Genomic DNA, 57084 nt, shown 5'->3' with positions numbered 1-57084 from the left:
GTTCGAAACCGTCGATGGCGTCCGTTTCGTCAGCGACGTCCCGAACAGCCGTCATTGCGCCGCCGCGCTGCTGGGCTTTCAGCCCTTCAAGGGAGTCACTGGGGCGGTCTTCTTCCTTGACGCGCGGAGCATCGTAATCAGTAGCCATGTGAAGTGCTTATCTCCTGAAATTTTGGGGGGTTGAGCGTAGATCATATAGCCACGGGGGTCGATTTCACCAACTGGGAACGTGACGGCATATCTTAGGGCCTGAGTTGCTCTGGCGGAAGTGATCAGCATCCTATTTTTTTGGGACTTTTCCGTGTTTTCTGGCACCAGCCCCGTGGGCAGGTGCTGGCATCATGCTGCCGGACCCGGCCTCCCATCGGCGCCCTGCACGGGTTCCCACCCTTTGGTGTCCGGTGGGGCAGATGAGACCTCAGGAGGTAACAGCAGTCACACAGAAAGGGAACGTGTGTCGGGTGTGAGGTGCCGGCGTGGTGCCGGAGGAGTGTTCGGGGGGACGGAGATCCCACAGGGTTCCGGCAGGCCGGGGTTACATGCGTAACAGTTATGTCATGCGGGAACATCGTCCACAGTTGCCCGGCTCAAGCGTTATGACAAGTTGCACAGGATCAGACAAACCCGCGATCCTCGCCAGCTCTGAGCGTTATGTCAACAGGGAGGTCTTCGCCTCAGCGCTCCCGGCTGACCCCGGGGGACGTTATGTCAACTCATCCGGCCGGCAGAGTCAGAAGGGGCGCTTTCCAAAACCGGGTTACCTACCCGTGCTCCCGGCAGTCGCGTGGCTCGTCCAGATGCAAGGAGTAAGTTTGGAAACCGTCGGGCGAGGCCTGCCCGGAGCGAAGAGAAAAGCCCACAAAAAGCAGGGGATTGACGGTAATTGACGTCACCAGTGGATTTGGCACCCAACCCCTCTTGAAGCCACTATCAACAACGCCGATAATCTACATTATGTCAAGTAACCGTGAGGAGGGGTCCCCCAGGCCGACCCGAGGCCGTCGTCAGTGCCGTCAGTGCCGTCAATCACGAATCAGTGCGTGCGTTGCGCGCAGAGCGCCGGATCAGTAGCCCGTGTGCGCATGGCGTGCCGCGGAATCCGGCCGCCTGGCTCACGGCGATTGCCAAACGCAAGGCCATTCTGGCAGTACGCCGATCGGTTGGAGGTGCGCTACCGCCAGCCAGCGCAGAACGCCCGGGAATGAGAGCTGTTGTTGCGACGGGCCGCCGCCGAATGAACAGCCGGCCCTGCCCTGCAGGCCTATCCTGTATGTCTCGGCATATCTCTGCGAGCTAGGCGGTGTTTCCCCGTTCCCGGAGCACTGCCGCCCGCACCTGTGCCGGGTCCGCTCCCAGTGAGGCAAGCGTCCGAGCCGCCAGCCCGGAGTTTTCGGCAATCAGTCCCAGCAGGATGTGCTCAACGGTAATCGCTTTGTCGTTCAGCGCGATCGCCTGCCTCAGCGAGTGCTCCAGGGCTCCCGTGGCTGAAGCGGTGAAGGGAATGTGGCCGCCGGCGCTTCGGCGACCCGGGAACCGGGAACGTCGGCGCGGCGGCCGGTCCAAAGCTCCGGCACCGAAGCTGGCCTCCGCGCGCTCACGGACCGCATCTAGGTCGACGCCGATCGCCTCCAGTGCCTGGGCGTCAGCGGCACCGAGTCCCTGGGCGCGCTGTGCCACCGCGTCACGTTCAATACCGAGCTGGTGCAGGACCCGGCTGGCAGGATTTTTGCCGCTGGCCAGGATACCGAGCAGTAGATGGTCAGCTGTGATTTCGCGGGCCTGAAGTTTCCTGGCCTGCTCCTGCGCTTCGATGACGCTCATGCGTGCGTCCGGTGTAAACCGTTCAAACATCGCTGCCTCCCTTGTCCCGGGAACGGCCCAGCCGCCCCGCATGCTTTTTGTGCACAGCCTGCTTTGACACGCCGACGACGGCGGCAATCTCCGCCCACGACCAACCCAGTTGCCGGGCATTCCCCACCTGGAGATCCTCAAGCTGTTCCACGAGGCGCCGCAGGGCTGCCACAGCGTGCAATCCCACGGCAGGGTCGCGGCTGGTGCCGTCACTGATCAATTCATCGTGCGTAGCCATAGCGTCAACCTAAGCTGACGCGGCGCCGCCGTCAACCATTGTTGCCAAAAGAATGCCGGAACGCGGTGGGTCCGTCGGAGCGGGGCGGACTTGGGAAGGCGCTCCACTGTTTGCCCGGGAAGGGCGGTTGATGGACTGGTTGACGGATGCGAACGCCGTATCCGTTAACAGTGAAAGGCATGATCATGACCACATCTGTCTCTGCGCCCACCATCAGCGGCGCAACCCTCCGGAAAAAGCGGGCGCGCTGATCGCGGCACTGCCGGGATCAGCGTGGGGGCCGTACGAAAATGCAGCGTTCGGCGGCATTGCCGTTGGAACATTGCTCCGCGTTCGCGCTGGCGATGTTTCCTAGTGGTAGCAATCGTGCTCACCGGAACCATTGGAATCGCTCGATTCGGCAGTGCAGGCTGGGCGGTGATCCCGCCGGGAATTCAGATAAGCTCGCATGATGCCCCGAAACTCACAAACCTCACACGAACTCACAGATGCTCCGATGGAGAACCCCTTCCGGCCCTCGGCCGGCGCCACGCCGCCGCAGATCCTGGGCAGGGCGGGCGTGCTCGATGAGTTCGAGTACGGGCTGCGCCTGGGATCCGGAGCTCCCGGGCTACTGACCATCTTCACCGGCGCCCGCGGAATCGGCAAGACGGTCATGCTCGGTGCCGCCCATGACCTGGCCCGCGAAAAGGGCTGGGCCGTCATTTCCGAGACCGCCACTTCCGGCTTCATGGGCCGCATCGGAGAGTCCATGCGGCAACTGGCTGAAGAGCTCGGCAACGGCCCGGTAAACCGCCGAATCACAGCAATCGCTGCCGCGGGGTTCAGTATCACCACCGCGCTCCCGCCGGAACGCCAAGTTGCGTGGCGGACGCTGGGCGAGGAACTCCTCCGGCTCCTGGCTGACCGAGGCAACGGGCTCATCATCACAGTGGACGAGATCCACGCCGCTGACCGCAGAGAACTCGCCCAGCTTGCCGCCAGTGTCCAGCACTTTATCCAGGACCGGCTACCCATTGGCCTGGTCTTCGCCGGACTGCCCGCCGCCGTGTCCGACCTGCTCAACGAAGGAGTAGCCACCTTCCTTCGGAGGGCGGACAAAATCGACCTCCATGCCGCAGCCGTCCGGGAAGTTGAAGAGTCCTTCGCGGCCACCTTCGCGGCGGCAGGCTTCAGGGTCTCCCACGACCTTGTGCGCCAGGCAGCCGAGGCCACCGGCGGATACCCCTTTCTCATCCAGCTGGTCGGCTACTTCCTCTGGCGGGAAGCTGAAGGAAACCAGGGTGATCTCAACCCCGAAAGGGTTGCACGGGCCATCCAGGCGGCGAACCGCCGCAATGCACGCACCGTCATTGAAGCCGCCCTTGCCGCCGCCTCCCCCAAGGATCTGGACTTCCTTTTCGCCATGGCCGAGGACGACGGGCCGTCCACAGCCGGAGAAATCGGCCGCCGCCTCGGAGCCAAATCAAATCTGGTGGCCAACTACCGTTCCAGGCTGCTGGCAGCAGGTCTCATAGAATCCGCAGGCCACGGAAAAGTCGACTTTGCTATTCCCGGGCTGCGCCAGTATCTGCGGGCGAAGTCCGGGGTGTCTTGATTCCCACCCCCATGTCAGCGCACCTCTCCCCCGGCACCCGGATTCACCATCAGGCATCGTATTCATCGCGGAGCGATAGGGATACGAGTGATCGGATCTTGGACGGTGACGGTGTTTATGTCAGGATTCAGGGAATCTTGAACCAGACACCCGCAAGGAAGGGTCTTGCATGCAGCAACTGACATACGTTGGCTACACCAGCGACCACCAGATGCTCTTGTCGCCGGCATATTCCCCGCCGGAACCCTTCGACTACGTCGGAGGCCTGATCGGAGCACTGTCCGTCAGTTTTCCGATCATCGAGACCGGCGTTGCGGGTGGCCCCGTCAACATCAGTGTTGTTCATCATCACTCCCGCCCCGAGGCCAACACCTCGGGCTGGGAGGATGTCGCAGAACTTAGCATCCTGGCAGAGACGTATCCCATTATCCTGGGTCTTGAAGAGCGGGTCGGCCTGGATAAACCACCACAGGAAGCTCGCCTGGATTTCCTCGGGCCGGGTTGGTACCGGACGCGTATCCATGCCCGCAACCGTGATGTCGCGCATGATCTCATCGTCGAGTCCCCAGTAGAGGATTACCTGATCGAGGTGTGGCCGGCACCGCCGGCACAAGCCATAACACTGAAGGTGGCCTCCGCGTACGGCAGGATCCTGCAGGAACCCAGACAAGATGTCATGCGGTATGACACGCAGCCTTTCCCGAAGCCCGCCACGGATCCGGGCCCGGCTTCCACTGACAGTCAAGGGCGCTGACCAATCCATCAGCCTTTCAGATTCACCGATCTGCCGCCTTCCTGCGGGCCGAGTCTGATCGGGACTCTGACAGCGATCCTGCGGCCTGCAAGTACTTCATATCGGCGAGCGCCGGACAAATTCGCGGTACCCGCGAGCGCCGTCCGGAGGACAGAGTAACGCCCCCGCGCTCATCCCAGCGGAATGGGTAAGGTGTGCTGCGATCGATGGCGGCGGTATCCCCGGAGAGGTGCCCTCCCTCCCGTGGCAGCAGGCCGTCCGGATCCGGGTCTTGATGTCACCATTCATTCCCATCCGGATACCCCTGTGAACGGAACTACCCTGCAGGACTTCCTGGCTGCGGACGGTCTCTATCGGTCGCAGTTTGAAACCGGTTCGGGTAATGGTGGACTTACAGCGTGGCCGGGCGGCGGCCACTGGCGCTGGGAGCAGCGTCTGTTCGGTGGAGTGAGCGACGGCGGTCCTGCATCCCAGCGGGTCAAGCACTCGGAATACTCCCGCGTGCCCTTCTGTTATCCGGACAACGGCTTCAGCCTCAGGGTCAACGTCTTGGATCGGCCTCTTGGATCGGCATCCGGACTACGGCGGGCAGAGCACCGAGTGGCCAGGTTCGGGCACGACTGGGGTCCGGCCGCATGAAGCGATGACAGACCCCTACCCGGACTCCCGCCCCCATGTTCGAATACATGTTCGAACATGGGGGCGGGAGTCCGAGGTACGGTCAGCTGGACGCGGAGAAGCTGCCTGCTTCCAGTCCCCCCGGCAGGGAGAGGGCTACGGCGACAGGGCGCTCACAGGTGCTGCGGATAGGCACCGTGGTCCCGGATTCGGCGGACGCGAGTACCGCTTCCATGACCTCAAGCACGTGGAAGCCCATTTCCCCGCTTGCCCGCGGCAGTTCCCCCGCCGGAGTTCGGGCCAGATCCTGCAGTCCGATCCCCCGTGACGCGTCCTGATACCCGGCGGATACCGGCAGTTCCTCCCATTCCTCGGCGTCGAGCCGGCGCAGGTGGACCTCGCCGTCGAACCGGTTGGGATCAGGCACCACCAGCGAACCGGTTTCGCCGTGGATTTCGATGTTGGCGGAACGGGTAGCCACGGCGTCGAAACTCATCACCAGCGTGGACAACACGCCAGAGGCATGGATCAGCACCCCGGTCACATGGGTGGGCGTGCTGACCGGAATCTCTTCCCCCGTGCGCAGGCCCGAACCGATGACCCGGGTGCTGCGGGTGCTGCTTGAAGCTCCGATCACAGCGGTAACCGGCCCCAGCAGCGTCACCAGGGCGGAAACATAGTACGGTCCCATGTCCAGCAGGGGCCCGCCTCCCGGGACATAGTAGAAATCGGGGTTCGGATGCCACCGCTCATGGCCCGGCGTCACCATGGTGGCAGTGGCGGAGATCGGCTTGCCGATGAGCCCGTCATCGATGGCTTTGCGGGCCGTCTGGGTTCCGGTGCCCAGCACGGTATCGGGTGCCGAGCCCAGGATCACGCCGGCGGTTTCCGCAGCAGCCAGCATCGACTCCCCCTCAGCGGTACTGGCGGCCAGCGGCTTTTCTCCATACACATGCTTGCCCGCGGCGATGGCCTTGAGCGCAACTTCCGCGTGGGCGGCCGGAATGGTGAGGTTCAGGACCAGATCAACCGCGTCGTCGGACAGCAGTTCATCCACGGTCAGGGCACGAACACCCGGATACTTTGAAGCCACGGCCCGTGCGCGATCCATATCAAGGTCCGCCACGGCGGTCAGGGCCACCGCATCCAGGCGGGGAAAGGTCTCCAGATAGGCGGTGCTGATGTTTCCGCAGCCCACGATGCCGACTTTCAGCGGTCCTGCACTTGTCCAATGAGTGTTCAGCGGCTGGCCCACAGCATGCCCCTTTCAATGATGGTGGCGACATTCGGATCCTGCAGGATCTCCACCGAGTGCCCGGGGGTGGCCACGAAGATCTTGCCCGCACCCCACTGCCGCGTCCAGACAGCCGGGCAGGTGACAGGGCGGTGCCAGGAATCCCATTCCCGCGCCGGAAGCGTGGTGGCGGCCAGCACGTCGATGTAGTCGTCAGTAAGGACCCAGTACTGTTCGGTGCGCAAATCAAAGTCCGCCAGCCCGGCAGTAATGGGATGGTCTGCCGCTGCCGGCAGCATATTCACGGTGTAATCGATGAAGTTATCCGAGGCGTCACCCCTGCGTTCATCCGGATGTTTTCCCGGGTGGCAGGCGAACTGGCCGCCGATCAGGTGCAGGTAGTCCGAGTTGTTGCGGTAGGAGTCGGCGATGCCGCCGTGCCAGCCGGCCATCCCCGTGCCGGCTTCAATGGCGTCCCGCAACCCCTCGAATTCCTCCCGCTCAATGGTGTTCATGGTGTTGCACTGGACAATCAGGTCAACCCCGGCCATATAACCGGCGTCGGCGTAGATCTTCGGCGATTCCTCGATCCGGACGTCGAACCCGTGTGCCCGCAGATGAGGGAGGAAGAGATCGGTGGCTTCGACGGGCTGGTGCCCGTCCCAGCCGCCCCGGATAATCAGGGCCTGACGTGTGGTGCTCATGGAAATAGTCCTTTACTTGGTTGCAAAAGCCGAATCGAAAGCGGCGTCCGGCGGGGTGATCTGTGCCAGGGACTTCACCAGGGCCAGGGCTGAAGGTCCGCCCACCATACGGTCCATACCCGCGTCCTCCCATTCCACGCTCGTGGGTCCGTCGTAGCCGATGGAATTCAGCATCCGGAAAATCCGTTCCCAGGGGACATCGCCGTGCCCCGCGGTGACGAAGTCCCAGCCGCGGCGCGGATCGCCCCACTGCAGGTGCGATCCCAGCCGGCCGTTGCGGCCGTCCAGCTGTTTCACCGATTCCTTGACATGGACGTGGTAGATCCGGTCCCGGAAGTCATAGAGGAAGGCCGCCGGATCGAGGTCCTGCCAGATGAAGTGGGAGGGGTCGAAGTTCAGGCCGAAGCCCTCCCGGTGCCCTATCGCCTCCAGCGTTCGGTGTGCCGTCCAGTAGTCGTAGGCAATTTCGGACGGGTGGACCTCAAGGGCAAAGCGGACGCCCACCTCGTCAAAGACGTCAATGATGGGGTTCCAGCGGTCGGCAAAGTCCTGGTAGCCGCGCTCAATCATGCCCTCGGGCACCGGCGGGAACATGGCCACTGTCTTCCAGATGGCTGACCCGGTGAACCCGGTGACCGTCTTGACCCCAAGGCGGGCTGCGGCGCGGGCTGTCATTTTCAGTTCCTCAGCGGCGCGGGTGCGCACGCCTTCCGGCTCGCCGTCACCCCAGACCCGGGAGGAGACAATGCCCTGGTGCCTTTCATCAATTGGATCGTCGCAGACAGCCTGACCGTTGAGGTGGTTGGAAATGGCGTAAACAGAGAGATTGTTGCGTTTGAGGATGTCCAGCCGGTCCTGAAGGTACGCGTCGTCCTCCACAGCCCGCCAAACATCCAGGTGGTCGCCCCAACAGGCAATCTCCAAACCGTCAAAGCCCCACTCGCCCGCGAGCCGGGCCACCTCTTCGAAGGGAAGGTCGGCCCACTGGCCGGTGAACAATGTGATGGGACGGGTCATCGGATTTCCTCTGCTGTGTTTGTCAGTGTGCTGTGAGCCGTGCCTGCCGTGCCCAGCGTGGTCCAGCGGCTGTCATCGGCTGCGCTTTCCTCCACGGCGGCGAGCACCCGCTGTACCTGTAGGGCATCAGCGAACGACGGCGTGGGCTGGCTTCCGGCGGCGATGGCCGTCACCAGATCCGCTGCCTGGTGGGTGAAACCGTGCTCATAGCCCAGCCCATGGCCGGTGGGCCACCAGTTGCCAACATAGGGATGCTCCGGCTCGGTGACCATGATGCGGTGGAAGCCCTGCTCGCCGCTGCGGTCGCCGCCGTCGTAGAACTGCAGGAAGTTCATATCCTCAAAATCAAAGGCAAGCGAGCCCTGCGATCCGTTCACTTCCAGGCGCATGGCATTTTTCCGGCCCAGAGCCGCCCGGGTGGCTTCAAAGACCCCAATCGGACCACCGTCAAAACGCGCGGTAAAGATGGCGGCGTCGTCCACCGTGACATCGCCCATCGGCTGGTCGCCTCCGGCGTCGCCGTGTCCGCCCAGGCCCACAAAATCACCGCTGACCGGACGCCGGCGGGTGAAGGTTTCCAGCAGTGCCGAGACGCCGGTGATCTGCTGCCCGGTAACAAACTGGGCGGCATCGATGATGTGGGCGCCGATGTCGCCCAGGGCACCGGAGCCGGACAGGTTCCGGTCCAGGCGCCAGGTCAGGGGCGCATTCTCATCCGACAGCCAATCCTGGAGGTATTGCGCCCGCACCTGGCGGATCTTCCCCAGCCGGCCGTCGTCGACCATCCGCTTTGCCAGGGCCAGTGCCGGGGTGCGGCGGTAGGAGTAGCCGCACATGGCAAAGACTCCGCTGCGTGCGGCCTCGGAGGCGGCAGCGGCCATCTCCTCGGCCTCGGCCACCGTGTTGGCGAGCGGTTTTTCGCAGAGTACGTGTTTCCCCGCGCGCAGGGCGGCAATCGCAATCTCGGCATGGGTGTTGCCCGGCGAGCAGATATCGATCAGGTCAATATCTGCTCGCTCGATCAGCGCCCGCCAGTTTGTTTCCGTGGATGCCCAGCCCATCCGGGCTGCGGCTTCCTCCACCGCCGTGGCGTTGCGGCCAGCCAAGGCCGTGAGCTGCGGAGTGAGGGGAAGGTCAAAGAAGCGGTGGGCGCTGCGCCATGCATGTGAATGGGCGGCACCCATAAACGCGTAGCCGACCATCCCGATCCGAAGCGGAGCAGGTTCTGCCTGCGGCATAGAGATTCCTTTCATGGGTTTTGCTGAACGTCAGTGATGCGCTGGTGTGCTACTTGCTGAATCCCGCGGTGAGTCCGCTCAGCAGCTGGCGGCGTCCAACGATGTAAAGCACCAGGATCGGCAGGGTGGTCAGGACCACCGACGCCAGGACCGCCGGAATGTTCACACTGTACTGGCCCTGGAAGCTCCACAGCGCAAGGGGCAGGACACGGAGGTCCGGGCTCTGCGTGAGGATCAGCGGCAGGAGGAAACCGTTCCAGACGCCCAGCGCGTTGTAGATGCTCACGGTGACGATGGCGGGTTTGGTCAGCGGCAGGGCGAGCCGCCACATGGTCTGCCACTCGCTGCAGCCGTCCAAACGCATCGACTCGAACAACTCGTTTGGCACGTCGCGGATGAAATTGGACAGGATCAGGACGGTCAGCGGGATGGAAAAAGCGATGGAGGGCAGGACCAGTGCCAGCAGCGTGTCGTAGAGGTTCAGCCGGATGATCATCAGGTAGATCGGAATGATGGTGGCCTGCAGGGGAATGGCCAGGCCCAGCAGAAACAGACCGTTGGAGAACCTGAGGAACCTGCTGTTGCCGCGCACAATGGCGAAAGAGGCCATGAATGACACGGCCACCGCCGGGATGACGGCGCCGAGGGTGATGATGGCACTGTTCATGAAGTACTTGGCGAAATCCGCCTCAAGCACCATCCGGTAGTTCTCCAGCGTTGGAGATGTGGGCAGGGCCAGCGGGTTTTGGGAGAAGTAACCCGCCGAGGTCTTGAGGCTGGTGATCACCACGTAATAGACCGGGATGATGATGATGGCAAGCCAGATCCAGCCGGAGAGACCCCCGGCATAGTTCAGTTTCCTCCAGCGCCGCCCCCGTCGCTGTGAGGCTCCGCCGGTGGAAGGTGCCGGGGAATCCGGCCGTTTGGTTGCTGTAGCTGTCATCTCACATGCCTTCCAGTTGGCTGCCGCTGGAGCCTTTACCGCCCAGGCGCTGCAGGGCCAGCGCCAGTGCCAGCCCGATAAGCACCAGGATCACGGCGAGGACACTGGCCGGGCCCATAAGGTTTGCCCGGAACCCGGTCAGGTACATATCCAGTGCCAGGATGCGGGTGGAGTTTCCCGGCCCGCCGGCTGTCAGCACAAAGATGAGGTCGAAGTAGGTCAGGGAGCCCACCACCATCAGGGTGGAAGAGGTAATGATGGTGTACTTCAGCTGCGGAAGCGTGATGTGGAAAAACTGCTTGACCTTTCCGGCACCGTCGATTTCAGCCGCTTCGTAGAGGGACTTCGGTATCTGCCGGACCCCGCCTTGGTAGATCAGCGTGTGGAAGGGAACGAATTGCCAGGCGATCACAAAGATGACCACAAAGAGCACCAGCTGCGGGTGTCCCAGCCAGTCCTGGGCGAGGAAGGGCAGGCCCAGGCCCTCGGCCAGCCCGAAGTTCGGATCAAGCAGTGCCTTGAACGCGATGGCAATGGCCGCCGAGGACAGCAGCAGCGGCAGGAAGTACAGAACCGCGAGGACTGCCCGGTACCGCTGGCTTCCGGCGGTAAAGACACCCAGCAGAAGGCTGATGGGTGTTTGGACCAGCCAGGAGACGATCATGATCAGGAAGGTCAGCCTCAGTGCATTGTGCATCACGGGATCGGCCAGCACTGAAAGCCAGTTGCCAACGCCGGCCAGAGAGATGGCCCCGATGCCGTCCCAGTTCGCGAAGCTGAGGACAAAGACGCCAATGAGGGGAACGACGGCGAAGACCACAAAGAAGAACAGTGCCGGAAGGACCAGCCACCACAAACGCCCGGTCTTGCCGCGGCTGGCGCCCTGCACCGGGGCCATGGAGCGGCGGCCCTTGGATCCGGGGTCCGCCGGGGAAAGTGCTGCCGGGGGAACTGCCGCGATCATGTACCCAGCGTCGCATTCATGTTGCTGGCAAACTGCTCTGGCGTGATCGACAGCAGGAACAGCTGGTCAATATTGCTGAGGAGTGCTTCGGCTGCTGTGGGGCTCAGGGCCTGGTCCCACGACTGCTGGAAGTTTGGCGCATTCTTCGTCAGCTCGTATTGGAAGCTCAGGAACTCCTTGTCCTCGGACTTTTCCAGCTTGTCTTCGATGTCCTTCACGATCGGAACAGATCCGGTTTCAATGTAGGCATCTATTTCGGTGTCGGTGAGCAGCCCGTCCTTGAAGAACTTTTTGGCCGCTTCCTTTTCGCTCTCGCTCGCCTTCGAGGAGATGGACTGGTATCCGGCGGGGTTGCCCACGGTATTGGCGGGATCACCCGCGCCTCCCTCCACAGTGGGGAAGTTGATCCAGCCGAGCTTTCCGCCCTCCACGAAACCGGCGCCGTCGTTCTTCATACCGCCGTAGGTCCAGCCGCCGTGCAGCATCATGGCCGCCTTGTTGGTATACAGCAGTGCCTGGTCTGCATTGCTGTCGGCAGTGATGGACGTGAAGCCCTTGATAAACCCGTTGGCCTTGACCAGCTCCTGGATCATGGTGGTGGCCTTCAGCGCGGACGGATGCGACCAGGAATCCGGCTCGCCGTCATAGATGGCAGTGAAGACTTCGGGGCCGCCCACGCGGTCGTACAGGTACTCGAGCCACATCATGGAGGTCCAACGCGACTGGCCGCCCAGGGACAGCGGGGCAACGCCCATGTCATTGAACGTCTTGGTCAGGTTCATCAGGTCATCCCACGTAGCGGGCGGCTCCGCGCCGGCCTGCTCGAAGAGCTCCTTGTTGTAGTAGAAGATAATCGGCGTGACGGTCTGGGTGGGGATGGCATAGATCTTGCCGTCAACGGTGGCAGCACCGAAGGTCGAGTCCAGCAGCCGGTCCTTGACGTCCGGGTTTTCGTCGAACCAGGCGGTCAGATCCTCCACCTGGCCCGCTTCGGCGTAGGTGCGCAGCGTGCCGCCGCCCCAGCCGTAAATGATGGTGGGTGCCTGGCCGGCACCGATGGCGGTCTTGATTTTAGTTTTGTACGCGTCGTTCTGGAAAAAGGTCGGCTTGATCGGAGCATCCGAGTTTGCCTCGTTAAAGGCGTCCACCGTGTCCTGCCGGATACCCTCGTCCGGCTGCCCGCTCAGTGCCCAGATACTGGCTCCCCCGGCAGACGTGTCTCCCGGCCCCGAGGATCCGCAGGCAGTCAGGCCGTAGGCGGCTATGGGCACCAGTGCCGCCAGCGAGAGGAAGGACCGGCGGGAGGTGAGCTTCTGTTCCATTCTTATCTCCATTGAAAAGAGCCGCGTCACTGCGGCGGCGGATTTTTTACCCGTGCCGTGGCCGGGACCTTTCGAAACTTTTCGCAATAGCTGCCGTACTGCCATGAAAGCTACTGTGATATGCATCACTCGTCAAGAACTTTGGAAAAGAGAATCCCTGGCTTCTTGACGTGGCTGCCCGGTATCCACCAGACTTCGACGATCGAAAACTTTTCGCAAAGGAGCGTTACCTTGAACCGGGCTCACACTGTTAAAACAACGCTGGCCAGCGTTGCCGAGCTGGCCGGGGTGTCCGTTCCGACTGTTTCCAAGGTCATCAACGGCCGCGACGACGTTGCTGAGTCCACCCGGGAACGGGTGCAGGCGGCGCTGTCCAGGCTGGGATATGAATCGCCCGTCCAGCGGCGGCTCCGCAGCAGTGCCCCGGCGTTGGTGGACCTGGTCTTTGATGGACTGAACACGTCCTATTCGCTCGCCATTCTGATGGGCATTACCACTCTTGCGGCCGTCGAGAACGTGGAAGTGGTTCTCAGTACGGTCACCCCGGGAAAGCTGAAAAGCACTAACCATGTGGAATGGTCCTCCCGGCTGGCCGATTCGGGTCGCCGGGGGCTCATTCTCGTGACGTCAGAGGTAACCGCTGAACAGCTTGAAGCGTTCGCCAGGCGGAGCATTCCGGTGGTAGTGATCGATCCGCTGAATCCGCCCCCGTCGGGATTCGTCAGCATCGGGGCCACCAACTGGGCCGGGGGCAAGGCTGCCGCTGAGCACCTGATAGGGCTCGGACACCGGCGGATCGCTTTTGTTGGCGGCCCGGATGCAGCAGAGTGCAGCATGGCGCGGCTTCACGGCTATCTCGCAGCACTGCGGGCGCACGGGATTGATGTCCCGGACGGCTACATCGTCAGCGGTAACTTCAACCGCGAATCCGGAGTGCGCGGTGCCGCCGGCGTGTTGTCGCTTCCCGATCCCCCCACCGCGATCTTTGCCGGGAGCGACCTCACTGCCCTGGGCGTGCTGGATGAAGCACGCCGCCGCGGCATACGGGTGCCGGAAGACCTCAGCCTCGTGGGTTTTGACGGCACGGACCTCACCGAGCAGTCCGTGCCGCGGCTGACTTCGGTGAGTCAGCCCCTGCAGGAGATGGGGCGCTCAGCCCTGCGCAGCGTCCTGCGCCTGGCTAACGGCGAGGAACTGGAATCGCTGCATGTGGAACTTGCCACCACGCTTGTGGTGCGGGATTCCACTGCTCCCCCGGCGGCCTGATCCGCTGCACGCACACATTGCACAGCACCACATCAAAAGGAGCAGAAAACACATGTCACGCGCCACAATCAGCATTGACCGCAGCTTCACCGCAGGCGTGGTCCCCCGCCGCCTGTTCGGCTCCTTCGTGGAGCACATGGGCCGCTGTGTCTACACCGGCATTTACGAGCCGGGCCACCCCGAAGCGGACGAACAGGGGTACCGTCGGGATGTCCTGGACCTGGTCCGAGAGCTCGGCGCCACCGTTGTCCGCTATCCCGGCGGAAACTTTGTCTCCGGCTACAACTGGGAGGACGGCGTGGGGCCGGTGGAACGGCGTCCCACCCGGCTCGACGGCGCCTGGCACACGGTGGAAACCAACGCATTCGGGCTGCACGAATTCGTCGACTGGTCGCGCCTGGCCGGCGTCGAAATCATGGAAGCGATCAACCTTGGAACCCGCGGTGTTGACGCCGCCCGTGAACTGGTGGAGTACGCCAACCACCCCGGCGGCACCTACCTTTCTGATCTGCGGGCTCAGAACGGGCACAAGGATCCGTTCAACATCAAGCTTTGGTGCCTGGGCAATGAGCTGGACGGACCCTGGCAGATGGGCCACAAGACGGCGGATGAGTACGGCAGGCTGGCCCAGGAGGCCGGGCGGGCCATGCGCTATGTGGATCCGGACCTGGAGCTGGTGGCCTGCGGCAGCTCAGGTTCCGGGATGCCCACCTTCGGCGCTTGGGAGCAGACGGTCCTGGGTCACGCCTATGACGAGGTGGATTACATCTCCCTGCACGCGTACTACCAGGAGGAAGAGGGCGACGCCGAGAGTTTTCTGGCCAGCGCCGTGGACATGGACTATTTCATTGAGTCCGTGGTGGTGACCGCAGATGCCGTCCGGGCAAGGGGCAAACACAAGAAGTTCATCAACCTGTCCTTCGACGAATGGAACGTCTGGTACCAGCGGGGACTGGACACCGATGACCAGCCGACGGCGGTGGCACGCGCCGGGTGGCGTGAGCATCCCCGTGTCATCGAGGACAAATACAACGTGACCGACGCCGTCGTTGTCGGAACGCTGCTGAACTCGCTGCTGCGCCACGGCGACCGCGTCAGCATTGCCAACCAGGCCCAGCTGGTGAATGTCATTGCTCCGATCATGGCCGAAGAGAACGGCCCGGCCTGGCGGCAGACCATCTTTCATCCGTTTGCCCGCATGGCTGCCCTGGCCAAGGGGCAGATCATGCGGACAGCCGTGGAGTCGGACAAATATGCCACCAGCCGGTTTGGCGACGCGGACCTGGTGGACGTCAGCGCCACCTGGGATGAAGAGAACGGCAGGCTGGCACTCTTCATGGCCAACCGCGGACTGGAAGAGGCCGCCAATGTGGACGTGGCGCTGCGCGGATTCACCGCCGGACGCATTCTCCGCGCCGAGGTCCTGCAGGTTCCCGAGGGTAAGGACCGCTTTGCCATCAATTCCCGGGCCGACGGCGAGCAGGTGGGGATGGTTCCGCTGGGCGGCGTCAAGGCCCTGGGCAGCGAGCTGCGGCTCACGCTGCCTGCGCTCTCCTGGGCAGCGGTGGAACTCGAGGTCAGCAGGGCTTAGCAGCGGCCGGGCTCAGCAGCGGCAGGATAGCCAGCAGGCAAATGACGCCCATCCCCGCGACGAGCACCCGATAGTCCACCACGCCGATGAGGGCCGCGGCTGCCATGGAGGTGGCCACCTGGGGCACGTTGATCAGAACATGTGTTGCCGCAGCCGTCCTGCCCTGCATCCCGGCAGGAGTCTCCTGCTGCCGCAGAGTCACAAAAGCGATGACCATCCACGCGACGCTTACCCCCAGAAGCACTGCGCCGCAGAAGACGACGGCGAGGACCGTGAGCGCCGTCGTCAGCACGGCAACCGCCAGCATCACCACCGCCGTGACGATCGTCGTGCGGACGCCGAACCGGCGGATTACGGCCGACGCCGTGAGTCCGCCGATCACCGCCGCCACTCCCTGCACGCTGAGCAGCACGCTCAGGAATTCGGGAGCCATCCCCAGCCCCTGCTCATTCGTGGCGAAGACAGTGACGTTCAGGACGCCGGTGGCGCCAAGTGCCACTGAGAGGGTAATGAGGGCGGAACGAAGCAGGGGGTGTTGGGCGAGAAACCGGAATCCCGCCGTCGTACTTTCCCAGAAGGTTTCGGTGCTGTCCCTGTCGAAGATCGATTCCTTGAGCTTAAGCGTGCCCAGCACCCCGGCAGCGGCCAGGAAACAGGCGCAGGTGAGCAGAACTACCGAGTTCATCCCCCACAGTGCCAGCATGCCGGCACCCAGGAGCGGAGAGACGATCCGCAGGCCCTGGTCGATGCTGCTGAGGATACCGTTGGCCGGCGCCAGCAGGCGGTCCGGCAGCAGGTCCCGCAGCAGCCCGGATTGCGCAGCGGCTGTGACATACGAGGAGTTCGCGTACACGAACACCACTGTGTAGATCAGCCACAGCTGATCCGCATCCCGCACTGCGAGCAGGGCCAGGACCACGGCGGCGGCACAGGCGTTATTGATGATGACCACCGGTTTTCGCCGGTACCGGTCGGCGAGCCGTCCGGTGAACGGAGACAGCAGCGCCGGCAGCCCCAGGGCGGCGAAGACCAGTCCGGCTGCGGCGTCGCTGCCCGTCAGTTGTTTGACCCAAATTGCCGTGGTCAGGTACAGGGCCGAGTCCCCGAAGTTGGAGAACACCCAGGCGAGGGCAAGGCGGCGGAAAGCGGGAATCCGGAAGGCTTCGCGGTTGGTGCCGGTGCCAGCGCTCACGGCCGGGACGACGTCGGCCGGCGGGAGTTCGGCGGTCACTGCTCTTCCCTTCCTGCGGCCGTCCCAGCTTCCCGTCTGCTGCCGTCCGGATCCACATTCAGGACGGTAAAGAGCTGGACCTGTACTGCCTCCTCCGGTCGCTGCTCCGGATGCTGCCTGCGGCCGTCGAAACGGCGGGTGAGCGCCCATATTTCCTCACGCAGGTTCCGGATCTCCTCCTGCGTGGCATAAAAGCTGGCGTTGTAGATGGTTGCCAGGTCCATCTCGTCAAAAGGCAGCTCCGGTGCCCGGCGGAGCCAGGACTGGATGCAGTCCAGCTGACGGTTGACATGGATTGAGGCCATGGCTGCGAGCGCATGCACTGAACCCGGAGCATCCCGGTCCGGTACATGGGACCTCCCCCGTGAGAGCACCCTCCACGGTTTCTCCCTGCCTACCCGGGGTGCCTGTTCGATGTAGCCGTGTTTGGCCAGTATGCGCAGGTGATAGGAGCAGCTGGCCACGGATTCGCCGATGGCCGCCGCACATTCCGTCGCTGTTGCCTGCTCCACGTCATCCAGATAGTCCAGAAGATCGAGCCGCACCGGATGCGCCAGCGCCCTGATCCGGACGGGATCTGCGATGACCTCCTCCCCTGGCGGTGCGCTGTAACTTTTGGGCTGCGGGGAGGCAGGTGCGGCCGGGGCGGAAGCGTCGACGTCGGGGTGCGGTGAAGGAGACATGGAGCGAGTCTGCATCCTAAAGACTTCTTTAGCAAGAGTCCTATAGGAAGAGGTGCCACGCTTCCGCGCCCGTCCTAGTTTCCGGCGAGGTTGGCGTTCACCTCCGCCGTAAACGCTTTTGCCGCTTCCTCCACTGAGAGCCTGCCGAAGAGGACTTCGAAGAGCTGCCGGTCCAGGTAGACGGCTTCCTGCTGCTTCGTTGCGTCCAGCAGCGGCAGGACTTTGCCCCTGATATCCAGGTTGGCCTGCATTCCCCGGTCCAGCTTGATCACCTTGGCGGCCTCTTCGTTGTTCACGAGGTAGTTCAGGAGCTGGGCTGCATCAGTCCGTTGCCGGCGTAGGCATTCATCTGGTTGCTCCACGAGATTTTCATCCCCTGGCGTCCCAGCCCCATGAGCGTCTGCTCGGGTGAGCCGGAATTATTGTCCTCCACGGCGGCCGAGGCAACAGGCGGTCCGCCGTTCTCCATGAGCGAGACAAACATGTCAAACCAGTCAGCAAGGGTGCCCTCGCTCATCGCTACGGACGTTCCATCACTTGTGTACAGCTCCTCCCCGTGCTGCCGTGCCCACACCGCGAGGAACGAGTCATTGGTCGTGGGTGTGGTGCCGTAGGTGCCGTCGGGAGACTTGGCCGATATTTCGGCGGCAAGGTCGGTGTAGTCCGCCCAAGTCCACGTTTCGTCGTCGGGCAGTTCCACGCCGGCTGCTTCAAAGACCACCGGGTCAACCACCATGCTCATCGCGTTGACCCCGGCGGTAACGGTGTACTGGGTGCCGTCAATCTGCCCCAGCTCCACGGTGCCTTCGGACAGATCCAGCAGGGCTCCCCCTGCTGGCGTATTCGGACGGGTAGGAACCGCTCATCGCAAACAGGTCCGGCGCGTCTCCTCCCGCTGTCTGGGTGGCCAACTTGTCCCAGTATCCGCCAAATTCGGAGTAATCGGGGGCCACCCTGATGTGCGGGAATTCCGTTTCAAACGCCTCAATGACCTTGAGAGTGTCCTTGGCCCGGGTGTCATTGCCCCACCAGGCAAAACGGATGGTGACCGGGGCATCCCCGTCCGAGGCCGGATCAGCGGCGCTGCTGCAGGCGCTGAGCAGGAAAGATGCGGCGAGCGCCGCAGCGGCGGTGCGCCGGAGTCTGGAGCGGCGTTTCATAAGAGTCCGTCGGTGAATGACCGGTGTCGTCGTGTGAGGCAATAGCGGTGAGTGAACGAGCTATGGTGCGAAAGCTGAGGTCAGGGTGCTCTAACGAGCCCCTCCCATTGGACGGTCCACGACGGTGGAAACCCGGGGGCGTGGGTTCGTGGGCCGTTGTCCCAGCCTGCCGCCATCAGTGCTACGGCCGAGAGCAGTCCGCCGTTGCCCGGAAGATAGACGGGCAGGGCAGGTGTTTGGCGGTTATGACCGTTGGTGAGATGCGTGTTCTTGGCTTCCGGCCTCAACAGGGCCTCAACGGCAGTCTCCGGTTCGCTGAGTCGGGCAGCAGTCATGGCGGCAACGGCATAGTCCCAACCCCAGGTGCTCTTCCAATCCCAGTCATCCAGCACATCATGCAGGGTGGCCCGCATGACCTCCGGATCAATCAGTTCTGTCTGGGGCAGGAAGCCCAGGGCACAAAGCATGGAGGGGTGGTCTTCACGAAGGGTGAAAGGCTCAACGTCCATGGCGGCGTATACGCCCTCCCGAATCAGGGGCGCCGTCATGCCCGCGGCCACCTCCGTCCAGCGGGGATCGGGTTCGCGGCCCATTCGCTGCATCCATCGGGAGGCCGTCTGCAGTGCCCACTGCCAGTAGGCCAGTTCGAAGGTGGGGTTGCTGACCCTGGCGCGGAGCGAGGCGTAGCTTTCCTGGGCAGGAATCAGCGGTGGTCCGAGGGTATAGCCGCCGTCAGCCGGCAGGGCGAAGCCGGCCATGAAATTGGCCGTGTCGGTGATGATTTCCGCGTACTTTTCCAGCAGCGCCCGGGAGGGGGCCGCCCGGTAGAGTAACTCGGCCAGATAGATGGGGTGCGGCTGCTGCCAGATCAGGAACGGGCCAATGGTGCTGGGACTCTCCCTCCCGTCCGGTGCCACCTGCTTGGGCCATCTGGCACCCGAAAGCCCCTGCGAGCGGGCCGTTTCCACGGCGGTGTCACGGATCTCCGAGTACCAGCCCATGCTCCGTTCCAGCAGTTCCGGACGGTTCCACAAGGCAAAGTGGGCGCCGTGCCACCAGTGCATCTCCAGGTGGAAGCGCCCGCGCCAGGAGTTGCAGACCAGGCCGGTTTCCTGCGGGGGCGTTGATCCGGCGCAGTTCACGGCGGTCAGGTACTGTGACAGCACGATCCGCCGTTCGAGCTCCAGGGCACGCGGGTCCGGGGTTTCTGCGAGCTGCACGGCCGCACCCGAGCACCAGAAACGTTCCCACCAGGCCGGCGAGGCAGCAAGGACGCCTGCCGCGCCGGCGGGTGTGGAGTCATCCGGTTTGCCTGCCGTTTCCCCGGTCGACAGGAATTCCCCGACAGGCAGGAACAGGAACGACGCGTCCAGCGTCCCGTCAGTGCTGCGTAGCCGGAGCTCGTGTTCGTCGGTGACGTCCAGTTCCGCTGCGGCACAGGTAATGCGCAGTACGTAACCGTCTTTATCGAGGGACCGGCGCACCAGCCAGCCGCCGGGAACTGTTTCCACCTGCGTGCGGTGAGCCTGGGGGCGCGTGAAGTCTGCGGCGTCGTGCCACTGGGCTGAACCGTAGGGAAAGGAGACCGTGATGCCCAGACCGCGGGAGAGCAGCGGCGAGCTCACGCTGATTGCCAGCTCGTCCCGGTCCGGATGGCAGGCAGTGCGGACGGCGACAGTTTCTCCCGCAAGGTTGAACCTGCTGTCCACCATCCCGGTCCAGAGGTCCAGGCACTGCTCGGGGCCGCTGATTTCCGCGGCATGAGGCGGGCGGGAACTACCGCCCTCATGCAGCGAGAGTCCGATCCGACCCAGGTCCAGACGGTGCGGGTTCCCCCGCAGCCAGGCCTCCGCCGCTCCGGTTGCTTCGCTGTGCTGGTCCTGGCTTCCCCCGTTCAAATCCACGTACTTGACCGGTCCGCGGGGAGAGGGATACTCCACCAGCGAGTCCTTGAGATCAGGGGCGGCGCCCGCAGGAGGGATGGAGTGCCACCCCCAGGAGGATTGGGTGCCAAGAAGGGTTCCGGCGGGCTCTTGGCCCGGTTCCCCCACTGGATAGGACGCCGGGAAACTCTGCAGACCCGTGAGGTCCATGGTGAAGGCAAATTCGCCGTTGCCGACGGTAACCGGGCTGGCCGGATCGAGGCTGTTCTGGCGCACGTTGTGACGGCTGACCAGCAGCTTCCGGTCGATCGGCGGCCGGCGCAGGTTCCGGGCCCTTTTGTCTTTATTCACCTTTTCGCTGTTCACCTGTTCCTTGTTCACTGGTGCTTTATCCCGCGGTCGAGAGTGGCCGCATCCAGCGGCAGGAGGACAGCGCGCTCATCAGGCGTCCGGTTAGGCTGATGCAGTGTCAGGAAGGGCCCGCCGGCGAAGGTCTCGAAGATCATGCCGTGTCCTCCGTCGCTGGGCCAGAGTGCTTCCGGCTCCTGCTCCCAGGGTCCCAGGACCGTTCCGGAGGCCGAATGTGCCACTCCCATGGCATATCCCGCAGCACCCATCGCAGACCACAGCATCATCAGCTGCCCGTCAGGCTGGCGGCGCAGGTAGGGACCGTCAGTGACGTAGACGGGAAAAGGTGTGGGCTCGCGGCGCTGCAGCGGACAGCTCCACGGTGCTTCGGAGGAGCTGAAGAGAAATACCGGCGGTCCTAGCGTGTGGCGAAGATCGGAGGCCAGGCGCTGGGCGTACATGGCGCCGTCGTGCACTTGGACCCATTCGTGGCAGTACACAAGCCAGGGAACACCGGAATCGTCGATATGCAGGGTGCCGTCCAGGCATTGCCAGTTCTTCGGAGTGACGGGCCCCGGAGACCACCGGGTATACGGCCCTTCGGCTCTCTCAGCCGCGAGGACATAGGTTCCGCGCAGTGCCCCGGGCGCCTTGAACGTGGCGAACATATAGTACTTTCCGCGGAAAACGTGGACTTCCGGCGCCCAGAATTCGGCGTAGCTGGCGAAGGATTTATCCGGACGGAAGGCAGGCAGCGGCCCATCCCAGGTCACAAGGTCGGAGCTTCGGTAGCAGTTGAATCCGGTCCCAGGACCGGACCAGATGTTGGCATCCGTGCTGCCAAACAGGTAATAAGCCTGTTCGGACGGCACCGGAAGCACAAAGGGGTCACGGATCTGCAGGTCGGCGAGCTTCTGCCCGGTTATGGAGTTCATGGCCTCTCCTCGTTGAGCCGCAGTGTCCAGCCGAAATGCCGTGAAACCGCTTTCTGAAACGTATCAATGAGCTAGGTCGCAAATCAAGGCCCGCGAGATAGCAGACGATGTCCTTCTCAGCGCTGAGAAGGACATCTACTGCCATCTCGCGGGCCTTGAGGGGTGGAGGAAAGGTCGGGCAGGCCTGTCAGACTGGGGGTCATGCGAGCATCCCGGGGATTTGACTATGTGCGGCTGGTCCGCGAGGTCCGTGCCAAAGAGAACGCGGACATTCCACCAGACCGGTGGCCGGCCAACATCCCCGCCGTCGCCGCCGTCCTGCAGCACGGCCCTTGACCTGCCCCCGGGAGTGACCTTCCTGGTGGGTGAAAACGGCAGCGGAAAATCCACGCTGGTGGAGGCAGTGGCTGCAGCCTACGGTCTGGGCCCCGAAGGCGGCAGCGTCCATTCGGCCCACTCCACACGCGGAACCGAGTCGCCGCTGAGCAACTGGATCACGCTGGTCCGGCAGCCCGGCGCTGCCAAATGGGGGTTCTTCCTGCGGGCGGAGACCATGCACGGTTATTACACCTTCCAGGACCAGCTCGAGGGCGGACACGACTTTCACACCATGAGCCATGGGGAGTCCTTCCTGGCCGTGGCGGAGACCTATCTGCAGACCCCCGGGTTCTACTGCCTGGACGAACCGGAAGCGGCCCTCTCCTTCAGCTCCACGCTGGCGATGATCGGAGTGCTGGACGATTTGGCCGCCAACGGCTCGCAGATCCTCTGCGCCACCCACTCCCCCGTACTGGCATCCCTGCCCGGCGCCACCATCTATGAAACCGGCGAGCACGGAATCGTCCGGCAAAACTGGGAAGACCTGGACCTGGTCGCAAACTGGAAGTCCTACCTGAACGAACCCCGCCGCTACCTGCGGCATATCCTGGACCGGTGACGCGCGTCTCTGATGCCGGGCCGGCCTAAAGTCTCACGACGACGGGCAGAAGCCGGAGCTTTGACAACACGGGTACGTTCCCGATGTGATGGGGCCCATGACTGACCGCTACCGCGTTGCCCTTATTCCCGGCGACGGCATTGGCCACGAGGTGCTGCCGCCCGCCCGCGCCGTGCTCGACGCCGTCGCTCGCCGCCACGGCATTGACCTCACGTATGACGAATTCGACTGGTCCTGCCAGCGCTATCTGGAGCAGGGCGCCATGATGCCGGCGGACGGGCTGGACCAGATCCGCGGCCATGACTCGATTCTGCTCGGCGCGGTTGGCTGGCCCGGCGTACCGGACCATGTGAGTCTGTGGGGGCTGCTCATTCCCATCCGCCGGGAATTCCGGCAATACGTGAATCTGCGCCCGATCAGGGTCCTGGACGGCGTATCCAGTCCCCTCCGCCCCGAGCTGACCGAACCGGGCGTGGATTTTGTGGTGGTGCGCGAAAACAGTGAGGGCGAGTACTCGGAAATAGGCGGCCGCCTGAACCGCGGACTCCCCTCAGAGATGGCCATTCAGGAATCGGTCTTCACCCGAGAGGGCGTCACCCGCATCCTGGACTACGCCTTTGACCTGGCCGGCCAGCGCCGGGGCGTGCTGACCTCAGCGACCAAATCCAACGGCATCATTCACACCATGCCGTTCTGGGACGAGCTATTGCGCGAACGGGCTGCAGATTACCCCGAAGTGACCTGGAACCAGGAGCATATCGATGCCCTCGCCGCGAAGGTGGTGCTCAACCCCTCCCGCTTCGACGTGATCGTGGGCTCGAACCTGTTCGGGGACATCCTCAGCGACCTGGCGGCAGGCATTGCCGGCAGCATCGGCATTGCCCCCTCCGCGAATCTCAACCCCGAACGGGACTACCCCTCCATGTTCGAGCCCGTCCACGGCTCTGCCCCTGACATCTACGGCAAGGGTGTGGCCAATCCGCTGGGCGCCATCTGGTCCGGGTCCATGATGCTGGATCACCTGGGCCATCCGGAGGCAGGAGCCGAGGTGCTTGAAGCGGTGTTCGATGTGCTTGCGAACTCGCAGGTCAGGACCCGGGACCTGGGCGGAACCGCTGGAACCGGGGAATTCACCCGGGAGATCCTGGCCCGGATCGGCTGACGGCTACGCCGGCTCAAGCGGGGCGGAAGCGAGTTTCAGTGCCTCAATCACCGCAGCCGCCACCTCGTCGGTTCCCGCCGTTCCGCCCACGTCGCGGGTGCGGATGCCGGCGGCCGTGACGGTTTCCACCGCGGTCTCCAGATTTCGCGCCGCCGTAGGCTGGCCCAGATGATCCAGCATTAGCGCAGCGCTCAGGATGGCGCCCACCGGGTTGCTGATCCCGCGGCCGGCAATGTCCGGGGCCGAGCCGTGCACGGGCTCAAACATGGAGGGGAAACGGCGCTCCGGGTTAAGGTTTGCGCTTGCCGCCAGCCCCAGGCTGCCCGCGAGCGCTGAGCCGAGGTCGGAGAGGATGTCGGCAAACAGGTTGGATGCAACCACCACCGACAGGTCTTCAGGTTGCAGCACAAACTTGGCGCTCATCGCATCCACCAGCACGCTCTCGGTCTGCACCTCCGGATAGTCGGCAGCGACGCGCTTGAACACATCGTCCCAGAGCACCGAGCCGTACTGCTGGGCATTGGATTTGGTCACACTGGACACCTTGCTCACCTCCCGGGTGCGGGCCAGGTCAAAGGCGAAGCGGATGATGCGCTCGCAGCCCTTCTCCGTGAACAGGGCGGTCTGCACGGCGACTTCATTGCCGGGGCCCCGGCCGGAGAGATTGCGGCCACCCAGGCCGGCATACTCGCCTTCGCTGTTCTCCCGGACCACCACCCAGTCCAGCGGCAACCGGTCGGCCTTGCGCAGCGGGGACTCGATGCCCGGCAGAAACGTCACCGGCCGCACATTGGCCCACTGGTCAAAGTTCTGGGTGATGTTCAGCCGCAGCCCCCACAGGCTCACATGGTCCGGAACGTTCTCCCACCCCACGGCGCCGAAGTAGATGGCGTCAAAGTCCCGCAGCAGCGCAAGCCCGTCAGGAGCCATCATGCGGCCGTGCTCTGCATAGTATTCGGATCCCCAAGGGAATTCGGACCACTCGAGTCCGAAGGCACCCTCTGTACTGCCCCCCGCCTGGTCCGCCATCGCATCCAGGACCCGCCGCCCCGCGGCAATGACTTCTTTCCCCACTCCATCCGCCGGAATCGCGGCTATGCGGTACATTCTCCGATCAGGCATGTCCTGCTCCCGTTTGCCGTACGTGGTATCGCTTCCACTAGAGCCTGCCCCGGGGTGCGGCGTCCAAGATCGAATCCGCATCCCATCAATAGGTGTTCTCTATCCGAGTGGTGATTCCGCTCCGATGCCGGCAGACTCCGGTTGGCTTCCCGCGGCGACCGTCAGGAAGGCCCGGGCAGCCGGGGTCAGCTCGGCCACCCGGCTCAGGGCACAGACGTGCAGCAGGACCTCGGGTTCGATGCGCGCCGTCCGCAGTCCGGCCTGCCGCGCCAGCACAGACCACGACGACGGCAGGACGGCATGGCCCAGCCCGGCCAGGACCAGCGGAAGGACGGACGTCCGGTGCGCCACTTCAACAGCAATCTCCAGGCCGACGCCGTGGGCCAGCGCCTCGTCAATAGCCCACCGCATGAGCGATCCGCGCTGGGAAACAACCATCCGCTGGCCGGCGAGATCCTCCCACCGCAGCGTCAGCCCGCTGTCGTGGTCGTCCCCGGCCGTGTCTGTGTCCGTACGTGAGGGGAAATCCGCGTGGGGGTTGAGCACCAGCATCAGCGGCTGCCGGCCCAACGGCAGGACGTCGATGTCCGCGGCCCGGAAGGGACGGTCCGCCCCCAGCAGGCCTATCTCGGAACTGCCGTCGCGGACGGCGGCCACAACGGCGTCGCTTGTGAAGGCAGCCTCGACACTCACCGTCACGGTGGGGTGGGTCCGAGCGTAGGCCGCAATGATCGAGGTCATCGGTTCAATTCCGGGTGATGGCATGGCGATGACATCCAGCCGGCCCCGGCGCATGCCCTTGAGCTCGTCGATTGCGGAGCGGGCGGCTTCCAAATCGCGGACGACGACGCGCGCCGGCCCCACCAGCTCCCGGCCTGCCTCGCTCAGCACCACGTTGCGGCCAACCCGGTGAAAGAGTGGAACCCCTAAATCCCGTTCCAGGCTCTTGATGGTCTGTGACAGGGAGGGCTGGGCGATGAGCAGCTTTTCGGCGGCCCGGGTGAACCCCTGATGGTCCACCACGGCCAGAAAGTACTTCAGGTGCCTGACGTCCACGACGGCTCCCTTGCATTCGGGTGACGGATCCGGTGCCGTGCTGAACCCCGTCCAGTGGCGAAGCATTGGTTTCACCTATGGGTGAGTAGACAACAGGTTCTGGACGCGGCGCAAGAGGCTGCTGCATAGTGAACGCATTCAACGAGGAAGGGCTCCGATTGTGTACACGCAGCAGCCGGCTCCAACCGAAGATTCGGGCGCTCCACACCGGACAGATGTACGTGCAGCGCTCCTGGGCGGAACCACCTTCCGCAGCCTGAGCGAACAAACGCTCTCACCCCGGGAAGAGAGATTTGAGCGTGCCCGGCAAACCATCGGCTTGTTCCTCGCCCCCGTGGTCGCCATCGGGTTTGCCTTACTGCCCCTGAACCTGGAATCCAACCAGCACATGCTGGCCGCCATCCTGCTGGGCGTCATCGTCCTGTGGATCTGCGAGCCGGTGCCCATTCCGATCGGCGGGTTGATCGGCGTCGCGGCGATTGTGATCTTGGGGGTGGCCCCGGCCAGTGCCGTGCTGGCCCCGTTCGGATCCACCACCATCTTTACGTTCATCGGGGCGTTCATCCTGGCGCAGGCGATGCTCAAGCACGGGATTGCGCAGCGGCTGGCCTTCGCCGTGCTGTCCATGCCCGGAGTCGGGAAATCAACGTACCGGGTGGTGATCGCGTTCGGTGTGATCACCTGCCTGCTTTCGGCTTTTGTCTCCAACACCGCCACGGTGGCCATGCTGATGCCCACCGCGCTGGGCGTGCTGGTGGTGATTGCCCAGCTGATGCAGGACCGTGGCATCGTGAAGGCGGATTTTGATCCGCTGCGGATGCGCGTCGGGGCCGCTCTGCTCCTGATGCTCGCCTACGGCGCCAGCGTGGGCGGGCTGCTCACCCCCGTCGGTTCACCGCCAAACCTCATCGGCCGCGGTTTGATCGAAGAAGCCACCGGTGTACGCATTTCCTTCGCCCAGTGGATGGCCATTGCCGCACCGGTATGCCTGGCGATGTTTGTGGTCCTGGCCCTGGTCATGCTGCTGCTGAACAAACCGGAAATCCGCCGTCTCGAGGGTGTCGAGGAATATGTGCGGGAGCGGCGGGAAGCCCAGGGGAAAATGTCCCGGGCGGAGGTCAACACGCTGATCGCCTTCGGAGTGACTGTGACTCTGTGGCTGGCGCCGGCTGTTGCAAGCCTGATCGGAGGCACCGAATCAGAGGCGTATATTTTCCTGGACGACCGCCTCGACGAGGGGATTGTGGCTGTGCTCGGCGCATCTCTGCTGTTCATCCTGCCGGTGAACTGGAAGCAGCGGCAGGCCACCCTGACCTGGTCCGATGCGGCGAAGATCGATTGGGGCACCATCCTGCTCTTCGGAACCGGCATCATCTTCGGTGCGCTGCTTGCCTCCACCGGCCTCGCGGAAACCATCGGCAAGGGCGCCTCAGAGAACCTGAATATCACCAACATCGTGGCCATCACGGCCTTCTCCGCAATCCTGGCCATCCTGATTTCGGAGACCACGTCCAACACTGCCTCCGCCGCGGTGATCGTGCCTATTGTGATACCCCTGTGTCAGGCCATTGGCGTCGACCCGTTTGTGCCGGCGCTGGCCGCCACGTTCGCCGCTTCCTTCGGCTTCATGCTGCCGGTCTCCACTCCGCAAAACGCTATTGTCTACGGAACCGGCGCCGTGCCGATCACACGGATGATCCGCACCGGGCTGTTCTTCGACATTCTCGGCGCCATTCTGATTATTACGATCGTGCCGGTGATGATCGCCGTCGTTGGAATCGGCGGTTAGGAATCGGCACTTAGCCGGTAGCCGGCGCTGGTACCGGCGACGCCCAGCCGGTGAGGTCCAGAATCCGGCGGGCGACGTCGGCCGCGCTCAGGTTATCGGTGTCGATCCGGTGCACCCAGGCCGGAGTGTCCCGGTCGAGTGCGATTGCAGCATTCCTGCTCCGGGCAATGTGTTCCTGCAACGTGCTGCCGGCTTCGCGGGTGCCAAGGCGCAGGTTCGCGCCCGCATCAGAGGCCCGCAGGAGTACTGCGTGGACGCGGGGGTCCTCTCCCATGGCCGCTGCGAGCTCAGCTGTTTCCCGCACAGCGACCGTGTTGGTGTAAATCAGACGCCGGTAGCCGAGCGTCCGGTAGTTCCCCCAGATGGCCGCCAGATTCACGGCTGCCAGGCCCTGCGGCCAGGGTGACGGTTCTTTCCACGGTGCCGGATACGCCAGATCGAGGGTATCGCCTTCGATGACGGCGTGCCGGATATCCAGGCGGGTAAGCAGCGCATGAAGCTCCAGGGCGGTGGTGCTTTTTCCAACACCCGATCGCCCACCAATGAAGAGCACTTCGGAGTCCGGTGTTGAGCGTGACATGACGATGAAGGTATCACCGCGTGCGTCACCAGAATGCAGAGACACTCCGGGCTGCTCTTGTGCCCACGCATCCGCGGGGCAAGAATTCGAGCACACATCATTGCAGAGAGGACGAGCCATGCCCCACGTCACCGTCGGCACAGAGAACACCGGAGATCTAAACCTCTACTACCAGGACCAGGGATCAGGCCAGCCCGTGCTGCTGATCCACGGCTACCCGCTGGACGGGGACTCCTGGGAGCGGCAAACCCGGGCCCTGCTTGGCGGCGGTTACCGGGTCATCACCTACGACCGGCGCGGGTTTGGGCGGTCCAGCAAGCCGAACTTCGGTTATGACTACGACACGTTCGCCGATGACTTGTCCACGATTATCAACGAACTGGACCTGCGGGACGTGGTGTTGGTGGGTTTCTCCATGGGCACCGGTGAACTGGCCCGCTACGTGGGCCGGCACGGAACCGAGCGGATCAGCGGCCTGGCTTTCCTCGCCTCGTTGGAACCGTTCCTGCTGCAGACGGATGACAACCCAACAGGCGTACCGGCGGAGGTCTTTGAGGGCATCGCAGCCGCCGCGCAAAGCGACCGTTTTGCCTGGTTCAGCAGCTTCTTTTCCGACTTTTACAACCTGCCGGAGAACCTGGGAACCCGCATCAGCGAAGAGGCGGTCCGCGGCAGCTGGAACGTGGCCGCGGGCAGCGCTCCCAGGGCCGCATACGCTGTAGTGCCGTCCTGGCTTACGGATTTCCGGGGCGACGTCGTCAAGGTGCGCGAGTCAGGGCTGCCGGTGCTGATCCTGCACGGAACAGCGGACAACATCCTGCCCATCGATTCGACCGGCCGTCCGTTCTCCGAGGCGCTTCCGGATGCCCGCTACGTGGAGGTTGAAGGCGCCCCGCACGGCCTGCTCTGGACGCATGCCGACGACGTCAACGCCGCACTGCTGGACTTCCTGGACAGCTAAAGGTTGCCGCCCTGGGTACCGGGAGGCTGGATCAGACTGCCGGTTATCCGGTGATCTTGTACTTTTCGCGGTCCTGTTCATCCAGGATGATCTGCTCCTGTACCGTCATGGCACTGCCGCCGCGGCTGACGGGCATCCACCATGCTCCCGGCTCGGGCTTCACCGGGTAAGTGTCTATGCAGTGGTCCATGCCGGCCTGCAGGGTTTTCTGCAGCAGTTCGGTCTCCTCGGTCACCGAGGCGTCCGGGGCAACCCGGATCATGGGGCTGACGTGGATCCGGACCGGGTTTTTCCAGACGGACTTCAGACTGAGGCCGTGGCCTCCGCGCGTGAGCATGCGGTGACTGCCCCACACGGACACTGGGATGATCGGTACTCCGGCCTCGGCCGCCATGCGGACCGCACCGGTTTTGAGCTTGCGGACGCTGAAGCTGCGGCTTACACCGGCTTCGGGCAGCACGGCCAGGTACTCGCCGCGGCGCAGAGCCTGAACCGATTCGGCATAGGCGCCAGCGCCGTCGGACCGGTCCACGATGATGTGTTCGCACATCTGGCACACGGCCTTGACGAACGGCTTCCGGGCCGCTTTTTTGGTGACCAAAAAGCGCATGTGCGCCTTCAGTTTTTTCCACACCAAGTACTCGGCAAAAACAAAGTCAAGGTAGCCAAAATGCGTAATAGCCACCACGGCCCCCTTGCCGGGCACCACCGTCCGGTTCAACCCGTGGATCTCTTCATCCGCGGGAAGATTCTCCAGTCCCGAGGGCAGGACGGGCATTCGGAAGATTTTGGTCGACAGAATTCCGGTTAGGACAATGCTGCGGTAGACGTACTTGTTTGGGGCAAACTTCAACGTCATCTCCTCGTGGATAATCCGGGCAGGACAACAATTCTATCCGGTGAGGGGCCGCTCTGCTGAACCGACGGGTGGCGGCAGCGTCAGGCTTCAGTGGCCTGCCGCCGGCGGCGCGCCTTTTGGCTCTGGTCCCTGCCGGTCGGACGGCCTCCACGGTTATCGTGGCATATGGCATGGCGCAACCTGACACGTGTGCGTGGAGGCAGAAATGCCCTGCAGGCATATCCGGTTCTCCTCGACGAGGCCCAGCGTCTCGATGCCCAGTTGGGGGAGATCGACTGGGCAGTTCCCCCGGCAGGATCGACTGATCGCTCGTTTCCTGCACCCAGCGGAACACTGGCCATGCGGACCATGGGCGCGCAGACCGATCCGCCCGTTGTTTTGGTGCCGGGGGCCATGGGGTCCAAGGAAGATTTTTCCCTCATGATGCCGGTGCTGGCGGCTGCGGGATACTACGTTGTCAGCTATGACCTGGCCGGCCAGTATGAGTCCGCGGCCGCCGGCCCGGAGCATTTGAGGCCGCCGCAGAGCCATTACGAATATGACCTGTTCGTGAACGACTTTTTGGCCGTCCTGGAGTCCCTCACCGGTGCCGCGCACGTGCTGGGATACTCCTTTGCCGGAATAGTGTCCCAGATCGCCCTTGTGCGCCGACCCGATCTCTTCCGCTCCCTGTGCCTGCTGAGCTGCCCACCGGTTCCGGGCCAGAGTTTCCGCGCCGTGAGCCGGGTGGGCAGGTTCAGCCCCCTGGTCAATGACAAGATGCATGCCGGACTCATTGTCTGGGGTATCCGCAGGAATTTTGTGGGGGTGCCGGCCGCACGCATGGACTTCATCCGCCACCGCTTTGACTACACGCGGGACGAGTCGCTCCAGGACATAGTGCGGCTGATGAAGCGGTCACCGGATCTGCGCCGAAACCTCGCTGCTGCTCCGCAGCCCAAGCTGGTGGCGGTGGGCCGTGCGGACGTGTGGCCGCAGTATCTGCATTATGCGTTCGCTGAATCCATCGGTGCCCGTTTCGCCGCGTACGGATCCGGGCATGGGCCGTGCGAGGATGCGCCACATCAACTCAGCCGCGATCTCCTGGCCCTTTACGCTGCGGCGGGCTGATCCGTCGGCCCCGCTTTTTTGGCGCGGCGGCGGGCGCGGCGCCGCGCGAGCGGCGGTTCCGCCCGGAAATCAAGGTCGAAGGTCTGCCAAGCCATGATCAGCCGGCGGCGCAGCCCGCTCCAGTTGTCGAAGGGCCTGGCAGAGACGCCGACCCTGAGGGTCGGGTCATACAGGACCGACATCCAGGGACGGATCTGGTAACTCAGGTCCAGGTCATCGTGGACCTGCGGCAGTTCCCGGTGCACACGATCGCGCAATTGCTTCCACATGGACGCGGACATCGCAAAGTTGGAGCCGAACAGCGGCGGATGCCCGAGGAGGAGCCCAACCACGCGGATGTAACCCCCGATGTAGATGGTCCGGCCAATCCACCTCGTGACGCGGTTTCCGCCGTAGAAGTTCCCGGGGCCGGTGAGGGCGGTCAGGGGGCCCTGTGCCTCGAGGATCTTCTCCACCCGTTCCAGCCAGTTGGGCGGCGGAACCGAGTCGGCATCCAGACGTGCCAGGATTTCCCCGGCCGCGGCGTCGAATCCGGCGGCAGTTGCGCCGGCAATCCCCGGGACATCCAGGGCCACTCGCCGCACTCCGGCCGCCGCGCAGACCGCAGCAGTCTCATCAGTGCTGCCATTGTCCACCACCACAACTTCGTCCGGCTGCCGGGCTTGCCGCTGCAGGGCCGCCAAGCAGGCAGACAGCATGAGTGCGTCGTTGCGGGACGGGATGACCACCGAGATTGTTGGCATTGTTCAGACTGTAGCGGCCGGGGGCCGCGGCGGAAACGCCGAGGCTCCCCTGCGCCTCCGGGGAGCGGGTATTACTCCTGCCGGCCCTGCTGATAGACGTCGGGGATGCCGTCGCCGTCGTCGTCGGTATTCTCCTCGGCTTCAATCGCACGGTAGTGGCGGTTGCGCGGGGTCAGCACCAGGGATGCCAGGATGGCCGCCATGATCGACGCGGCGAGGATACCCACCTTGGCGTGGTCATTGGGAATCGTACCCTGGCCAAAGCTCAGGTCAGCGACCAGCAGGGAGACGGTGAAGCCGATGCCGGCCAGAACGGCCACACCCAAGAGATCAATGTATTTGAAGGAAGCGTCCAGTTTTGCGCGGGTGAGCTTCGTCAGCAACCAGGTGGTTCCCAGGATGCCGATTGGCTTGCCCAGCACCAGGCCCGCGATGATGCCCAGCGAGATGGGATCCGTCAGCGAGGACATAAAGCCGTCCCAGCCGCCTACCGCCACACCGGCGGAGAAGAACGCAAAGACCGGGACGGCGAATCCGGCGGAGAGCGGGCGGAACCGGTGCTCGAAGATTTCCGACAGGCCGGGGCCCGCTTCGGGTCCGCCGCTGGCCTTGCTGCGGATTACGGGAATTGCAAAGCCCAGCAGCACGCCTGCAACCGTGGCATGAATGCCGGAGGCATGGACCAGGGCCCACACAACAATGCCGATGGGCAGCAGGATGAACCATGCTGCGGAGGCTTTCAGTCCGAAGAAGCGGCGGTATTTCTGGGCCAGGAAGGTGTAAAGGAGCAGGCCGGCAACCGCGAGGAGCAGCGGAGTGATCTTGACGTCCTCGGTGTAGAACACGGCGATGATGGTGATCGCCAGCAGGTCATCCACGACGGCCAGCGTCAAAAGGAAGATCCGCAGGGCAGAGGGCAGATGAGAACCGATAATGGCCAGCACGGCAACCGCAAAGGCAATGTCCGTGGCAGTGGGGATAGCCCAGCCGTTCAGACTTTCGGGATGGCTCCAGTTGATTGCGGCATAAATTGCCGCCGGGACCGCCACGCCGCCTACGGCAGCGGCAACTGGCACTATGGCCTTGCTGATGTTTCGCAGATCCCCGGCGACGAACTCACGTTTGAGTTCCAGGCCCACCAGGAAGAAGAAAACAGCGAGGAGACCGTCCGCTGCCCAGGCACCCAGGCTCAGCTGCAGATGCCAGGGTTCGTAGCCAATTTCAAAGTCCCGCAGTGCGAAGTAGCTCTCCGAGAACGGGGAATTGGCCCAGACAATGGCGATCAATGCTGCCGCAACCAGCAGGATTCCGCCTACGGTTTCCTTACGCAGAATTTCGCCGATGCGCAGCTTCTCGCTGTAGCTGCCGCGACTGAAGACACGGGCTCCCTCGGCTGGTGTTTGTGCTGCGGACGCAGCAGGCTCCGGGGTTTTGTGGGGGTGCACGGGGTTTACTCCTGAAAAAGCGGTCGACAATGATATTGCCGACCAGACTTCCCGGCGCACCTTCTATCCACCCTACGGGAAATCCTCAGAGTGCTCCAAACCGGTGATAACTCGGTCACAACCAGTGTAACGGTGACGCCCGGTGGTACCCGGCCGGCGCGCACCCGCCGCTCCGACGGGGCTAATCCGTTTTCCGTGCCCGGCTGGGCTGGACCCGCAGGGGCTCCCCGGGCATTTTGGGGTAATCCGGCGGAAAAGGCATCTCCGCCAGCCCGTTGTCCAGGTCCCGCTGCCACCACTGCAGCAGCACGGAGATGCTCCCGGGCCGGGCGGCCATGTCCGCCCAGGGGTCACCCACCGTGCGCAGCCGTTCAGGAACGGTCAGGACGGTGAACTCCCGGGGATCCGCATCCTCCAGCTCTTCCCACCGCAGCGGCGTGGACACCGGTGCGTGCGGCAGCGCCCGGGGGCTGTAGGCGCCGGCAATGGTGCGGTCCCGGTTCGCCTGGTTGAAGTCCACAAAGATCTTCTCCCCGCGCTCCTCCTTCCACCATGCCGTGGTGACCTGCCCGGGCATGCGCCGCTCAAGTTCCCGCGCCGCGGCGATGACCGCGTGCCGAACATCGAGAAACTCATGATCAGGGGTGATGGGAGCGTAAACGTGCAGGCCGCGGTTTCCGGAGGTCTTGATGAAAGCGTCCAGCCCTGCCTCGGACAGGACGGAACGAAGTTCGAAGGCTGCGGGCACTGCGTCGCTGAAACCGGTACCGGGCTGGGGGTCCAGATCGATGCGCAGCTGATCCGGATTGTCGGTGTTATCGGTCCGTGAGGGCCAGGGGTGGAAGACCACCGTGTTCATCTGCACGGCCCAGACCGCGGCGGCGGGCTCGTCGAGCACCAGCTGCGGATGGGCCCGGGCGCTGGGATACGTCACGGTGACGGCACGGATAAAATCCGGTGCTCCCTTGGGCGGGTTCTTGGAGAAGAACTGTTCGCCGTCGATCCCTTCGGGAAACCGCTGCAGAGAGAGAGGACGGTCGCCGTTGGCGGCGATGAACGCGTTGCCCACCTCCGCCACGTACTGTGCGAGGTCCAGCTTGGTCAGCCCCAGTTCTGGCCACAAAACACGGTCCGGACTGGAAATGCGCATCTCGCGTTCGCCGTGCGGACCAGGGACAGTCAGTGTGGTTGCTTTGCCGGCCATGGCCATAACCTACTCGGAAATACCCTCACCGTCACGGGCAGCGGGCCTCGGCGGGGCTGTGCGCTAGGCGGGTGTGTCCGCGGCGGGCTCAGTGCGGCGGTAGTGCTTGTGCCCGTGGACAAAGTGGTACAGCACGGTGGTGGCCAGGATGCAGCCGGCCAGCAGCCAGTACATGCGGTGGAATCCGGTGACGGAGACCAGAGCCCCCAGGGCCAGCGGGCCAAGGCCCACTCCTGCATCCATCATGATGAAGTAGGTGGAGGTGGCCAGCCCGATCCGGTGCGGCGGGGCCATGGTGACGGCGATGGCCTGGGCGGTGGGAACCAGTGCGCCGAAGCCGATGCCAACAAACACACCCGCTGCCGCCAGCACCAGGCCGTTGGGTGCCCAGGCCAGCATGGCCAGGCCGACGGCGAAGGAGACGAGCGTGGGATAGATGACGGCGTTGTCGCCGTACACATCGTGCAGCCGGCCCATGAACAGGCGTGAGATCAGCACCACCGCCGCGTAAACCAGGAAAAACGCGCTCGCCGCAGTGACCAGGTCTTCTTCCTGGGCATACGAATTTATGAAGGTCAGGATCCCGGCATACGAGGCGCCGGCAACAAACATGATCGAAGCAATCGCAAGGGCCGCGGGATCGAGGATGTCAGTGAAGCGAAGACGCCATTTGCGGGCCTGTTCCGCCGGCGTCGGCGTGCGCTCCGGCAGCTTGAGCAGAACAGCGATCAGCAGGGCCAGGGCGGCGCAGGCGGAGCTGGTCAGAAACAGGAAGTCATAGGTCATGGTGTCCACGATCAGCACGGCCAGGAAAGGCCCGACGGCGGTGGCCAGTGTGGTGGAGATGCCAAAGTAGCCTGTGCCTTCCCCACGGCGGCGGACGGGAATCAACCCCATGACGGACGCGGAAATGGACGTACTGGCCGCACCGAAGGCGGCTCCATGGAGGAACCGGATGGCCAGCAGCGCTGCCATGCTGTCCGCCAGCGGATAAAGCAGCGCCGCGGCCGTGAACACCACGAGTCCGCCCAGCAGCAGGCGGCGCCGGCCGATGAAGTCCAGGAACTTGCCGCTGAAGATCCGGGCCACCAGGGCGCCGACCACAAAGGAACCGGAGGCAAAACCGGCGGCGCTGCCGGAAGCCTGGAACTGCTCGACGGCGTAGAGCGCCATGGTGGTCATCAACAGGTAGAAGACCAGGGAGAGGAAGAAGTTGGTGATGATGGCAAGGACAAACCCCTTGGTCCATAGCTTCTGGTGGGGTAACTGACCGCCGCGCGACACTGCATACTCCTGCTGCTTTGTTTTGTTATGGGGAGGTATTGCCGGCCCGCACCTGGCCGACCGGCGAAACAACGCTACGCCTGCAGTAAATGAGAGCGAAATCAATCCGGGCTGATGTGCGTTTTATCTCACCGCTTGGGTGTCTCCGGACGAAGCCTATTACCCCGCTGTGCATGCCCTGCGGGGCACCTCCCTAGTGGCAGCCCCACTACCGCACTTAGACTTTTGCCAGCCGGGTTCGTACACCGACCGTCCCGAATCCCGCTGCCCTGAGGGCCTGCGAAAGGACCGCCGCCCTATGAGGAATCCGTATCAGCCGGCGTGGTGGACCAACGCCGTTGTCTACCAGATCTACCCGCGGAGTTTCGCGGATACCACCGGTGACGGCATTGGAGACATTTCCGGTGTCATCGAGCATCTGGACTATCTCAGCGACCTGGGTGTGGACGTGATTTGGCTCTCCCCCATCCATGAATCCCCCCAGCATGACAACGGATATGACATCTCCAACTACCGGCGGATTGACCACCTGTACGGCACCGAGGAGGAGTTCGACCAGCTGCTGTCCGAAGTCCACCGGCGCGGCATGAAACTGATCATGGACTTGGTGGTGAACCACACCTCCGATGAACACTCGGCCTTTGTTGTCTCAGCCTCGTCCCGCAGCAACGTGTCGCGGGATTCCTATTTTTGGCGCGACCCACGCCGGGGATTCTCGCCTGATGAGCCCGGAGCCGAACCGAATAATTGGGGGTCCATTTTCGGTGGAAGCGCCTGGACCTACCACCCCGGAACCGAACAGTATTACCTGCATCTCTTCAGCCCGCATCAGCCGGACCTGAACTGGGAAAGCACCCGGGTGCGCCGTCGGGTGTACGAAATGATGAACTGGTGGCTGGACCGCGGCATTGACGGATTTCGAATGGACGCCATCAATTTTATTTCCAAGCGGCCATCGCTGCCGGACAGCCCGGTGGGGGCCGGCGGCATGTACGCCAACGGCGCTCCGTTCTATGTATCCGGTCCCAGAGTCCACGAGTTTCTCCAGGAAATGATGCGCGCCGTCTTTGGCTACCGGACGAACGATTACCTTGTGGTGGGAGAGACCGACGGCGTGACCGTTGAGGAGGCGGTGCTGTTCACCGATTCCCTGCGCGGCGAGCTGGACATGGTCTTCCAGTTTGAGCACATGCGCCTGGATCATGGGCCAGGCGGCAAATGGGATCATGTGCCCGTGAAATTGCGTGACCTGAAGACCATCGCGAACCGGTGGCAGCGTTCGCTGGCTGACCGGGGCTGGAACAGTCTCTACCTTGGCAACCATGATCAACCCCGGTCCGTCTCGCGGTTTGGCGATGACACCGGGTACCGGTACGAGTCTGCCACCCTGTGGGCAACGCTGTTCCATCTGCAGCGCGGCACACCGTTCATTTACCAGGGCGAGGAAATCGGGATGACCAATGCCGGTTTCACTTCCATAGAACAGTACCGGGACCTGGAATCGCTGGCCTATTACGACTACGCGGTCAACAGAGGCATGAGAAAGGAGCATGTGCTGGACACCCTGGGGAGGGTCAGCCGGGACAATGCCCGCACTCCCATGCAGTGGAACGAGTCGCCCCATGCAGGCTTTAGCACGGGTAAACCCTGGATCGACGTTAATCCCAATTACCCCTCCATTAATGCCGCGGCAGACCGGGCGGCGGAGAAATCTGTCTTCCGCTACTACCAGCGGCTCATTGCACTGCGGCACAACTCCACGGTGGTCTCCCTGGGCGACTTTGAAATGGTGGACCCCGGCGACCCGCTGCTTTTTGCGTTCCGGCGCCGCCTGGGCGACGAGGAGCTGAGCGTGATGTGCAACGTCTCCGGCGGTCCGCTCCCGGTGCCCGCATACCTCCGCGACTCGAAGCTGGTGTTGGGAAACTACATCGAACCGGGCAGCCCGGAGCTACTGCGGCCCTGGGAGGCCCGGGTCCACCGCTTGACCCGGTCTACTGCCTCCACAGGGGTGTAGGCCGCGCAGCGCCGGATGATTCCTAACGCCGGATGATCCGCCGCTTGCGGGCTTCGTTGACGGCGGCCGTGCGGTTGTCAACGCCGAGTTTTTCGTAGATGTGGACCAGATGGGTTTTGACTGTGGCCTCGGAGATAAAGAGCTGTCGGGCCATGGCGCGGTTGGCCATCCCGTCGGCCAGTAGTTCCAGCAGCTCCAGCTCGCGCGGACTCAGTGACGTTTCCGGGCTGCGGAGTTGGCCAAGCAGCCGTCCGGCCACTTGGGGCGCCAAGGCCGTCCGACCTTCGGCGGCCGCGATCACGGCGTTGCGGATCTCCTCCGGTGCTGCGTCCTTAAGCATATAGCCGGCGGCTCCGGCGTCGACGGCCGCCAGAATGTCGGCGTCACTGTCATACGTGGTCAGGATGAGCACCGGCGGACCGCCAGCCGCTCGGATCCGTTTTGTAGCCGTCACGCCGTCCATCCCGGAGCCCATTTGCAGATCCATCAGCACCACATCAAACGGCGTGCCCAGAGCTTCCTGCCGGGCCACTTCGGTGATGGCTGCAGCGCCGTCAGTCGCTTCTGCCGTCACCTCCATTCCTTCGAAGTCTCCCAGCATGGCCCTTAGCCCGGCCCGGACCACGGGGTGATCGTCCACGAGCAGGACACGGATGCCGGTCATTCGGTGCTCCCGGAGGCCGCAGCAGCCGGGTCCAGCGGCAGTCTCAGCGCCACCACGGTGCCCTCCCCCGGCGCGGACTCGACGCTCAAGGTGCCGTGCAGGTCCGCAACCCGCTCACGCAGGGAGAGCAGTCCAAACCCCGTGCCGTCGGCCCGCGGACCGGCGGGAAGCATAACCGGGTCAAAGCCCGTGCCGTCGTCGAACACGTCCAACGCCACTGAATCCGGCGAATACTCCAGCGTCACCACTGCCTTGGACGCCCCTGCATGGGCCTCAATGTTGGCGAGCAAAGACTGGGCCGCCCGCAGCAGGGTGGCTTCGCAGGCAGGATGCAGCGGCCCCGGGGTTCCGTCCACCCGAAACAGGCATTCAAGATGTCCCCCTCCTGCGGCTGAACGCCGTGCAGCATTGGAACAGACCGAGGCCAGGCGCGCGTCCAGGGAACCGTGCTCCAGCGGTGCAGCTAGGCCGCGGACAAACCTTCGCGCCTCAGCCAAATTTTCAGAAGCCGTGCTTTGTACCAGGGTCAGCCGTTCCCGGGCCAACCCGGGGTCGTCTGCATCAAGGGCGCTGACGGCGGCTCGGGAGAGCAGAACAATGCTGGAGAGGCCCTGCGCCAGGGTGTCATGGATCTCCCTGGCCAGCCGTTCGCGCTCCGCCAGCACACCGGCGTCGTGCTGGGACGCCGCGAGCTCACCCCGGGCGCGCTGCAGCTCCTCGAGGGCGAGGCGCTGGTTGACGCTTTCGCGGTGGAGGGCGGAGTAAGCGCTGCCCATGACAACCGCAAACAGGGCACCGATCATCGGGCCCAGAAGGGCAGCAAGGCTTGGGTGACCCATCCGGGACCACTGGGCCAGAACCACGGCGGCCGTGCTCAGCAGGACGGCCGCGAGCGCCGGTATCGTCCGCAGCAGCTGCAGGTCCAGGAAGAACAGCGGGAAGGCCAACCAGGAGAAGTCGGGGCTGATGACCAGCAGGCACAGCCACAGGGCGGTCACCATACCCAGCCAGGCCGGACCGTAACGGTCCGGTGCCGGCCCCAGTCCGGTTGCGGCATACCGTGTCTCGGTCAGTGTTCCCGCCAGGTAAACCCCGGCGAGCACTGCACTGAGCACGTAGGCGCCCACCCGCGCGGGCCAGGCGGGCTGGTTGAGTCCCATCTGGAAAACGGCCAGCAGGAGCAAGCCGGCAAATGCCGTGTGCAGGGCAATGCGCAGTGCGCGCAGCACCACATCCCCGGGAGAGGCGCCGGCTGAAGCTTTCGCCGCTATGGCGTTGACGGCTGTGGCCCCTGCCGGCGGCGCAGAAGCCTGCGGAGCGGGCTGCGGCTGGCTGTGGATCCGGGCACTCATGCCTCCAAGCGTAAGCCGCCCCGCCCCCGGGCACATCAACCGTTTGGTGGAGCGTAGGCTCACCCCATCAGTCAGTGCGGATCGACCACTCATCCGATGGAATCGCTCCACATTCGCGGGACCGTGGAAGACAAGGACAACAAGCCGGACATACCGGCTGATGATCTGGAAGGAACCATCGTGTATCTCGCACTTCGTGACATTCGCTTTGCAAAGGGGCGCTTCGCCCTGATGGGCAGCGTAGTGGCACTAATCTCCCTGCTGCTGGTGCTGCTCTCCGGGCTCACCGCCGGGCTCGGTAACCAAAACACTGCCGCTGTGGCCGGACTGGAAGACCACGGGATCAACTCCGTGGCGTTCGGCGCTCCCGGGAACACCGAGGCCAAGGCCTCCTTCACCGAGTCGGTGGTTACCGACGAGCAGCTGCAGGACTGGCGGAATACCGAGGGGGTTGAAGGGGCGGAGCCGCTAGGCATCACCCAGACCCGTGCAGTGGCCGGCTCCACGGCAAATGTGGCCGTGTTCGGCGTCGAGCCCGGCTCGTCTCTGGCGCCGCAAAAGGTGGACGACGGCGGTGTCATCCTTGGTACCTCCACCGCGGAAGATCTCAGCGTGGACGTGGGCGACCAGATATCCCTGGGCGGCCGCAGCCTGACCGTGAGCGCCGTCTCCGAAGACTCCTGGTACAGCCACACGCCGGTGGCCTGGGCGTCACTGGATACCTGGCAGCAGGTGGCACACACCGATGACGCTTCCCTGCCGGAGGCCCCCATTGCCACCGTAATTGTTTCCGACGCAACTTCCGATGCGGCGGACGCTGCCAATGCCGCCGCCGGGACCGTCTCCACCGACGTCAGCGGTTCCTTCAGCGCCCTGGGCTCCTACAAATCCGAAAACGGCTCCCTGCTGATGATGCAGGCCTTCCTCTACGGGATCTCTGCGCTGGTAATTGTTGCCTTCCTGACCGTGTGGACGGTGCAGCGTACCCGGGACATCGCCGTGCTCAAGGCCCTGGGCGGTTCCTCCTCCTACCTGCTCCGGGATGCGCTCGCCCAGGCAGCGATCGTGCTGGCGAGCGGCGCACTAGTGGGCGGCCTCCTCGGCGTGGGCATTGGTGCGGTTGCAGCGCAGGTGGCACCGTTCCTTGTCAGCGCAGCCACCACCGTCCTGCCGATCCTCGGGATTGTCCTGCTGGGCCTTGCAGGCGCCGCGCTCGCGGTCCGCAACGTGACCAAGGTGGACCCGCTCACCGCCCTTGGCGGGAACTGATGGACCAGGCTTCCGGCTCCCGGCTAGCCCACCCCGCCAACACTTCTCGAAAGGATTTATCCATGCCTGTATCTGCTCTGTCCCTAACCGGCGTCACTCTTGAATACCCCGACGGCGAGGGCACACTCAAGGCGCTAGATGACGTCAGCCTTGAGGTGCCGGCGGGTGAGATCCTCTCCCTGGTTGGACCCTCCGGCTCCGGCAAGTCCTCCCTGCTGGCTGTTGCGGCCACACTGATCCGCCCCACCTCCGGGTCCGTGAGCGTTGCCGGAACGGACACCGCCACGCTGGACGACGCCGGGCGCACCACGCTGCGGCGGGGCAAGGTGGGCCTGATTTTCCAGCAGCCCAACCTGCTGCCCTCGCTCACCGCGGTGGAACAGCTTGTCATTACCGATCGGCTGCGCGGGTTGCGCAGCTCCGCTTCTACGGAGCGGGCAATGGAACTGCTGGATCTGGTGGGCCTCTCCCCCGCAGCGAATAAGCGGCCGCACCAGCTCTCCGGCGGCCAGCGCCAGCGGGTCAACATTGCACGGGCACTTATGGGCAGCCCGGCGCTGATGCTGGTCGATGAGCCCACAGCGGCCCTGGACCATGAACGCTCCGAGAGCATTGTGAAGCTGCTCGTGGAACTGACCCGCGAGTTTGGCTTCGGTACGGTCATGGTCACGCATGACACGGACTTTGTCCCGCTGACCGACGCCGTGGCCGGGATGCGCGACGGCCGCCTGTCGAGTGCATTGCTGGCGGACTTCGGGCGGGCCGCGGTGGCGTAACCGAACTCAGGCGGGTGGCCCCGGCCGGCAGCGGCAGTGTCGGCCGGCCGGGGCGCCCCCGGGGAGCTTCAGGCCCGGCCATGTGCTTTCTGTTAGCGCTCACAGATATGCTCGGAGAGAGTCCCCGGGCATGAGCTTCGCGGACCTGAACGCGGCATCAGTGCCCGCCCAGACAGGAGCCAGCTATGACCCAGCCAGCAACCAGCCCCAACGGACGCATTATCACTTTGGAGGCAGGCCGCTATCGGGCTGGAATTGCCACTGTCGGAGCCGCCATCCAAAGCCTCACCTTTGATGGTGCGGATGTGGTGCTGCCGTTCGATCCGGACCGTGTGCCCCACGCCTTTGCCGGCAAAACGCTGGCACCCTGGCCCAACCGGATTGACGGAGGAAGGTATGCCTTCCGCGGCGAGACCTATGAGGTCCCGGTCAATGAGGCTTCCACCGGCACAGCCCTGCACGGACTGGTGGCGTGGGCCAACTGGCAGGTCGCTGCCTGCTCCGGTGACGCCGTCGTACTGGAACACACCCTGCACGGAGAACCGGGCTATCCGCACCAGCTGCTGCTGCGCGCTCAGTTCACGCTGGCCGCCGAGAGTGGACTGACGGTAAGGATTCACGCTACGAATACGGGAGGTACCGCTGCACCCTACGGCGTCTCCTCGCACCCCTACCTCACCGCCGGCCCCGGCGGGGTGGACAGCTGCGAGGTCTTTTTCACGGCCTCGCGCGCGCTCATGACCGATGACCGGATGCTGCCGCTGGCGCTAAAGGAAACAGCCGGCACGGACTTTGATTTTTCCCGGCCCCGGGTCCTGGGGTCCATGAGCCTGGACCATGCCTTTACGGGATTGCCCGACGGCGGATGGCAGGTCAGTCTGCGAAATCCTGCCACGGGTGCGGCCGCCGTCCTTTCCTCACCTGCCGGGCCGGAGGGATCCCCCTGGCTGCAGCTGTATTCCGGCGAAGAGCTTGGCCGGCGGGGAATGGCGGTAGAACCGATGACCTGCCCGCCGGACGCATTCAATACCGGCACTGACCTTTTGGTGCTGGAACCGGGCGACAACCACGACTATTCGTATTCAATCAGCGCCGGATAACCTCTTTATATCCCTGCCGTTTCCCTGCCGCTCCGCGCCGGCGCCCTACCGAAAGAAGAACATGCCACCGTCCCGCCGAAGGCCCTCAGGGTCTGCTCCCACCATGGAGGATGTTGCCCGGGTTGCCGGCGTCTCCCATCAGACGGTGTCCCGGGTGTTGAATGATCACCCCAACGTCAGCCCCGGGACAAAGGATCGGGTCTCCGCCGCCATCGGTGAGCTGGGGTATCGGCGCAATGCGGCCGCGCGGTCACTTGTCACCCGCTCCTCCAAGGTCATTGGTGTGATCATCACCGAGCTGGAGCAATACGGCCCGGCGAGCACCCTGCTGGGATTACAGGAGGCCGCCTTCCGGAACGGATATTTTGTCAGCGTGGCCGGCCTGCGCGAAATGACCCGCGCCGCCATGCTGGAATCCGTCAATCACCTGCTGAACCAGGCGCCGGACGGCATTGTGGTGGTGGCTCCCGTCCAGGCCGGCGTTGACCTCTTCCGCAAACTGGAAGTGACGATCCCGCTGGAGATCGTGACCAGCGGCCTGGCACCTGACGGCAGCCAGGAGCAGGCGGCCCGGACCGCCGTAGCACACCTCGCCGATCTGGGGCACCGCTCAATTGCCCACCTTGCCGGGCCGGATCAATGGATGGACGCCCGGCAGCGGGCAGCCGGGTGGCGTGAAGAACTGGCGGAGCGTGGGCTCCCTGCCACTCCGCCGATCGTAGGCGATTGGGGTGCCGGGTCCGGATACCGCATCGGGCTGGACTTTGATGACGATGCCCATACCGCAGTCTTTGTGGCCAATGACCAGATGGCGCTGGGGTTCATGCGTGCGCTGCACGAACGCGGCATCAAGGTGCCTCATGACGTCAGCGTGGTGGGGTTCGATGACCAGCCGGAAGCGGCATACTTCCTTCCGCCGCTGACCACCATCCGGCAGGACTTCCGCAGCATGGGCAGTTACTGCATTGACCTGCTGCTGCAACAGGTTGCAGGCTCCGGCGGCGCGGGGCCGGACGAAAGGGCCTCGGCTCAGCCGGTTCCGGGCTCATCGGGCATTCCGGTTCCGGAGCTCGTGGTCCGCAGCAGCACCGCTCCCCCGGCCGCCTAACCAACCCGCGAGACCAACCCGCGAGATGACAGACGGTGTCCTTCTGGGCGCTCAAACGTGCATCTACTGCCATCTCGCGGAATGGGGTAAAGGCGCTTGACAATGAGACGCATCCCACATCTAATTGTTAGCGCTAACACCATCAAAGACGATTTCCGCGGCCTGCATCCGCGGCAGGAGGCCCCATGACCAGCACCCATCCGCAGGAGCACTACGTGATTGGCGTGGACTACGGGACTCTGTCCGGACGTGCCGTGGTGGTGCGGGTCTCTGACGGGACGGAACTGGGATCGGCTGTCCACGAGTACCCGCATGCCGTCCTCACCGAGAAGCTGCCGGGCTCCGACACCCTGCTGCCGCCGGACTGGGCCCTGCAGGTTCCCCGGGATTACGTTGAAGTGCTGCAGAAAGCGGTGCCGGCCGCGATACTGGACGCAGGCGTCGATGCCGGCACCGTTATTGGCCTGGCCACCGATTTCACCGCCTGCACCATGGTTCCCGTCACGCAGGACGGAACGCCCCTGAATGAGCTCCCGGAGTTCTCGCAGCGGCCGCACTCCTTTGTGAAGCTCTGGCGGCACCACGCCGCGCAGGGCCAGGCTGACCGCATCAACACCCTGGCCGCCGCGCGCGGCGAGACGTGGCTGCCGCGCTACGGCGGTCTGATCTCCTCGGAATGGGAATTCGCCAAGGGCCTGCAGATCCTCGAAGAAGACCCCGAGGTCTATGCCGCCATGGACCATTGGGTGGAGGCAGCGGACTGGATCGTCTGGCAGCTGACCGGCACCTACGTCCGCAATGCCTGCACCGCCGGATACAAGGGCATTTACCAGGACGGTGCCTACCCGTCAGAGGACTACCTCACTGCCCTCAACCCCGGCTTTGCCGGATTCGTCCGGGACAAACTGGAGAGCACCATTGGCCAGCTCGGTTCCGCCGCCGGCACTTTGTCCGCCCGCGCCGCCGCCTGGACCGGGCTCCCCGAAGGCATCGCCGTCGCCGTGGGCAACGTGGATGCCCACGTCACCGCCCCCGCCGCCAATGCCGTGCAGCCCGGCCAGATGGTGGCCATCATGGGCACCTCCACCTGCCATGTCATGAATGCCGAGGAACTCTCCGACGTCCCCGGCATGTGCGGAGCGGTGCAGGGCGGGATAGTGGAAGGCCTCTGGGGCTATGAAGCGGGCCAGAGCGGAGTGGGTGACATCTTTGGCTGGTTCGTGAACAACTGCGTGCCGCCCCGTTACATCACCGCCGCGGCAGACGCCGGTCTAGGCGTCCACGAACACCTGACCGACCTTGCCTCCGCCCAGGCCATTGGTCAGCACGGATTGGTGGCCCTGGACTGGCACAGCGGAAACCGCTCCGTGCTGGTGGACCATGAGCTGTCCGGAGTTTTTGTGGGTCAAACCCTGGCCACCCGGCCCGAAGACATGTACCGCGCACTGCTGGAAGCGACCGCCTTCGGCACGCGCACCATCATCGATGCCTTCAACGCCAGCGGCGTTCCGGTGACCGAATTTGTGGTGGCCGGCGGCCTGCTGAAAAACCCGCTTCTGATGCAGATCTACGCGGACGTCATCAACCTGCCGCTCTCCGTCATTGACTCGCAGCAGGGACCGGCGCTGGGGGCCGCCATCCACGCCGCAGTTGCTGCCGGAGCCTACCCCGATGTCCGCGCGGCAGCGGCAGCCATGGGGCGGGTCAAACACGGCGTGTACCGGCCCATCCCGGCAAACGTCACCGCCTACGACGAGCTTTTTGCCGAATACAAAACCCTGCACGACTACTTTGGCCGCGGCGCCAACAACGTCATGCACCGGCTGAAGAAGATTCAGCGCACGGCCGTTGCCGGCCGTTCCGGAGCGGCGGCCGAAGACACAGAAGAAATGGAGCCCGCACTGTGACGGCCACCGCCGATGTCCTCGGCACCGTTGAACGGATCCGCCGGCAGGTCAGCGACCTGCACTCCGAACTGACCCGCAATGATCTGGTGGTCTGGACCGCCGGCAACATCTCCGCCCGTGTGCCGGACCAGGACCTGATGGTCATCAAGCCCTCCGGGGTTTCCTACGACAATCTCACTCCCGAGAGTATGGTCCTCACCGACCTGTTCGGCACGGCGGTGGACGGGGGCGGCTCGCCGTCGTCGGACACTGACGCGCACGCTTACGTCTACCGGCATATGCCCGATGTCCACGGCGTGGTCCACACGCACTCCACCTATGCCACCGCGTGGGCCGCCCGCGGCGAAGCGATTCCCTGCGTCCTGACCATGATGGCTGATGAGTTTGGCGGCGAGATTCCCGTGGGCCCGTTTGCCCTGATCGGTGACGACTCCATTGGCCGCGGGATTGTCCAGGTCCTGGACGGACACCGGTCCACCGCCATCCTGATGCAGAACCATGGCGTCTTCACCGTGGGCAAGGACGCCCGCTCCGCTGTGAAGTCTGCCGTGCTGTGTGAAGAGGTGGCCCGCACCGTCCATATCAGCCGCCAGCTCGGCGAGCTGCTGCCCATCCCGCAGGACAAGATCGACCGCCTGTTTGACCGCTACCAGAACGTGTACGGCCAGAAATAACTCAGCTTCACCCCCCCCACGAATGCCCGCTCGGCTCGAAAAGGACTTCACCATGACCATCAGCACCGCCCCCGCCCGCGAAATATGGTTTCTCACCGGCAGCCAGGGACTCTACGGCGAAGACACTCTGGCCCAGGTCCGCGACCAGGCCGGTGACATTGCCCGTCAGCTGGACGACGCCGATGCCGTCCCGTACCGGATTGTGTTCAAGCCCGTCCTGAAGGACTCCGACGCCATCCAGGAGACCATCCTGGCGGCCAACTCCTCGGACGCCTGCATTGGGCTCATCACCTGGATGCACACCTTTTCTCCGGCCAAGATGTGGATCCGTGGCCTGACCAAGCTGCAGCGGCCTCTGCTGCACCTGCACACCCAGCACAATGTTGAACTGCCGTGGGCGGACATTGACATGGACTTCATGAACCTGAACCAGGCCGCCCACGGGGACCGCGAGTTCGCCTACATGGCCTCCCGTCTGGGCATTAGCCGCAAGACCGTCGTCGGGCACGTCTCCAGCCCCCGGGTCCTGGCAAGAATCGATTCCTGGGCCCGGGCCGCGGCCGGCTGGTTTGAGATCCGCAACCTGAAACTCGCCCGCTTCGGCGACAACATGCGCAACGTCGCCGTCACCGAGGGTGACAAGACCGAGGCCGAGGTGAAGTTTGGCGTCTCCGTGAACACCTGGTCCGTGAACGAGCTCGCCGAGGCCATGGACGCGGTGACCGAAGAGGCCATCGACGCCCTGGTTGCCGAGTACGAAGAGCAGTACGACGTCGTACCCGAACTGCGGCGCGACGGCGGACGCCACAAGTCTCTGCGCTACGGCGCCCGGCAGGAACTGGGCCTGCGCTTTTTCCTGGAGACCGGCAATTTTGGCGCCTTCACCACCAACTTCGAGGACCTGGGCGCCCTGCAGCAGCTGCCCGGCCTGGCCGTGCAGCGGCTGATGGCCGACGGCTACGGCTTCGGCGCGGAGGGCGACTGGAAGACCGCGGTGCTGGTCCGCATCGCCAAGGTCATGGGCGAGGGCCTGCCCGGCGGAGCGTCGCTGATGGAGGACTACACCTACAACCTGGTGCCCGGCAGCGAAGTCATCCTCGGCGCCCACATGCTGGAAATCTGCCCGTCTTTGACCACTTCCAAGCCCGCACTGGAAATCCACCCGCTGGGTATCGGCGGCAAGGATGACCCGGTGCGTCTGGTCTTCACCGCGGACCCGGGCCCCGCCGTCGTGGTCTCGCTGGCGGACATGCGCGAGCGGTTCCGGCTCACCGCCAACGTGGTCCAGAACGTGGTGCCCGAGCAGGATCTGCCCAACCTTCCCGTGGCCCGCGCCGTCTGGAAACCCGCTCCGGACCTGGAGACCTCCGCCGAGTGCTGGCTCTCCGCCGGGGGCGCCCACCATACGGTCATGTCCACCGCGCTGGGGCGGGAGGTCTGGGAGGACTTCGCGCAGATCGCCGGCGTGGAACTGGCCATGATCGACGGCGCCACCACCACGGCGTCGTTCGTCAACGAGCTGAAACTGAACCAGGCGTATTATCGGCTGGCACAGGGCTTCTGACCTGCGCGCTGCCGGTGTCCACCCGAGGCGGCTCCAATCTATGAAGGGCGAGAACGTGTTTAAGGAATACAGTGCTTGAGGAATCCGGGGCCGGGCACTACAACTGGGCCGGGAACCTGCGTTACGCTGCCGCTGAGATAGCGCAGCCGGCCACAGTGGAGGAGCTGCAGGCGCTTGTTGCCGCCGCACCGTCGGTCCGGGCTGTGGGGACCAGGCATTCATTCAACGACATTGCAGACTCCCCCGCCCTTATGATCAACCTGGAAAAGCTGATCAGCACGCCGGAACTCGACGAGTCGGCACTGACGGTGACGGTGGATGCGGGGATGCGCTACGGAGACCTGGCCGGCTTTCTGGTGGAACGCGGCTACGCCCTCCACAACCTGGCCTCGCTGCCGCACATCTCCGTGGCCGGCGCCGTGGCCACCGCCACCCACGGATCCGGCAACCTCAACGGCAACCTTGCCACCGCGGTTGCAGCCCTGGAACTAGTGACGGCTGACGGCGGTCTGCTGCGGGTTGATCGGTCCTCCCCCGACTGCAACGGCATGGTGGTCTCCCTCGGCGCACTGGGTATCAACACCCGGATCACGCTGGATGTTGAACCGGCATACGAGGTCCGTCAGGACGTCTTTACGGGCGTGCCGTGGAGCTCTGTGGAGGAGAACTTCAACGAGATCACCTCCGCGGCCTACAGTGTGAGCATCTTCAGTTCTCTGGCCGGACCGGAGGCATCCCAGGTGTGGCTCAAGAGCCGCACGGACGCTGAACTTCCCTACGCCGGGAAGCCTGATTTCTTTGGCGGGACTGCGGCTGCTGAACCGATGCATCCGCTGCCGGGGATGAGCGCGGTGAACTGTTCGCAGCAGATGGGTGTTCCCGGTCCGTGGTCGGACCGCCTTTCGCACTTCCGGCTCGCCTTCACCCCGAGCAACGGAGATGAACTACAGAGCGAATACCTGATGGATCGGGGCTCCGCTGTTGAGGCAATCGGGATCCTGCGCGGGATGTCGGCGGAGATCGCTCCCCTGCTGCAGGTCTGTGAAATCCGGACCATGGCGGGCGATGACCTGTGGCTAAGCACCAACTACGGAGCGGACTCCGTGGGCTTCCACTTCACTTGGAAGCCTCGGCAGGACGACGTCGAAGCGCTGCTTCCGCGCATGGAGGCCGCTCTGGCGCACCTGCTTCCGCGGCCGCACTGGGGAAAGTTGTTTACGCTGGACCAGGAGCAGCTGCAGGAGCTCTATCCGCGTTTTGGAGATTTTCGGGACCTTGCACTCCGCCTGGATCCGGACGGAAAGTTTGTGAACTCCTTCCTGTCACGGAAGGTTCTGGGTCAGGCCTGAGCCTGCCGGCAACAAGTATCCTCTGGGCGGCCGGGCAGCCTGCACCCCGGCCGCCACGTTCAGTCCATGGGTCGTGGGTCAGCGGCGGACCTGGCCCTTGCCGCGGCCGGACATGCTTTCGGCCACGCCAATCAGCAGAACCGAGGCAACCACGGCAACAATAAAGCCGAAGATGTTGAGCTCGAAGATGTCGCCGGTATTGAAAAGATTCGCAATCACGCCCCCGATCACGGACCCGGCCAGGCCGAGAAGCAGGGTGGCGAGCAGGCTGAGGTTCTGTTTGCCGGGCTTGATGAGGCGGGCAAGGGCGCCGATGACAAGTCCTGCGACAATGAAACCAATCATGGTGAACTCCTTTGGAGAGGACCGGTTTAGTGGCAAACCGGTGAGGTGCTAAGTGTCCTTACCATTCTAGGCGAACCTCCGTGTCTGGCCTGCATTCCGGGGCGCGTTCCGCGGCGGGAGCGCCGATCCTGCGCCGAGTGCAGTGCCTGAACCCTGAGCGGGTGATGGACTTGTATGACCATGCCGAGCTCCGGGACACCGCCAGGAAGACGGCCCAGGGCCTTCGTGATGCGATGAGGCAGATAGCCACGCAGGCGTAGCGGTCTACAGCTCGGGCGCCGGGGCGGTGGACTCCGCCAGTACCAGCTCATCGACTTGAAGCCGGCCGACGTAGAGCTCCTTGATGTCAGCGCGGCCAACACTTCCGATCGCCAGTGCGCCCACGACTGCCGCACCCGGAGCGCCGGGTGTTCCGGCTCGGCACAAGGCCACTATGGCACAAGAGCATCACTGCACTCGCCGGAACACAAAGTGCTCCGCAGCCGGAAGGAGGCTGCGGAGCACTTTGCGGTGACAGGCCGGACGGCGGAGGCGGCCTTAGGTGCCTGAGGTTGGGGCAGGTGCCGGACCGGGCTCTGCGGGCGGCTGGACAGGCGCGGGCTCCTGGGTCGGGGCGGGCGCTGCCGGCGCCGACGGCTCCGGAGCAGCCGGGGGCGCAGGCTCCTGGGTCGGTACCGGCTCCGCCCCTTGGTCTGAGGGTGCCGACGGGGCCGGGGCAGGGTCTTCCTGCGGCTCCTCTTCGGGTTCCTTTTCTTCCTCCACCTGCGGCTCAGGTTCCGGGGCGGGAGCCGGGACACGGTTGGGGTCCGTCAGCTCTCCGGCGGCATACAGCGGCGCCACGGCACGCATGTACTCGGTCCACTGCGCCCCGGCAATGGTGGATCCGTCCACATAGCTGCGCGATACGCCGTTGATCGGCACGTCGTTCAGGGAGGAATAGGATGTCCAGTTACCCACCCAGGAAGCGGTGGAGATGCCCTGGGTGTATCCCACGGTCCAGGTCTGTTCAGACACGTCGGTGGTACCGGTTTTTGCGGCCGCAGGAACGCCGAGCGGTTCCAAGGCACCGGGGCCGCTGTTGATCAGGTTCTGCAGCGGCTCGGAGACCTCTTTGGCAATCTCCTCGGAGATGGCGCGCCCGCACTTTTGCTCGGGGACTTTATATGCGTTACCGCGGGAGTCCGCGACCTGGGTGAGCGCAATCGGTTCGCAGTATTCTCCGCCGCTGGCGAAGGTTGCGTAAGCCGCCGCCATGGTCAGCGGGGAAACTTCCTGGCCGCCCAGGACAAAGGAGGGATTGTTGACTTCCAGCGCTTCGCCGTCGACGGCGCGGTGAACGCCCATGCGGGTGGCAACATCCTGGATGTCGCACAGGTCCAGCTGGGATGCCTGTGCCACTGTGGCCGTATTGGCGGACCAGGTCAGCCCATCGCCCACGGTCATGCTGCGTTCGTAGCCTGCCTGCGCGTTCTTGAATTTCCACTCGTCGAAGTACGCGTCCTCGGGCAGGCAGCTGGCTGTCCAGTCATAACCCGCCGGATATGTGGTCCGGGAGGCATCAATGACGTCGTCAATGCTTCCACCGGCCTCGAGCCACGCCGCAGTGGTGAACGGCTTCATGGTGGAGCCGGGTTGGAAACCGTAGGAGGTGCCGCCCATGTTTGAATCGACGTTGAAGTTCAGCTGGGTGTTCCCCGTGCCTTCTTCGGGCGTGTAGTTGGTGTTCTGGGCCATGGCAAGGATCTTCCCGGTCCCGGGTTCCACGGAGACCATGGCGGAACCGGCGCCGGAGGCGTCTCCCACCGGCACCTGCGCCTCGATCTGTTCCTGCGCCTGCTTCTGGAGCCTGGAGTCCAGGGTGGTGGTGATGGTCAGGCCGCCGCGTGCGAGCAGTTTGGCGCGCTCTGTTTCGTCCGCGCCGAACTCATCCGAGGACAGGATGACCTGTTCCACGTAGCTGCAGAAGTAACCTGCCATCTCAGCACCCACGCAGCCGGAGTGGGCTGCGGGCTGCGGGTTCAGCTGCAGATCGGAGGCAACGGCGTCGTCGTACTCCTGCTGAGTGATCTTGTCGTAGCGCAGCATCGCGGCCAGGACCGCGTCTCGGCGGTCACGTGTACCCTCGGGGTTGGTCACCGGGTTGAAGTTGTTCGGGGACTGCACCATACCGGCCAGCATGGCCGACTGGGCAACGTTCAGGTTGGCAGCGGGAATGCCGAAGAAGTTTTGGGCGGCCGCTTCCACGCCATAAGTGCGGCCACTGAACAGCACGATGTTCAGGTAACCCTCCAGGATTTGATCCTTGGAGTATTCCTTCTCCACGGCCAGGGACAGCTTGGCTTCGCGGATCTTGTCCGTGATGTTCTTGGTTCCGCTGATCGTGAGGTCGTCGCCGCTCTTACCTTCAGCCACGCCCTGGTCAATGAGCACGTTGTTCACATACTGCATGGTCAGCGTGGAGGCACCCTGGGTGCTGTCCTTGGCCAGGTTCGAGGCCAGGGCGCGGGCCACGCCTTTGGCGTCCACTCCCCCGTGTTCGTAGAAACGATTGTCCTCGATGGCGATAATCGCGTCCTGCATGGACGGCGATATCTTATCCAGCGTGACCGGAATCCGGTTCTCGGCGTAGAACGTGGCCAGAAGTGCACCGTCCGCCGAGTAGATCTTGGATCCTTCGTCCAGCGGGCCGGTTTCCAGCTCATCGGGAAGGTTCTCCAGGGAATCAAAGACGATGTTTGCACCGGTGGCACCAACGGCGGCCGCGGGCACGAAGATCCCGGCAACCAGGGCTCCGCAGAAAGCACTGACCAGCAGGAACAACACCAGCCGGCCGGAGGTGCCGAGTCTGCCCAGCATGGAGGAGTTGTTTTGTCGCATTCGCCCAAGATACAACGGGTTCCTGTGGAGCGCTCTTGACGGCCGTAGTGACGAGGAGTAGGGCCTCTGCCCTCACGTCGCAGACCACCGGGCATTTCTGCCTACCCGGCCGCCACCTTCCCGTGATGACCGTGAGAACAAGATCACACTCCGGCCGCGGATCCCTGCATGCGTCATGATCACCGTGTGTGTACACCGTAAACCGCAGGGTATACGCTGTACACATGACAATGAACGCAGATGTGCACCGCCGCAGCCCCCTGTCGGCTGCGGCCATAGCCGCCTGCGGTGTGGCACTGGCGGATTCAAAGGGTCTGGAAGCGGTCTCGATGCGGCACATCGCTGACGCCCTAGGGGTCTCCGCCATGGCCCTGTACCGCCACGTGGAGAACCGCGAAAATCTCCTCCTCGCCATGGCAGCCGAAACCGGACGGGAATTCGTCCTTCTCCCTCCGGCCCCCGCGACGTGGCAGGAGATGCTTCGGCACCTGGCGTCCTCGCTCTGGGACGGGTTCGTGAAGCACCCTTGGCTGCTGCAGATCGTCCTGGGTCCTAGGCGGCTTCTGGATATGGCGTCCACCAGCGACCTGGAGGTTCTGCTTCAGGCGCTTCGCGCAGCCGGCCTGACCGACGATGAGTGCTTTGATTGCGTCCTGGCGATCCCGGCCCTGGTGATCGGTACCTCCAGTCTTGCGTTTGCCGCCAACCCCGGACCAGGCGTTCACAGCCCCACCCGGGCCAACGCCGTCGTACCCCTTAATGCCGACGACGCCGCCCGGCCGGAGTCGCTTACCGCCGCCTTTCGGGGCCGCGGCATCACCTATGACTCTTCCCGAAAGTCCCTGGATTTTGCCGTTGACGGCTTACTGCGCGGCATTGAGGCCCGCAGTCTAAAAAACGTCCGGATGCACCAAGAAAAGCAGTCCGGCTAGAGAAGGAATACCAGTGAAACTGAGCAACAAGACAGCAATTGTTACCGGCGGCGCCGGCGGCATTGGGCAGGGTATCGTCCGGCATTTCCTCTCCGAGGGCGCCAAGGTTGCCGTTGTGGACATCGACCAGGAGCAGGGCGACAAGCTGGTGGCGGACCTGGCAGGCCTCGGTGAGGTCATCTTCATCCGCAAGGACATTTCGCTGCCCGAGAGTGCAGCCGAGATTGTGGCCGAAACCGTGGCACGCTTCGGCGGTCTGGACATCCTGGTCAACAACGCCCATGCCTCCAAGCAGGCGCCGATTCTGGAAACCACTCCGGAAATCTGGAACCTGTCCTTTGGCACCGGAACCCAGGCCACTCTGTACCTGATGCAGGCAGCCCATCCGGAGCTGAAGAAGACCCACGGCAGCATCATCAACTTTGGATCCGGCGCCGGGATCAAGGGCCTGCCCAACCAGGTTGCCTACTCCGCGGCCAAGGAGGCCATCCGCGCCCTTACCCGTACCGCTGCGAACGAATGGGCGGCGGACGGCATCCGCGCCAATGTCGTCAGCCCCGTGGCGCTGACTCCGGGCATCGTGCAGTGGAGCAAGGCCTACCCTGAGGCGTATCAGGAAGTGGTGGACGGCGTTCCGCTGGGACGCCTGGGCGATCCGGAAACTGACATTGCTCCGATCGTGGCGTTCCTGGCCAGCGATGAGTCCCGCTACCTGACCGGCCAGACCCTGATGGCCGACGGCGGCAGCATCAAGCTCTACTAGCAGCCGCTCGCTTCCGGTCCGGCTGCCGCGCCGAGAAGCGCCCGCCGGACCGGAAGCAGGTGCGCCGGGGCTTCCGGGACCGGTGTTTCCGGAACCGGGAAGCCCCGGGTGTGCCGGGCATACCGTGTCCGGAAAGCCTGCCCCACCTGGTGTTACGCTTCGGACGTGAGCCGCCGGATATGGACTGTCTGTATCTTTGCCGCCTGCCGTCGCCCAGTCCGTAACGTGAGGAGTTCCATGTCCCTGGCACCGTGGTTCGGAGTGGGCCTTGTCTGAGCTCCTGCTGGATGCCCGGGGCATCGTGAAGACCTTTCCTGCCCCTACCCGGGGCGGGAAGTCCGTCAGAGTATTGGGCGGTGTTTCCGTAGCGGTGGAGCCTGGGCGAGATGGTCAGTATTGTGGGCCCCAGCGGGTCGGGAAAATCTACGCTGCTGTATTGCCTTGCAGGTTTGGAGCCGCACGACGGCGGCCGGGTGAATCTTTTGGGCAAGGAACTCGCCGGTCTCAGTCGACGAAATCTGGCTGCGCTTCGGCGTGCTGACGTGGGGTTCATATTCCAGACGTTCAACTTGATTCCGTCCTTGAGCGCTCGGGAGAACATTGCCCTTCCGGCCCGGCTGGCCAAGAAACGCCTTGACCCGTCCGCGGTAAGCCAGGCCCTTGCCCAAGTTGGCCTGACTGAGCGCGCAAAGAACCGCCCGGCCCAGCTCTCGGGCGGTCAACAACAGCGGGTGGCGATCGCCCGCGTGTTGGCCATGCAGCCAAGAATAGTCTTCGCTGACGAACCCACCGGCTCACTGGATACCGCCACCGGCGCGATGGTTTTGGCGTTGCTTCGGGACTCGGCCCAGGGAGAACGCGGGGTGGTCCTGGTGACCCATGATCTGGAAGCCGCAGCCTTGGCCGATCGTGTCCTAGTGCTGCGGGACGGCACCATCCATGCGCAGTTGCACTCTCCATCTCCGCCGCAGGTCCTAGCGGCCGTGGCAGAGGCCGGAGTTATGGCTTGACCAGATTGGTTCTTGGCGACCTTTGGATCCACGCCCGCGTCTGGTGGGGCATCCTCATGGTTTCCGTTGCCACCGGTGGCATAGGCGCAATCGGTGCCGGGCTGATCGAGACCGGCAACCATTACGGCGGCGACGTCCAGTACGACCTCGCCGGCGCCAGCACCATCCTCATTGTGCTCTCCGCAGCGACCGCCCTGATCGTCCTTAGTTCCACGGCAGACCTCACCGTCGCCCTGCAGCAGCGCAGCTACGCGCTGTGGCAACTGGCCGGTCTCAGCCCTCTGACTGTGGCCGCAGTGGTTCTCTGCCAGCTGGCCGTTGTCGGCTCATTGGGGGCGGCGATCGGGTGGGGGTTCGTGAAGGTGTTCGCCGCACCGATCTTCGACTGGTTGTGGCAGCCGCTGGAGTTTGCTGAACCAACCAGCGTTCACCTAGGCGCTGCGGGGTTTGCCGTTCTCGTCGTCGTGCAGTCGCTGGTGGTGATGCTGGGTGGACTGCGCGGGGCCCGCACGGCAAGCCGTGTCTCGCCCATCGAGGCGCTGCGGGCAGCTGAGGCCACGCCGCTTTCCTTTGGCTGGTTCAGGATTCTGCTGTTCATAGCTTTGCTCACTGCCACCGGGGCGCTGTCATTGAGCCTCATGCGGGCCGACTTCGAAACGATAGCCGGCAACGCGATTCTCCTGGTTCCCATGATCGCTGCGCTGTTCGCCGTCGCAGGCCCGGTAGTTTTTCGACCCGTGCTGAAGGCCTGGACATCAATCATCCCTTCCCGGTGGTCGGCCAGCTGGTACCTGGCGCGCAATTCCGCCGCCTATCGCCTGGGGCAAAGCAGTGCGTCCATTGCCCCGCTGATGATCGCCGTCGCCCTGCCCGGCGGACTTTTTACGACGGCGGCGAGTCTCAGTGCCGCTGTGGGAGAGAAAAGGGAATTGTCCGCGGGGGTAGTCATCCTCATGCTGGGCGGGCCGCTTCTGCTGGCCGGAATCGGTGCCGTGGCCACGGTTTTTATGTCCGGGTACGCCCGTGAGCGCGAGTTCGCGCTGATTCGGGCGGCGGGCTCCACTACCTCACTGATTGTGTTGACCGCAGTCTGGGAGGCACTCATCTATACAGTGACTGCAGCAATATTGGCCACCACAGCAATTGTGGTTGGCGCGGGGGTTCTCGCTCTGGCCCTGGACGTGGGTCTTCCGGTGCTCTCGCTATCCAGCGTCGCCACCGTAAGCGCGGCTGGTTTCGTCCTGCTGCTTGCGGCCACTCTGATCCCTACACTCCTCTCGCTGCGGGTTGATATCCCGGGTCAACTCGCCCTTGAGTGAATCTGCCTTGGGCAGGGAAGGGAGGGGCCGGGGAGGCCGGGTTCCGGGAGCACGACGACGCCGTTGGCCTGGGTGGCGCGGCGGCCGGCCGTGTCCTCGAGGTAGGTCCCGGATTCTGCGTACGAACGAGAAGGCAGGTAGTTTCGCCAGAAAGACGGGTATTTGGCGGGTCTGAAACGGGCCGGTTTCGGAGCTTTTGGGGCTCTTTTTGAGGCATCCGGAGCCAGGA

General features: G+C 64.1%; 53 protein-coding genes (1 of these 53 only partly in view). 24 read left to right on the top strand and 29 right to left on the bottom strand.

Translation table 11 applies throughout. The features are described 5' to 3' along the window. From ABIB35_RS17145 to ABIB35_RS17135, 3 genes are all read right to left on the bottom strand, one after another. Window positions 1-148, bottom strand: the beginning of a protein-coding gene (locus tag ABIB35_RS17145; protein ID WP_104054271.1) for a DUF4193 domain-containing protein. 158 nt of this gene lie to the left of the window's left edge; only the first 148 of its 306 coding nucleotides appear in the window; it begins with the start codon at window positions 146-148; the stop codon falls past the left edge of the window. A 1145-nt stretch (window positions 149-1293) separates the two neighbouring features. Further along, window positions 1294-1851, bottom strand: coding sequence for a Clp protease N-terminal domain-containing protein (locus tag ABIB35_RS17140; protein ID WP_354182940.1), 558 nt, complete (start codon window positions 1849-1851; stop codon window positions 1294-1296). Further along, window positions 1844-2089 carry a hypothetical protein gene (locus ABIB35_RS17135; RefSeq protein WP_354182939.1) on the bottom strand — a complete coding sequence of 82 codons (246 nt, stop codon included), beginning with the start codon at window positions 2087-2089 and terminating at the stop codon, window positions 1844-1846. Before ABIB35_RS17135 ends, ABIB35_RS17140 begins: the two co-directional genes overlap by 8 nt. A gap of 451 nt (window positions 2090-2540) precedes the next feature. Here ABIB35_RS17135 and ABIB35_RS17130 point away from each other — a divergent pair, with 451 nt between their 5' ends. The 3 genes from ABIB35_RS17130 to ABIB35_RS17120 all read left to right on the top strand — a co-directional run bounded on the left by ABIB35_RS17130 (window position 2541) and on the right by ABIB35_RS17120 (window position 5079). After that, the gene (locus ABIB35_RS17130) at window positions 2541-3686 is read left to right on the top strand and encodes an ATP-binding protein (RefSeq protein ID WP_354182938.1); all 1146 of its coding nucleotides are present in this window, start codon (window positions 2541-2543) and stop codon (window positions 3684-3686) included. 169 nt (window positions 3687-3855) lie between these two features. After that, the gene (locus tag ABIB35_RS17125) at window positions 3856-4440 is read left to right on the top strand and encodes a hypothetical protein (RefSeq protein WP_354182937.1); all 585 of its coding nucleotides are present in this window, start codon (window positions 3856-3858) and stop codon (window positions 4438-4440) included. A gap of 183 nt (window positions 4441-4623) precedes the next feature. Continuing rightward, window positions 4624-5079, top strand: a complete 456-nt coding sequence (locus ABIB35_RS17120) for a DUF3626 domain-containing protein (RefSeq protein WP_354182936.1) — start codon at window positions 4624-4626, stop codon at window positions 5077-5079. Window positions 5080-5161: 82 nt separating this feature from the next. Here ABIB35_RS17120 and ABIB35_RS17115 read toward each other — a convergent pair whose 3' ends face one another. From ABIB35_RS17115 to ABIB35_RS17085, 7 genes are all read right to left on the bottom strand, one after another. Next, window positions 5162-6313, bottom strand: a complete 1152-nt coding sequence (locus tag ABIB35_RS17115; protein WP_354182935.1) for a Gfo/Idh/MocA family protein — start codon at window positions 6311-6313, stop codon at window positions 5162-5164. Then, on the bottom strand, window positions 6298-6996 hold the full coding sequence (locus ABIB35_RS17110) for a ThuA domain-containing protein (protein ID WP_354182934.1): 699 nt from the start codon (window positions 6994-6996) through the stop codon (window positions 6298-6300). The genes ABIB35_RS17115 and ABIB35_RS17110 overlap by 16 nt, the downstream gene beginning before the upstream one ends. A 12-nt stretch (window positions 6997-7008) precedes the next feature. Further along, window positions 7009-8013, bottom strand: coding sequence for a sugar phosphate isomerase/epimerase family protein (locus ABIB35_RS17105; RefSeq protein WP_354182933.1), 1005 nt, complete (start codon window positions 8011-8013; stop codon window positions 7009-7011). Then, the gene (locus ABIB35_RS17100) at window positions 8010-9251 is read right to left on the bottom strand and encodes a Gfo/Idh/MocA family protein (protein WP_354182932.1); all 1242 of its coding nucleotides are present in this window, start codon (window positions 9249-9251) and stop codon (window positions 8010-8012) included. Before ABIB35_RS17100 ends, ABIB35_RS17105 begins: the two co-directional genes overlap by 4 nt. 49 nt (window positions 9252-9300) lie before the next feature. Beyond that, window positions 9301-10194 carry a carbohydrate ABC transporter permease gene (locus tag ABIB35_RS17095; RefSeq protein WP_354182931.1) on the bottom strand — a complete coding sequence of 298 codons (894 nt, stop codon included), beginning with the start codon at window positions 10192-10194 and terminating at the stop codon, window positions 9301-9303. A gap of 1 nt (window position 10195) precedes the next feature. After that, window positions 10196-11092, bottom strand: coding sequence for a carbohydrate ABC transporter permease (locus ABIB35_RS17090; protein ID WP_354182948.1), 897 nt, complete (start codon window positions 11090-11092; stop codon window positions 10196-10198). A gap of 62 nt (window positions 11093-11154) precedes the next feature. Beyond that, window positions 11155-12480, bottom strand: coding sequence for an ABC transporter substrate-binding protein (locus ABIB35_RS17085; RefSeq protein WP_354182930.1), 1326 nt, complete (start codon window positions 12478-12480; stop codon window positions 11155-11157). Between the two features lie 231 nt (window positions 12481-12711). Here ABIB35_RS17085 and ABIB35_RS17080 point away from each other — a divergent pair, with 231 nt between their 5' ends. Together ABIB35_RS17080 and arfA are read left to right on the top strand one after the other, a co-directional pair. Beyond that, window positions 12712-13746 carry a LacI family DNA-binding transcriptional regulator gene (locus ABIB35_RS17080; protein WP_354182929.1) on the top strand — a complete coding sequence of 345 codons (1035 nt, stop codon included), beginning with the start codon at window positions 12712-12714 and terminating at the stop codon, window positions 13744-13746. A gap of 52 nt (window positions 13747-13798) precedes the next feature. Further along, a complete protein-coding gene (gene arfA / locus ABIB35_RS17075) occupies window positions 13799-15337 on the top strand; it encodes an arabinosylfuranosidase ArfA (protein WP_354182928.1) in 1539 nt (512 codons plus the stop codon). Here arfA and ABIB35_RS17070 read toward each other — a convergent pair. The 7 genes from ABIB35_RS17070 to ABIB35_RS17040 all read right to left on the bottom strand — a co-directional run bounded on the left by ABIB35_RS17070 (window position 15324) and on the right by ABIB35_RS17040 (window position 21577). After that, window positions 15324-16568: an MFS transporter gene (locus ABIB35_RS17070; protein ID WP_354182927.1), complete on the bottom strand. Its 1245-nt coding sequence runs from the start codon at window positions 16566-16568 to the stop codon at window positions 15324-15326. The genes arfA and ABIB35_RS17070 overlap by 14 nt on opposite strands. Continuing rightward, window positions 16565-17251 carry a winged helix-turn-helix domain-containing protein gene (locus tag ABIB35_RS17065; protein ID WP_354182926.1) on the bottom strand — a complete coding sequence of 229 codons (687 nt, stop codon included), beginning with the start codon at window positions 17249-17251 and terminating at the stop codon, window positions 16565-16567. The genes ABIB35_RS17070 and ABIB35_RS17065 overlap by 4 nt, the downstream gene beginning before the upstream one ends. 74 nt (window positions 17252-17325) lie before the next feature. Further along, window positions 17326-17547 carry a hypothetical protein gene (locus ABIB35_RS17060; protein WP_354182925.1) on the bottom strand — a complete coding sequence of 74 codons (222 nt, stop codon included), beginning with the start codon at window positions 17545-17547 and terminating at the stop codon, window positions 17326-17328. 8 nt (window positions 17548-17555) lie between these two features. Further along, window positions 17556-18050, bottom strand: coding sequence for a hypothetical protein (locus ABIB35_RS17055; RefSeq protein WP_354182924.1), 495 nt, complete (start codon window positions 18048-18050; stop codon window positions 17556-17558). Beyond that, entirely contained in the window at window positions 18031-18411 is a 381-nt protein-coding gene (locus tag ABIB35_RS17050) for an extracellular solute-binding protein (RefSeq protein WP_354182923.1), read from the bottom strand. The genes ABIB35_RS17055 and ABIB35_RS17050 overlap by 20 nt, the downstream gene beginning before the upstream one ends. 80 nt (window positions 18412-18491) lie before the next feature. Then, window positions 18492-20675 carry a hypothetical protein gene (locus ABIB35_RS17045; protein WP_354182922.1) on the bottom strand — a complete coding sequence of 728 codons (2184 nt, stop codon included), beginning with the start codon at window positions 20673-20675 and terminating at the stop codon, window positions 18492-18494. Beyond that, entirely contained in the window at window positions 20672-21577 is a 906-nt protein-coding gene (locus tag ABIB35_RS17040) for a glycoside hydrolase family 43 protein (protein WP_354182921.1), read from the bottom strand. Before ABIB35_RS17040 ends, ABIB35_RS17045 begins: the two co-directional genes overlap by 4 nt. 201 nt (window positions 21578-21778) lie before the next feature. Between ABIB35_RS17040 and ABIB35_RS17035 the strand changes: the two genes are divergently transcribed. From ABIB35_RS17035 to ABIB35_RS17025, 3 genes are all read left to right on the top strand, one after another. After that, entirely contained in the window at window positions 21779-21913 is a 135-nt protein-coding gene (locus tag ABIB35_RS17035; RefSeq protein ID WP_354182920.1) for a hypothetical protein, read from the top strand. 25 nt (window positions 21914-21938) lie between these two features. Further along, window positions 21939-22514 carry an AAA family ATPase gene (locus ABIB35_RS17030; protein ID WP_354182919.1) on the top strand — a complete coding sequence of 192 codons (576 nt, stop codon included), beginning with the start codon at window positions 21939-21941 and terminating at the stop codon, window positions 22512-22514. Window positions 22515-22611: 97 nt separating this feature from the next. After that, the gene (locus ABIB35_RS17025; RefSeq protein ID WP_354182918.1) at window positions 22612-23676 is read left to right on the top strand and encodes a tartrate dehydrogenase; all 1065 of its coding nucleotides are present in this window, start codon (window positions 22612-22614) and stop codon (window positions 23674-23676) included. A 3-nt stretch (window positions 23677-23679) separates the two neighbouring features. Here ABIB35_RS17025 and ABIB35_RS17020 read toward each other — a convergent pair whose 3' ends face one another. Both ABIB35_RS17020 and ABIB35_RS17015 read right to left on the bottom strand, forming a co-directional pair. After that, window positions 23680-24798, bottom strand: a complete 1119-nt coding sequence (locus ABIB35_RS17020; RefSeq protein WP_354182917.1) for a tartrate dehydrogenase — start codon at window positions 24796-24798, stop codon at window positions 23680-23682. A gap of 99 nt (window positions 24799-24897) precedes the next feature. Further along, complete coding sequence (locus ABIB35_RS17015) at window positions 24898-25854, bottom strand: LysR substrate-binding domain-containing protein (RefSeq protein ID WP_354182916.1); 957 nt, start codon at window positions 25852-25854, stop codon at window positions 24898-24900. Between the two features lie 160 nt (window positions 25855-26014). Here ABIB35_RS17015 and ABIB35_RS17010 point away from each other — a divergent pair, with 160 nt between their 5' ends. Further along, window positions 26015-27643, top strand: coding sequence for an SLC13 family permease (locus ABIB35_RS17010; RefSeq protein WP_354182915.1), 1629 nt, complete (start codon window positions 26015-26017; stop codon window positions 27641-27643). A gap of 10 nt (window positions 27644-27653) precedes the next feature. Here the strand turns inward: ABIB35_RS17010 and ABIB35_RS17005 are convergent, their stop codons facing one another. Next, on the bottom strand, window positions 27654-28223 hold the full coding sequence (locus ABIB35_RS17005; RefSeq protein ID WP_354182914.1) for an ATPase: 570 nt from the start codon (window positions 28221-28223) through the stop codon (window positions 27654-27656). Between the two features lie 118 nt (window positions 28224-28341). On the opposite strand from ABIB35_RS17005, the gene ABIB35_RS17000 reads away from it, so the two are divergent. Then, the gene (locus ABIB35_RS17000; protein WP_354182913.1) at window positions 28342-29184 is read left to right on the top strand and encodes an alpha/beta fold hydrolase; all 843 of its coding nucleotides are present in this window, start codon (window positions 28342-28344) and stop codon (window positions 29182-29184) included. A gap of 43 nt (window positions 29185-29227) precedes the next feature. Here the strand turns inward: ABIB35_RS17000 and ABIB35_RS16995 are convergent, their stop codons facing one another. Next, complete coding sequence (locus ABIB35_RS16995) at window positions 29228-30043, bottom strand: lysophospholipid acyltransferase family protein (RefSeq protein WP_354182912.1); 816 nt, start codon at window positions 30041-30043, stop codon at window positions 29228-29230. A gap of 189 nt (window positions 30044-30232) precedes the next feature. On the opposite strand from ABIB35_RS16995, the gene ABIB35_RS16990 reads away from it, so the two are divergent. Then, a complete protein-coding gene (locus ABIB35_RS16990; protein ID WP_354182911.1) occupies window positions 30233-31153 on the top strand; it encodes an alpha/beta fold hydrolase in 921 nt (306 codons plus the stop codon). Here ABIB35_RS16990 and ABIB35_RS16985 read toward each other — a convergent pair. The 4 genes from ABIB35_RS16985 to ABIB35_RS16970 form a co-directional block, all read right to left on the bottom strand. After that, complete coding sequence (locus ABIB35_RS16985; protein ID WP_354182910.1) at window positions 31135-31896, bottom strand: glycosyltransferase family A protein; 762 nt, start codon at window positions 31894-31896, stop codon at window positions 31135-31137. The two genes, ABIB35_RS16990 and ABIB35_RS16985, sit on opposite strands and share 19 nt — an antisense overlap. Window positions 31897-31967: 71 nt before the next feature. After that, the gene (gene nhaA / locus ABIB35_RS16980) at window positions 31968-33341 is read right to left on the bottom strand and encodes a Na+/H+ antiporter NhaA (protein ID WP_354182909.1); all 1374 of its coding nucleotides are present in this window, start codon (window positions 33339-33341) and stop codon (window positions 31968-31970) included. 181 nt (window positions 33342-33522) lie between these two features. Continuing rightward, the gene (gene ligD, locus ABIB35_RS16975) at window positions 33523-34545 is read right to left on the bottom strand and encodes a non-homologous end-joining DNA ligase (RefSeq protein ID WP_354182908.1); all 1023 of its coding nucleotides are present in this window, start codon (window positions 34543-34545) and stop codon (window positions 33523-33525) included. Window positions 34546-34608: 63 nt separating this feature from the next. Beyond that, window positions 34609-35829, bottom strand: coding sequence for an MFS transporter (locus tag ABIB35_RS16970; protein WP_354182907.1), 1221 nt, complete (start codon window positions 35827-35829; stop codon window positions 34609-34611). Window positions 35830-36127: 298 nt separating this feature from the next. Between ABIB35_RS16970 and ABIB35_RS16965 the strand changes: the two genes are divergently transcribed. Continuing rightward, a complete protein-coding gene (locus ABIB35_RS16965; RefSeq protein ID WP_354182906.1) occupies window positions 36128-37846 on the top strand; it encodes a glycoside hydrolase family 13 protein in 1719 nt (572 codons plus the stop codon). A 22-nt stretch (window positions 37847-37868) separates the two neighbouring features. On the opposite strand, the gene ABIB35_RS16960 is transcribed toward ABIB35_RS16965, so the two are convergent. Beyond that, window positions 37869-38510, bottom strand: coding sequence for a response regulator (locus ABIB35_RS16960; RefSeq protein ID WP_354182905.1), 642 nt, complete (start codon window positions 38508-38510; stop codon window positions 37869-37871). Beyond that, the gene (locus ABIB35_RS16955; protein WP_354182904.1) at window positions 38507-39862 is read right to left on the bottom strand and encodes a sensor histidine kinase; all 1356 of its coding nucleotides are present in this window, start codon (window positions 39860-39862) and stop codon (window positions 38507-38509) included. Before ABIB35_RS16955 ends, ABIB35_RS16960 begins: the two co-directional genes overlap by 4 nt. A gap of 180 nt (window positions 39863-40042) precedes the next feature. Between ABIB35_RS16955 and ABIB35_RS16950 the strand changes: the two genes are divergently transcribed. The 8 genes from ABIB35_RS16950 to ABIB35_RS16915 all read left to right on the top strand — a co-directional run bounded on the left by ABIB35_RS16950 (window position 40043) and on the right by ABIB35_RS16915 (window position 49609). Beyond that, on the top strand, window positions 40043-41131 hold the full coding sequence (locus tag ABIB35_RS16950) for an ABC transporter permease (protein WP_354182947.1): 1089 nt from the start codon (window positions 40043-40045) through the stop codon (window positions 41129-41131). A gap of 62 nt (window positions 41132-41193) precedes the next feature. Continuing rightward, window positions 41194-41907, top strand: coding sequence for an ABC transporter ATP-binding protein (locus ABIB35_RS16945; protein WP_354182903.1), 714 nt, complete (start codon window positions 41194-41196; stop codon window positions 41905-41907). 185 nt (window positions 41908-42092) lie between these two features. Continuing rightward, a complete protein-coding gene (locus tag ABIB35_RS16940) occupies window positions 42093-43007 on the top strand; it encodes an aldose-1-epimerase (protein ID WP_354182902.1) in 915 nt (304 codons plus the stop codon). A 103-nt stretch (window positions 43008-43110) separates the two neighbouring features. After that, window positions 43111-44115, top strand: a complete 1005-nt coding sequence (locus ABIB35_RS16935) for a LacI family DNA-binding transcriptional regulator (RefSeq protein ID WP_354182901.1) — start codon at window positions 43111-43113, stop codon at window positions 44113-44115. Window positions 44116-44300: 185 nt separating this feature from the next. Next, window positions 44301-46022: a ribulokinase gene (gene araB, locus ABIB35_RS16930; RefSeq protein WP_354182900.1), complete on the top strand. Its 1722-nt coding sequence runs from the start codon at window positions 44301-44303 to the stop codon at window positions 46020-46022. After that, on the top strand, window positions 46019-46696 hold the full coding sequence (locus tag ABIB35_RS16925; protein ID WP_354182899.1) for an L-ribulose-5-phosphate 4-epimerase: 678 nt from the start codon (window positions 46019-46021) through the stop codon (window positions 46694-46696). Before araB ends, ABIB35_RS16925 begins: the two co-directional genes overlap by 4 nt. Window positions 46697-46748: 52 nt before the next feature. Further along, window positions 46749-48260 carry an L-arabinose isomerase gene (gene araA, locus ABIB35_RS16920; RefSeq protein WP_354182898.1) on the top strand — a complete coding sequence of 504 codons (1512 nt, stop codon included), beginning with the start codon at window positions 46749-46751 and terminating at the stop codon, window positions 48258-48260. A gap of 71 nt (window positions 48261-48331) precedes the next feature. Next, window positions 48332-49609 carry an FAD-binding protein gene (locus ABIB35_RS16915; protein WP_354182897.1) on the top strand — a complete coding sequence of 426 codons (1278 nt, stop codon included), beginning with the start codon at window positions 48332-48334 and terminating at the stop codon, window positions 49607-49609. Between the two features lie 78 nt (window positions 49610-49687). On the opposite strand, the gene ABIB35_RS16910 is transcribed toward ABIB35_RS16915, so the two are convergent. Then, window positions 49688-49954, bottom strand: coding sequence for a GlsB/YeaQ/YmgE family stress response membrane protein (locus tag ABIB35_RS16910; RefSeq protein WP_354182896.1), 267 nt, complete (start codon window positions 49952-49954; stop codon window positions 49688-49690). A gap of 537 nt (window positions 49955-50491) precedes the next feature. After that, window positions 50492-52831 (bottom strand): transglycosylase domain-containing protein, encoded by a 2340-nt coding sequence (locus ABIB35_RS16905; protein ID WP_354182895.1) that lies wholly within the window; start codon window positions 52829-52831, stop codon window positions 50492-50494. Between the two features lie 224 nt (window positions 52832-53055). Here ABIB35_RS16905 and ABIB35_RS16900 point away from each other — a divergent pair, with 224 nt between their 5' ends. The 4 genes from ABIB35_RS16900 (at window position 53056) to ABIB35_RS16885 (ending at window position 56855) form a co-directional block, all read left to right on the top strand. Then, window positions 53056-53763: a TetR family transcriptional regulator gene (locus ABIB35_RS16900; protein WP_354182894.1), complete on the top strand. Its 708-nt coding sequence runs from the start codon at window positions 53056-53058 to the stop codon at window positions 53761-53763. A gap of 13 nt (window positions 53764-53776) precedes the next feature. Continuing rightward, window positions 53777-54526, top strand: coding sequence for an SDR family NAD(P)-dependent oxidoreductase (locus ABIB35_RS16895; protein ID WP_354182893.1), 750 nt, complete (start codon window positions 53777-53779; stop codon window positions 54524-54526). A gap of 386 nt (window positions 54527-54912) precedes the next feature. Continuing rightward, window positions 54913-55536 (top strand): ABC transporter ATP-binding protein, encoded by a 624-nt coding sequence (locus tag ABIB35_RS16890; protein ID WP_354182892.1) that lies wholly within the window; start codon window positions 54913-54915, stop codon window positions 55534-55536. Beyond that, window positions 55533-56855 (top strand): ABC transporter permease family protein, encoded by a 1323-nt coding sequence (locus tag ABIB35_RS16885; protein WP_354182891.1) that lies wholly within the window; start codon window positions 55533-55535, stop codon window positions 56853-56855. Before ABIB35_RS16890 ends, ABIB35_RS16885 begins: the two co-directional genes overlap by 4 nt. The last annotated feature ends 229 nt before the right edge of the window (window positions 56856-57084 follow it).

It is taken from the genome of Arthrobacter sp. UYP6, from assembly GCF_040547315.1.
In the GTDB taxonomy this organism is placed as follows: Bacteria; Actinomycetota; Actinomycetes; order Actinomycetales; family Micrococcaceae; genus Arthrobacter_B.
This window is presented reverse-complemented; position numbering and strand designations above follow the sequence as displayed.

What these genes read in the sequence shown, in the direction of transcription:
- ABIB35_RS17040 (WP_354182921.1), bottom strand. Translation starts at nt 21,577, where the DNA reads ATGAACTCCATAACCGGGCAGAAGCTCGCCGACCTGCAGATCCGTGAC.
- araA (WP_354182898.1), top strand. Translation starts at nt 46,749, where the DNA reads ATGACCATCAGCACCGCCCCCGCCCGCGAAATATGGTTTCTCACCGGC.
- ABIB35_RS17135 (WP_354182939.1), bottom strand. Translation starts at nt 2,089, where the DNA reads ATGGCTACGCACGATGAATTGATCAGTGACGGCACCAGCCGCGACCCT.
- ABIB35_RS16905 (WP_354182895.1), bottom strand. Translation starts at nt 52,831, where the DNA reads ATGCGACAAAACAACTCCTCCATGCTGGGCAGACTCGGCACCTCCGGC.
- ABIB35_RS17105 (WP_354182933.1), bottom strand. Translation starts at nt 8,013, where the DNA reads ATGACCCGTCCCATCACATTGTTCACCGGCCAGTGGGCCGACCTTCCC.
- ABIB35_RS17025 (WP_354182918.1), top strand. Translation starts at nt 22,612, where the DNA reads ATGACTGACCGCTACCGCGTTGCCCTTATTCCCGGCGACGGCATTGGC.
- ABIB35_RS17130 (WP_354182938.1), top strand. Translation starts at nt 2,541, where the DNA reads ATGCCCCGAAACTCACAAACCTCACACGAACTCACAGATGCTCCGATG.
- ABIB35_RS16960 (WP_354182905.1), bottom strand. Translation starts at nt 38,510, where the DNA reads ATGACCGGCATCCGTGTCCTGCTCGTGGACGATCACCCCGTGGTCCGG.
- ABIB35_RS17020 (WP_354182917.1), bottom strand. Translation starts at nt 24,798, where the DNA reads ATGCCTGATCGGAGAATGTACCGCATAGCCGCGATTCCGGCGGATGGA.
- ABIB35_RS16955 (WP_354182904.1), bottom strand. Translation starts at nt 39,862, where the DNA reads ATGAGTGCCCGGATCCACAGCCAGCCGCAGCCCGCTCCGCAGGCTTCT.
- ABIB35_RS16940 (WP_354182902.1), top strand. Translation starts at nt 42,093, where the DNA reads ATGACCCAGCCAGCAACCAGCCCCAACGGACGCATTATCACTTTGGAG.
- ABIB35_RS16985 (WP_354182910.1), bottom strand. Translation starts at nt 31,896, where the DNA reads ATGCCAACAATCTCGGTGGTCATCCCGTCCCGCAACGACGCACTCATG.
- ABIB35_RS16890 (WP_354182892.1), top strand. Translation starts at nt 54,913, where the DNA reads ATGGTCAGTATTGTGGGCCCCAGCGGGTCGGGAAAATCTACGCTGCTG.
- ABIB35_RS17050 (WP_354182923.1), bottom strand. Translation starts at nt 18,411, where the DNA reads ATGAAACGCCGCTCCAGACTCCGGCGCACCGCCGCTGCGGCGCTCGCC.
- ABIB35_RS17120 (WP_354182936.1), top strand. Translation starts at nt 4,624, where the DNA reads ATGGGTAAGGTGTGCTGCGATCGATGGCGGCGGTATCCCCGGAGAGGT.
- ABIB35_RS16995 (WP_354182912.1), bottom strand. Translation starts at nt 30,043, where the DNA reads ATGACGTTGAAGTTTGCCCCAAACAAGTACGTCTACCGCAGCATTGTC.
- ligD (WP_354182908.1), bottom strand. Translation starts at nt 34,545, where the DNA reads ATGGCCGGCAAAGCAACCACACTGACTGTCCCTGGTCCGCACGGCGAA.
- ABIB35_RS16945 (WP_354182903.1), top strand. Translation starts at nt 41,194, where the DNA reads ATGCCTGTATCTGCTCTGTCCCTAACCGGCGTCACTCTTGAATACCCC.
- ABIB35_RS17000 (WP_354182913.1), top strand. Translation starts at nt 28,342, where the DNA reads ATGCCCCACGTCACCGTCGGCACAGAGAACACCGGAGATCTAAACCTC.
- ABIB35_RS17005 (WP_354182914.1), bottom strand. Translation starts at nt 28,223, where the DNA reads ATGTCACGCTCAACACCGGACTCCGAAGTGCTCTTCATTGGTGGGCGA.
- arfA (WP_354182928.1), top strand. Translation starts at nt 13,799, where the DNA reads ATGTCACGCGCCACAATCAGCATTGACCGCAGCTTCACCGCAGGCGTG.
- ABIB35_RS17090 (WP_354182948.1), bottom strand. Translation starts at nt 11,092, where the DNA reads ATGGCCCCGGTGCAGGGCGCCAGCCGCGGCAAGACCGGGCGTTTGTGG.
- ABIB35_RS16935 (WP_354182901.1), top strand. Translation starts at nt 43,111, where the DNA reads ATGGAGGATGTTGCCCGGGTTGCCGGCGTCTCCCATCAGACGGTGTCC.
- ABIB35_RS16910 (WP_354182896.1), bottom strand. Translation starts at nt 49,954, where the DNA reads ATGATTGGTTTCATTGTCGCAGGACTTGTCATCGGCGCCCTTGCCCGC.
- ABIB35_RS17095 (WP_354182931.1), bottom strand. Translation starts at nt 10,194, where the DNA reads ATGACAGCTACAGCAACCAAACGGCCGGATTCCCCGGCACCTTCCACC.
- ABIB35_RS17110 (WP_354182934.1), bottom strand. Translation starts at nt 6,996, where the DNA reads ATGAGCACCACACGTCAGGCCCTGATTATCCGGGGCGGCTGGGACGGG.
- ABIB35_RS17065 (WP_354182926.1), bottom strand. Translation starts at nt 17,251, where the DNA reads ATGTCTCCTTCACCGCACCCCGACGTCGACGCTTCCGCCCCGGCCGCA.
- ABIB35_RS16965 (WP_354182906.1), top strand. Translation starts at nt 36,128, where the DNA reads ATGAGGAATCCGTATCAGCCGGCGTGGTGGACCAACGCCGTTGTCTAC.
- ABIB35_RS17140 (WP_354182940.1), bottom strand. Translation starts at nt 1,851, where the DNA reads ATGTTTGAACGGTTTACACCGGACGCACGCATGAGCGTCATCGAAGCG.
- ABIB35_RS16900 (WP_354182894.1), top strand. Translation starts at nt 53,056, where the DNA reads ATGACAATGAACGCAGATGTGCACCGCCGCAGCCCCCTGTCGGCTGCG.
- ABIB35_RS17125 (WP_354182937.1), top strand. Translation starts at nt 3,856, where the DNA reads ATGCAGCAACTGACATACGTTGGCTACACCAGCGACCACCAGATGCTC.
- ABIB35_RS17035 (WP_354182920.1), top strand. Translation starts at nt 21,779, where the DNA reads ATGCGAGCATCCCGGGGATTTGACTATGTGCGGCTGGTCCGCGAGGTC.
- ABIB35_RS17085 (WP_354182930.1), bottom strand. Translation starts at nt 12,480, where the DNA reads ATGGAACAGAAGCTCACCTCCCGCCGGTCCTTCCTCTCGCTGGCGGCA.
- ABIB35_RS17100 (WP_354182932.1), bottom strand. Translation starts at nt 9,251, where the DNA reads ATGCCGCAGGCAGAACCTGCTCCGCTTCGGATCGGGATGGTCGGCTAC.
- araB (WP_354182900.1), top strand. Translation starts at nt 44,301, where the DNA reads ATGACCAGCACCCATCCGCAGGAGCACTACGTGATTGGCGTGGACTAC.